General features: G+C 67.9%; 46 protein-coding genes and 4 pseudogenes (1 of these 50 running past the window's edge). 26 read left to right on the top strand and 24 right to left on the bottom strand.

The window, feature by feature from the left end; translation table 11 throughout:
- The 6 genes from A9X05_RS08200 to A9X05_RS08175 form a co-directional block, all read left to right on the top strand.
- A protein-coding gene (locus tag A9X05_RS08200; RefSeq protein ID WP_067780538.1) for an acyl-CoA dehydrogenase family protein crosses the window boundary here: on the top strand, nt 1–506 show its end. Its footprint begins 643 nt before the window's first position; only the last 506 of its 1,149 coding nucleotides appear in the window; its start codon lies beyond the left edge, outside the window; its stop codon occupies nt 504–506.
- A gap of 2 nt (nt 507–508) precedes the next feature.
- Nucleotides 509–2,098 carry an acyl-CoA carboxylase subunit beta gene (locus A9X05_RS08195; protein WP_156675576.1) on the top strand — a complete coding sequence of 530 codons (1,590 nt, stop codon included), beginning with the start codon at nt 509–511 and terminating at the stop codon, nt 2,096–2,098.
- A gap of 5 nt (nt 2,099–2,103) precedes the next feature.
- Nucleotides 2,104–4,086 carry a biotin carboxylase N-terminal domain-containing protein gene (locus A9X05_RS08190; RefSeq protein ID WP_067780533.1) on the top strand — a complete coding sequence of 661 codons (1,983 nt, stop codon included), beginning with the start codon at nt 2,104–2,106 and terminating at the stop codon, nt 4,084–4,086.
- On the top strand, nt 4,083–5,249 hold the full coding sequence (locus tag A9X05_RS08185; RefSeq protein WP_067758127.1) for an acyl-CoA dehydrogenase family protein: 1,167 nt from the start codon (nt 4,083–4,085) through the stop codon (nt 5,247–5,249). Before A9X05_RS08190 ends, A9X05_RS08185 begins: the two co-directional genes overlap by 4 nt.
- Entirely contained in the window at nt 5,249–6,031 is a 783-nt protein-coding gene (locus A9X05_RS08180; RefSeq protein WP_067758129.1) for an enoyl-CoA hydratase family protein, read from the top strand. Before A9X05_RS08185 ends, A9X05_RS08180 begins: the two co-directional genes overlap by 1 nt.
- A gap of 106 nt (nt 6,032–6,137) precedes the next feature.
- Entirely contained in the window at nt 6,138–6,740 is a 603-nt protein-coding gene (locus A9X05_RS08175; RefSeq protein ID WP_067758132.1) for a DUF1707 domain-containing protein, read from the top strand.
- Nucleotides 6,741–6,742: 2 nt separating this feature from the next.
- Here the strand turns inward: A9X05_RS08175 and A9X05_RS08170 are convergent, their stop codons facing one another.
- From A9X05_RS08170 to A9X05_RS08140, 7 genes are read right to left on the bottom strand one after another with little or no spacing between them, the layout of a single operon-like run.
- A complete protein-coding gene (locus tag A9X05_RS08170) occupies nt 6,743–7,591 on the bottom strand; it encodes an aldo/keto reductase (protein WP_067758135.1) in 849 nt (282 codons plus the stop codon).
- 60 nt (nt 7,592–7,651) lie between these two features.
- Complete coding sequence (locus A9X05_RS08165) at nt 7,652–9,640, bottom strand: VWA domain-containing protein (protein ID WP_067758138.1); 1,989 nt, start codon at nt 9,638–9,640, stop codon at nt 7,652–7,654.
- Nucleotides 9,633–11,015 carry an ATP-binding protein gene (locus A9X05_RS08160; RefSeq protein WP_067758140.1) on the bottom strand — a complete coding sequence of 461 codons (1,383 nt, stop codon included), beginning with the start codon at nt 11,013–11,015 and terminating at the stop codon, nt 9,633–9,635. The genes A9X05_RS08165 and A9X05_RS08160 overlap by 8 nt, the downstream gene beginning before the upstream one ends.
- 44 nt (nt 11,016–11,059) lie before the next feature.
- A complete protein-coding gene (gene purH / locus A9X05_RS08155) occupies nt 11,060–12,643 on the bottom strand; it encodes a bifunctional phosphoribosylaminoimidazolecarboxamide formyltransferase/IMP cyclohydrolase (RefSeq protein WP_067758143.1) in 1,584 nt (527 codons plus the stop codon).
- The gene (gene purN, locus A9X05_RS08150) at nt 12,640–13,287 is read right to left on the bottom strand and encodes a phosphoribosylglycinamide formyltransferase (RefSeq protein WP_067758200.1); all 648 of its coding nucleotides are present in this window, start codon (nt 13,285–13,287) and stop codon (nt 12,640–12,642) included. The genes purH and purN overlap by 4 nt, the downstream gene beginning before the upstream one ends.
- 21 nt (nt 13,288–13,308) lie before the next feature.
- A complete protein-coding gene (locus A9X05_RS08145; protein WP_067758146.1) occupies nt 13,309–14,679 on the bottom strand; it encodes a DUF6350 family protein in 1,371 nt (456 codons plus the stop codon).
- A 47-nt stretch (nt 14,680–14,726) separates the two neighbouring features.
- On the bottom strand, nt 14,727–15,614 hold the full coding sequence (locus A9X05_RS08140; RefSeq protein WP_067758149.1) for a DUF5336 domain-containing protein: 888 nt from the start codon (nt 15,612–15,614) through the stop codon (nt 14,727–14,729).
- A 265-nt stretch (nt 15,615–15,879) separates the two neighbouring features.
- Here A9X05_RS08140 and A9X05_RS08135 point away from each other — a divergent pair, with 265 nt between their 5' ends.
- A complete protein-coding gene (locus tag A9X05_RS08135) occupies nt 15,880–16,728 on the top strand; it encodes an LLM class F420-dependent oxidoreductase (protein WP_067758152.1) in 849 nt (282 codons plus the stop codon).
- A 147-nt stretch (nt 16,729–16,875) separates the two neighbouring features.
- On the opposite strand, the gene A9X05_RS08130 is transcribed toward A9X05_RS08135, so the two are convergent.
- The 3 genes from A9X05_RS08130 to sucC all read right to left on the bottom strand — a co-directional run bounded on the left by A9X05_RS08130 (nt 16,876) and on the right by sucC (nt 20,557).
- Entirely contained in the window at nt 16,876–18,399 is a 1,524-nt protein-coding gene (locus A9X05_RS08130; RefSeq protein WP_067758155.1) for an acetyl-CoA acetyltransferase, read from the bottom strand.
- A gap of 79 nt (nt 18,400–18,478) precedes the next feature.
- A complete protein-coding gene (gene sucD, locus A9X05_RS08125) occupies nt 18,479–19,381 on the bottom strand; it encodes a succinate--CoA ligase subunit alpha (protein ID WP_067758157.1) in 903 nt (300 codons plus the stop codon).
- A 12-nt stretch (nt 19,382–19,393) separates the two neighbouring features.
- A complete protein-coding gene (sucC, locus tag A9X05_RS08120) occupies nt 19,394–20,557 on the bottom strand; it encodes an ADP-forming succinate--CoA ligase subunit beta (RefSeq protein ID WP_067758160.1) in 1,164 nt (387 codons plus the stop codon).
- Nucleotides 20,558–20,880: 323 nt separating this feature from the next.
- Here sucC and A9X05_RS08115 point away from each other — a divergent pair, with 323 nt between their 5' ends.
- On the top strand, nt 20,881–21,930 hold the full coding sequence (locus A9X05_RS08115) for a M23 family metallopeptidase (RefSeq protein WP_156670187.1): 1,050 nt from the start codon (nt 20,881–20,883) through the stop codon (nt 21,928–21,930).
- 1 nt (nt 21,931) lies between these two features.
- A complete protein-coding gene (locus A9X05_RS08110) occupies nt 21,932–22,510 on the top strand; it encodes a hypothetical protein (protein WP_067758163.1) in 579 nt (192 codons plus the stop codon).
- 159 nt (nt 22,511–22,669) lie between these two features.
- Here the strand turns inward: A9X05_RS08110 and pcrA are convergent, their stop codons facing one another.
- Nucleotides 22,670–25,006, bottom strand: coding sequence for a DNA helicase PcrA (gene pcrA, locus A9X05_RS08105; protein ID WP_067758166.1), 2,337 nt, complete (start codon nt 25,004–25,006; stop codon nt 22,670–22,672).
- A 546-nt stretch (nt 25,007–25,552) separates the two neighbouring features.
- Between pcrA and A9X05_RS08100 the strand changes: the two genes are divergently transcribed.
- Both A9X05_RS08100 and pgi read left to right on the top strand, forming a co-directional pair.
- Nucleotides 25,553–25,885, top strand: a complete 333-nt coding sequence (locus A9X05_RS08100; protein WP_082950482.1) for a chorismate mutase — start codon at nt 25,553–25,555, stop codon at nt 25,883–25,885.
- A 382-nt stretch (nt 25,886–26,267) separates the two neighbouring features.
- On the top strand, nt 26,268–27,932 hold the full coding sequence (gene pgi, locus A9X05_RS08095; protein WP_067780529.1) for a glucose-6-phosphate isomerase: 1,665 nt from the start codon (nt 26,268–26,270) through the stop codon (nt 27,930–27,932).
- Here pgi and A9X05_RS08090 read toward each other — a convergent pair whose 3' ends face one another.
- On the bottom strand, nt 27,933–28,508 hold the full coding sequence (locus tag A9X05_RS08090; protein WP_067753727.1) for a TetR/AcrR family transcriptional regulator: 576 nt from the start codon (nt 28,506–28,508) through the stop codon (nt 27,933–27,935).
- Between the two features lie 92 nt (nt 28,509–28,600).
- Here A9X05_RS08090 and A9X05_RS08085 point away from each other — a divergent pair, with 92 nt between their 5' ends.
- Nucleotides 28,601–29,920: an oxygenase MpaB family protein gene (locus A9X05_RS08085; protein ID WP_067753638.1), complete on the top strand. Its 1,320-nt coding sequence runs from the start codon at nt 28,601–28,603 to the stop codon at nt 29,918–29,920.
- Nucleotide 29,921: 1 nt separating this feature from the next.
- On the opposite strand, the gene A9X05_RS08080 is transcribed toward A9X05_RS08085, so the two are convergent.
- From A9X05_RS08080 to cobF, 4 genes and pseudogenes are all read right to left on the bottom strand, one after another.
- Nucleotides 29,922–30,671 (bottom strand): SDR family oxidoreductase, encoded by a 750-nt coding sequence (locus tag A9X05_RS08080; RefSeq protein ID WP_067753641.1) that lies wholly within the window; start codon nt 30,669–30,671, stop codon nt 29,922–29,924.
- 41 nt (nt 30,672–30,712) lie between these two features.
- Complete coding sequence (locus tag A9X05_RS32010) at nt 30,713–31,171, bottom strand: zinc finger domain-containing protein (protein WP_231968922.1); 459 nt, start codon at nt 31,169–31,171, stop codon at nt 30,713–30,715.
- Nucleotides 31,172–31,333: 162 nt separating this feature from the next.
- Nucleotides 31,334–31,576 (bottom strand): annotated as a pseudogene (locus A9X05_RS32005) (DNA-formamidopyrimidine glycosylase family protein); the annotation flags it as partial.
- A gap of 5 nt (nt 31,577–31,581) precedes the next feature.
- Nucleotides 31,582–32,325, bottom strand: coding sequence for a precorrin-6A synthase (deacetylating) (gene cobF, locus A9X05_RS08070; RefSeq protein ID WP_067753648.1), 744 nt, complete (start codon nt 32,323–32,325; stop codon nt 31,582–31,584).
- Here cobF and A9X05_RS08065 point away from each other — a divergent pair.
- Nucleotides 32,314–33,240: pseudogene (locus tag A9X05_RS08065) on the top strand (diiron oxygenase); the annotation flags it as partial. The gene cobF and the pseudogene A9X05_RS08065 sit on opposite strands and share 12 nt — an antisense overlap.
- 50 nt (nt 33,241–33,290) lie before the next feature.
- Here A9X05_RS08065 and A9X05_RS32000 read toward each other — a convergent pair.
- Nucleotides 33,291–33,383, bottom strand: a pseudogene (locus A9X05_RS32000) (hypothetical protein); the annotation flags it as partial.
- Between the two features lie 207 nt (nt 33,384–33,590).
- Between A9X05_RS32000 and A9X05_RS08060 the strand changes: the two are divergent.
- The 3 genes from A9X05_RS08060 (at nt 33,591) to A9X05_RS08050 (ending at nt 36,700) form a co-directional block, all read left to right on the top strand.
- Nucleotides 33,591–34,574, top strand: coding sequence for a DUF4873 domain-containing protein (locus tag A9X05_RS08060; protein WP_231968920.1), 984 nt, complete (start codon nt 33,591–33,593; stop codon nt 34,572–34,574).
- A gap of 405 nt (nt 34,575–34,979) precedes the next feature.
- Complete coding sequence (locus A9X05_RS08055) at nt 34,980–35,744, top strand: STAS domain-containing protein (protein ID WP_067753730.1); 765 nt, start codon at nt 34,980–34,982, stop codon at nt 35,742–35,744.
- 89 nt (nt 35,745–35,833) lie between these two features.
- Nucleotides 35,834–36,700, top strand: a complete 867-nt coding sequence (locus A9X05_RS08050) for an LLM class flavin-dependent oxidoreductase (protein ID WP_067753658.1) — start codon at nt 35,834–35,836, stop codon at nt 36,698–36,700.
- 3 nt (nt 36,701–36,703) lie between these two features.
- On the opposite strand, the gene A9X05_RS08045 is transcribed toward A9X05_RS08050, so the two are convergent.
- Nucleotides 36,704–37,501 (bottom strand): enoyl-CoA hydratase/isomerase family protein, encoded by a 798-nt coding sequence (locus A9X05_RS08045; protein ID WP_197498969.1) that lies wholly within the window; start codon nt 37,499–37,501, stop codon nt 36,704–36,706.
- A gap of 86 nt (nt 37,502–37,587) precedes the next feature.
- Between A9X05_RS08045 and A9X05_RS08040 the strand changes: the two genes are divergently transcribed.
- Nucleotides 37,588–38,505, top strand: coding sequence for an SAM-dependent methyltransferase (locus A9X05_RS08040; RefSeq protein WP_067753665.1), 918 nt, complete (start codon nt 37,588–37,590; stop codon nt 38,503–38,505).
- On the opposite strand, the pseudogene A9X05_RS08035 reads toward A9X05_RS08040, so the two are convergent.
- Together A9X05_RS08035 and A9X05_RS08030 are read right to left on the bottom strand one after the other, a co-directional pair.
- Nucleotides 38,502–40,438 (bottom strand): annotated as a pseudogene (locus tag A9X05_RS08035) (fumarylacetoacetate hydrolase family protein). The gene A9X05_RS08040 and the pseudogene A9X05_RS08035 sit on opposite strands and share 4 nt — an antisense overlap.
- Nucleotides 40,435–42,693 (bottom strand): ATP-dependent DNA ligase, encoded by a 2,259-nt coding sequence (locus tag A9X05_RS08030; RefSeq protein ID WP_067753671.1) that lies wholly within the window; start codon nt 42,691–42,693, stop codon nt 40,435–40,437. The pseudogene A9X05_RS08035 and the gene A9X05_RS08030 overlap by 4 nt, the downstream one beginning before the upstream one ends.
- A gap of 126 nt (nt 42,694–42,819) precedes the next feature.
- Between A9X05_RS08030 and A9X05_RS08025 the strand changes: the two genes are divergently transcribed.
- The 5 genes from A9X05_RS08025 to A9X05_RS08005 all read left to right on the top strand — a co-directional run bounded on the left by A9X05_RS08025 (nt 42,820) and on the right by A9X05_RS08005 (nt 48,620).
- The gene (locus A9X05_RS08025) at nt 42,820–44,337 is read left to right on the top strand and encodes a mannitol dehydrogenase family protein (RefSeq protein WP_067753675.1); all 1,518 of its coding nucleotides are present in this window, start codon (nt 42,820–42,822) and stop codon (nt 44,335–44,337) included.
- On the top strand, nt 44,334–45,191 hold the full coding sequence (locus A9X05_RS08020) for an HAD family phosphatase (RefSeq protein WP_067753678.1): 858 nt from the start codon (nt 44,334–44,336) through the stop codon (nt 45,189–45,191). Before A9X05_RS08025 ends, A9X05_RS08020 begins: the two co-directional genes overlap by 4 nt.
- A gap of 110 nt (nt 45,192–45,301) precedes the next feature.
- Nucleotides 45,302–46,714, top strand: a complete 1,413-nt coding sequence (locus tag A9X05_RS08015) for a mannitol dehydrogenase family protein (RefSeq protein WP_067753681.1) — start codon at nt 45,302–45,304, stop codon at nt 46,712–46,714.
- The gene (locus A9X05_RS08010; RefSeq protein WP_067753684.1) at nt 46,711–47,622 is read left to right on the top strand and encodes a carbohydrate kinase; all 912 of its coding nucleotides are present in this window, start codon (nt 46,711–46,713) and stop codon (nt 47,620–47,622) included. Before A9X05_RS08015 ends, A9X05_RS08010 begins: the two co-directional genes overlap by 4 nt.
- Nucleotides 47,623–47,711: 89 nt before the next feature.
- Entirely contained in the window at nt 47,712–48,620 is a 909-nt protein-coding gene (locus A9X05_RS08005) for a Ku protein (protein WP_067753687.1), read from the top strand.
- Between the two features lie 18 nt (nt 48,621–48,638).
- Here A9X05_RS08005 and pstA read toward each other — a convergent pair whose 3' ends face one another.
- The 4 genes from pstA to pstS (A9X05_RS07985) form a co-directional block, all read right to left on the bottom strand.
- Entirely contained in the window at nt 48,639–49,541 is a 903-nt protein-coding gene (pstA, locus tag A9X05_RS08000) for a phosphate ABC transporter permease PstA (protein ID WP_067753691.1), read from the bottom strand.
- Entirely contained in the window at nt 49,538–50,473 is a 936-nt protein-coding gene (gene pstC, locus A9X05_RS07995) for a phosphate ABC transporter permease subunit PstC (protein ID WP_156670078.1), read from the bottom strand. Before pstC ends, pstA begins: the two co-directional genes overlap by 4 nt.
- Nucleotides 50,474–50,542: 69 nt before the next feature.
- Complete coding sequence (gene pstS / locus A9X05_RS07990; protein ID WP_067753697.1) at nt 50,543–51,658, bottom strand: phosphate ABC transporter substrate-binding protein PstS; 1,116 nt, start codon at nt 51,656–51,658, stop codon at nt 50,543–50,545.
- 185 nt (nt 51,659–51,843) lie between these two features.
- Complete coding sequence (pstS, locus tag A9X05_RS07985) at nt 51,844–52,950, bottom strand: phosphate ABC transporter substrate-binding protein PstS (RefSeq protein ID WP_067780525.1); 1,107 nt, start codon at nt 52,948–52,950, stop codon at nt 51,844–51,846.
- 312 nt (nt 52,951–53,262) lie between these two features.
- Between pstS (A9X05_RS07985) and A9X05_RS07980 the strand changes: the two genes are divergently transcribed.
- The 4 genes from A9X05_RS07980 to A9X05_RS07965 form a co-directional block, all read left to right on the top strand.
- A complete protein-coding gene (locus A9X05_RS07980) occupies nt 53,263–54,054 on the top strand; it encodes an SDR family oxidoreductase (protein WP_067753703.1) in 792 nt (263 codons plus the stop codon).
- Nucleotides 54,055–54,159: 105 nt separating this feature from the next.
- On the top strand, nt 54,160–55,236 hold the full coding sequence (locus tag A9X05_RS07975; RefSeq protein WP_067780523.1) for a diacylglycerol kinase: 1,077 nt from the start codon (nt 54,160–54,162) through the stop codon (nt 55,234–55,236).
- 154 nt (nt 55,237–55,390) lie between these two features.
- The gene (locus tag A9X05_RS07970; protein WP_067753709.1) at nt 55,391–56,617 is read left to right on the top strand and encodes an Nramp family divalent metal transporter; all 1,227 of its coding nucleotides are present in this window, start codon (nt 55,391–55,393) and stop codon (nt 56,615–56,617) included.
- Nucleotides 56,618–57,671, top strand: a 1,054-nt coding sequence (locus A9X05_RS07965; RefSeq protein WP_067753712.1) for a poly-gamma-glutamate hydrolase family protein, incomplete at its 3' end; no start/stop codon positions are given.

The raw sequence follows: 57,671 nt of genomic DNA, 5'->3' as shown, positions 1-57,671 counted from the left end.
TCGACGCCCGAGTTCCGGCGGCCAACCTCGTCGGCGCCGAGAACAGTGGATTCCTGCAGATCGCGCAGGCCTTCGTCGCGGAACGGATCGGCCTTGCCGCACAGGCGTATTCGAGCGCCCAACGGTGCCTGGACCTGACGGTGCAGTGGTGCCGCGACCGCGAAACCTTCGGTCGGCCGCTGATCTCCCGGCAGTCGGTGCAGAACACGCTGGCCGAGATGGCCCGGCGCATCGACGTCGCGCGGGTCTACTCCCGCCACGTGGTCGAGCGACAGCTGGCCGGCGAGACGAATCTGATCGCCGAGGTGTGTTTCGCCAAGAACACCGCCGTCGAGGCGGGCGAATGGGTGGCCAACCAGGCCGTCCAGCTGTTCGGCGGGATGGGCTACATGGCCGAATCCGAAGTCGAACGCCAATACCGCGACATGCGGATCCTCGGCATCGGTGGCGGCACCACCGAAATCCTGACCGCACTGGCCGCGAAAACGCTTGGATACCAATCATGACCGTGCTGCAGTCCACGCTGGACCCGCAATCCGCCGCCTACACCGACGCGGCGTCGACGGCGACTTCCCGGCTCGAGGAGATCGACGCCGAGCTCGCCAAAGCGCTTGCGGGTGGCGGGCCCAAGTATGTCGAGCGCCACCACGGCCGAGGCAAGCTGACCGCCCGGGAACGCATCGAGCTGCTCGTCGACCCCGATTCCCCGTTCCTCGAGCTCAGCCCGCTGGCGGCCTACGGCAGCGCGTTCACCGTCGGCGCCAGCACCGTCACCGGCATCGGAGTGGTGTCCGGCGTGGAATGCCTGATCGTCGCCAACGACCCGACCGTCAAGGGCGGCACCAGCAACCCGTGGACGCTGAAGAAGATCTTGCGGGCCAACCAGATCGCGTTCGAAAACCGGCTGCCGGTCATCTCGCTGGTGGAATCGGGCGGGGCGGACCTGCCCACCCAGAAGGAGATCTTCATCCCCGGCGGGCGGATGTTCCGCGACCTCACCCGCCTGTCGGCGGCCGGCATCCCCACCATCGCGCTGGTCTTCGGCAACTCGACCGCCGGCGGCGCCTACATTCCCGGCATGTCCGACCACGTGGTGATGATCAAGGAGCGGTCGAAGGTGTTCCTGGCCGGTCCCCCACTGGTCAAGATGGCCACCGGCGAGGAGTCCGACGACGAGTCGTTGGGCGGCGCCGAAATGCATTCCCGCGTCTCCGGTTTGGGGGATTACTTCGCCGTCGACGAGCTCGACGCCATCCGCATCGGGCGCCGCATCGTCGCCCGGCTGAACTGGCGCAAGGAGGGCCCCGCGCCCGGGCCGGTCGCGGATCCGTTGTTCGACGCCGAGGAGCTGATCGGCATCGTGCCCGCGGACCTGCGTATCCCGTTCGACCCCCGCGAGGTGATCGCCCGCATCGTCGACGGCTCCGAATTCGACGAATTCAAGGCCATGTACGGGTCGTCGCTGGTGACCGGGTGGGCCCGGTTGCACGGCTATCCGCTGGGCATCCTGGCCAACGCGCGCGGCGTGCTCTTCAGCGAGGAATCGCAGAAGGCTACCCAATTCATCCAGCTGGCCAATCGCTCCAACACCCCGCTGTTGTTCCTGCACAACACCACCGGCTACATGGTGGGCAAAGACTACGAGGAGGGCGGGATGATCAAGCACGGCTCGATGATGATCAACGCCGTCTCCAACTCGACCGTCCCGCACATCTCGCTGTTGATCGGCGCCTCCTACGGCGCGGGCCACTACGGCATGTGCGGCCGCGCCTACGACCCCAGGTTCCTGTTCGCCTGGCCCAGCGCGAAATCCGCGGTGATGGGCGGCGCTCAGCTTGCCGGCGTCTTGTCGATCGTGGCGCGGGCCGCCGCCGAAGCGCGGGGCCAGCAGGTCGACGAGGAGGCGGACGCCGCGATGCGGGCCGCCGTCGAGGGGCAGATCGAGGCCGAGTCGCTGCCGTTGGTCCTGTCCGGGATGCTCTACGACGACGGGGTGATCGACCCGCGCGACACCCGCACCGTCTTGGGAATGTGTCTGTCCGCCATTGCCAATGGCCCGATCAAGGGGACGTCGAACTTCGGCGTCTTCCGGATGTGAGCCCCATGGTTACTCGAGTGCTGGTCGCCAACCGCGGCGAGATCGCCCGGCGGGTCTTCGCCACCTGCCGGCGGCTGGGCCTGGGCACCGTCGCCGTCTACACGGACCCCGACGCCGACGCGCCCCATGTCGCCGAGGCCGACGCCCGGGTGCGGCTGGCCAAGACCAACGACTACCTCAACGCCGAAGCGATCATCGCGGCCGCCCGCGCCGCGGGCGCCGACGCTGTGCATCCGGGGTACGGGTTCCTCTCGGAGAACGCCGATTTCGCGGCGACCGTGCGGGGCGCGGGCCTGATGTGGATCGGACCGCCGGTCGATGCGGTGCGGGCCATGGGTTCCAAGATCGAGTCCAAGAAGCTGATGGCCGCCGCCGGCGTTCCGGTGCTCGACGAGCTCGACCCCGAGACGGTGACCCAGGCGCAGCTTCCGGTGCTGGTCAAGGCCTCCGCCGGCGGTGGCGGCCGCGGGATGCGGGTGGTGCGCGAATTGTCCGCTCTCGCAGGCGAAGTGGAAGCGGCCCGCCGTGAGGCGCAGTCCGCGTTCGGCGACCCGACCGTGTTCTGCGAGCGCTACCTGCCCACTGGGCACCACATCGAGGTTCAGGTCATGGCTGACACGCATGGCACGGTCTGGGCCGTCGGAGAACGGGAATGCTCGATTCAGCGCCGGCACCAGAAGATCATCGAGGAGGCCCCCTCTCCCCTGGTCGAGCGCACCCCTGCCATGCGGGCCAGGCTCTTCGACGCGGCCCGGCTCGCCGCCGGGGCGATCGGATACACGGGCGCCGGAACCGTCGAATTCCTCGCCGACGATGACGGCGAGTTCTACTTCCTGGAGATGAACACCCGGCTGCAGGTCGAGCATCCGGTGACCGAGGAGACCACCGGGCTCGACCTCGTCGAACTGCAGATCGCCGTCGCCAACGGCGATCGCCTCGACGCCGAACCACCCGCCGCGCAAGGGCATTCGATCGAGGCCCGCCTCTACGCCGAGGATCCCGCCCAGGGCTGGCAGCCGCAGGCGGGCCGCGTGCACCGCATCGACGTGCCGGCGGTCCAGTCGCAATTCCGCACGCTTGGGCACCGAACGGGCATCCGCCTCGATTCGGGCGTCGTCGCGGGATCCACGGTGTCCATTCACTACGACCCGATGCTGGCCAAGGTCATCTCGTACGCGCCGACGCGCCGGCAAGCGGCGCTGGTGCTCGCCGATGCGCTCGCCCGCACCCGGTTGCACGGCCTGCGCACCAACCGCGAGCTGCTGGTCAACGTGCTGCGCCACCCCGCATTTCTCGACGGCGCCACCGACACCGCGTTTTTCGACACGCACGGACTGCAGGAACTCTCGGCGCCGCTCGCCGGTGGCGACACCGTCCGGTTGTCGGCGATCGCCGCCGCGCGCGCCGACGCCGCGCGCAACCGCGCGGGGGCCCCCGTCCTGGGATCGCTGCCCAGCGGCTGGCGCAACCTGGCCTCCGGCTACCAGGTGAAGAGTTACCGCGACGCCGACGGCGGCGAGCACCAGGTCGAATACCGTTTCGGCAGATCGGGATTGCTGTTGGCGCACGACGAGCAGGTGCGGCTGGTCTCGGCCACGCCGGGCGAGGTCGTGCTGGCTGACGGCTCCGGGGTGGCTTGCGGCTTTACGGTCGCTCGATACGGTGACGGCGTCTACATCGACTCGGCGCGGGGGCCCGTCCGCCTGGTCGCGCTGTCGCGCTTCCCGGAGCCCGGCTCGGCCGTCGAACAGGGTTCGCTGGTCGCGCCCATGCCAGGGAACGTGATCCGGATCGGCGCCGCGGTCGGCGACGCCGTCAATGCCGGGCAGGCTTTGATCTGGCTCGAGGCCATGAAGATGGAACACACCATCACCGCGCCGACCGACGGCGTCCTCGCCGAACTCAACGTCCAGACCGGCCAGCAAGTCGAGGTGGGCACCGTGTTGGCGCGCGTCGAGGCGCCGCAAGCAGAAGGAGATCCAGCATGACCGACACCAGCTTCATTGAAAGCGAAGAGCGGCAGGCCCTGCGTAAGTCGGTGGCCGCCTGGGCCGCCAACTACGGCAGCGAGTACTACCTGAAAAAGGCCCGGGCGCACGAACACACCGACGAATTGTGGTCGGAGGCGGGCAAGCTCGGCTTCCTCGGGGTGAACCTGCCCGAAGAGTACGGCGGCGGCGGCGCCGGCATGTACGAGCTGTCCCTGGTGATGGAGGAGATGGCGGCGGCGGGCAGCGCGCTGCTCCTGATGGTCGTCTCGCCGGCCATCAACGGCACGATCATCAGCAAGTTCGGCACCGAGGAGCAGAAGAAACGCTGGATTCCCGGCATCGCCGACGGCACCCTGACGATGGCCTTCGCGATCACCGAGCCCGACGCGGGCTCCAACTCGCACAAGATCACCACCACCGCCCGGCGCGACGGCGGCGACTGGATCCTCAAGGGTCAGAAGGTCTACATCTCGGGCATCGACCAGGCGCAGGCCGTCCTGGTGGTGGGCCGCACCGAGGAGGCTAAGACCGGAAAGCTGCGGCCGGCCCTGTTCGTGGTGCCCACCGATGCCCCCGGATTCACCTATACGCCAATCGAAATGGAGCTGATCAGCCCCGAACGGCAGTTCCAGGTCTTCCTCGACGATGTCCGGCTGCCGGCGGACGCGCTGGTCGGTTCCGAGGACGCCGCGATCGCGCAGCTGTTCGCGGGCCTGAACCCCGAGCGGATCATGGGCGCCGCCAGCTCGGTCGGGATGGGACGGTTCGCTCTGGAGAAGGCCGCCGACTACGTCAAGACCCGGCAGGTGTGGGGCACGCCGATCGGCGCACACCAAGGACTGTCGCACCCGTTGGCGCAGTGCCACATCGAGGTGCAACTGGCCAAGCTGATGATGCAGAAGGCCGCCGCGCTGTACGACAGCGGCGACGACGCGGGTGCGGCGGAGGCGGCCAACATGGCCAAATACGCTGCCGCCGAGGCGGCTACGCGCTCGGTCGACCAGGCCGTGCAATCGATGGGCGGCAACGGGCTGACCAAGGAGTACGGCGTGGCCGCCATGCTCGCCTCGGCCAGGCTCGGGCGGATCGCCCCCGTCAGCCGCGAGATGGTGCTCAATTTCGTGGCGCAGACGTCGCTGGGCCTGCCCCGGTCGTACTGATGGAAACGCTGGTCGACTACGCCGGTCCGGCCGATACCGGCGGACCGTTCGCGCGGCTGACGCTGGACTCGCCCCACAACCGCAACGCGCTGTCGACCACGCTCGTCGAGCAGCTGCATCAGGGCTTGCGTGACGCCGCGACGGACCCCGCCGCGCGCGCGGTGGTGCTGGGGCATACCGGCAACACGTTCTGCGCGGGCGCGGACCTCAGTGCGGCCGGCTCGGGGGACGACCCCTTCGAGATGGCCGTCGCCCGGGCCCGCGAGATGACCGCGGTGATGCGGGCCATCGTCTCCTCGGCCCTGCCGGTGATCGCCGCGATCAACGGGCACGTCCGCGCGGGCGGGTTCGGACTCGTCGGCGCGTGCGATATCGCCGTCGCCGGACCGCGCAGCACCTTCGCCCTGACCGAGGCCCGGATCGGCGTCGCCCCCGCGGTCATCTCGCTCACGCTGCTGCCGAAGCTGGCGCCGCGCGCGGCGGCGCGCTACTACCTGACCGGCGAGACTTTCGGGGCCGACGAAGCGGCGGCGATCGGGCTGATCACGATGGCCGCCGACGACGTCGACGCGGCGGTGGCTGCGCTGCTCGCCGACGTGGGCCGCGGTTCGCCCCAGGGGCTGGCCGCCTCCAAGGCGTTGACCACGGCTGCGGTGCTGGAAGGGTTCGACCGCGACGCCGAGCGCCTCGCCGAAGAATCGGCCCGGCTCTTCGTGTCCGACGAAGCGCGCGAGGGCATGCTGGCGTTCCTGCAAAAGCGCCCCCCGAGCTGGGCAAGTTAGCCAGGTGTCAAACAAAGGCGGCCGGGCAAGCCTGCCGGCGCGGCGCAAGGTTGCAGTTTGACCAATCGTCTTGCACCAAGACCCGGACGTCGTAGGCTCGTGGGTAATGAGCAACTCTGCGCAACGCGACGCGAAGGACACGCGCGACGAATCGTCGCGCGCGGCCGACACTGATCGCATCCAGCTCGCACAGTTGCTGGCGTATGCGGCCGAGCAGGGCCGGCTGCAGATGAAGGACTACGAAGACCGCCTGACCAGGGCGTACGCGGCGACCACGTACGAGGAGCTGGACCAGCTGCGGGCGGATCTGCCGGGCTCACAGATCAACCTGCGCCGCGGTGCCAAGCCGAACCCGGCGCCGTCCACGCTGCTGCTGGCCCTGTTGAGCGGCTTCGAACGGCGCGGCCGGTGGAACGTGCCCAAGAAGCTCACCACCTTCGCCTTCTGGGGCAACGGCGTGGTGGATCTGCGTTACGCCGACTTCACGTCGACAGAGGTCGACATCCACGCGATGTCGATCATGGGGGCGACGAAGATTTTGCTGCCGCCCGAAGTGAACGTCGAGATCCACGGCCGCGGCGTCATGGGCAACTTCGACCGCAGCGTCCTCGGCCAGGGCACCCCGGGCGCACCCAAGGTGAACATCCGCGGCTTCTCGCTGTGGGGCGCTGTCGGCATCATTCGCAAGGCCCGCCGGCCGCGCGATTAGCGTCAGCCGGGCACGTAGTCGAACTTGTCGGGGTTGGGCCCGTTCCTGCCGGCTTCACCCTTGTCCAGGGCCGAGATCGCGTCCATGTCGGAGTCGTCCAGCTCGAAGTCGAAAAGCTCGAAGTTCTCCTGGACCCGCTCCGGCGTCACCGACTTGGGGAACACGATGTCGCCGCGCTGAATGTGCCAGCGCAACACCACCTGCGCCGCTGATTTGCCGCGCGCCGCGGCGATGCGGTTGATCACCGCGTCGTCGAGCACCTTGCCCTGAGCGATCGGCGCCCACGCCTCGGTGGCGATGCCGTGCTCGCGCCCGTACGACCGAACCTCCGTGTTACCGAAGTACGGATGAAGCTCGATCTGGTTGACCGACGGGACGGTGTCGGTTTCTTCGGCGAGCCGCTGAAGGTGTGCGACTTGAAAATTCGACACGCCGATGCTGCGGGCGCGCCCGTCGCGGGCGAACTCTTCGAGGACCTTCCAGGTCGAGACGAAGTCACCGTCGTAAAGAGTGGGCAGCGGCCAGTGAATGAGAAACAGGTCGACGTAGTCGGAATCCAGAGCCTGCAGTGTCCGGTCGAAGGCGCGGCGCGCGTCGTCGGCTTTGTGAAAGCCGTTGTTGAGCTTGCTGGTGACGAACACGTCGGCGCGGTCGAGACCGGCGTCGCGGATGCCTTGCGCCACTTGCTTTTCGTTGCCGTACATCTCGGCGGTGTCGATGTGCCGGTAGCCGATCTCCAGCGCGGTCTTGACCGCCGCCGCCGTCTCGTCGGGCTTGATCTGAAAAACGCCGAAGCCGAGCTGCGGAATGCGCACACCGTCGTTCAGTTCGATCGTGGGAACCTTGCTCATGCATCTCCTCCTTCTCCGGTCCATGTACCCGGTCGGGCGCGCACCTATCCCCGCGAGGGGCTAGCGGCGGCGAGACCGGAGGTAGTCGCCCACCACGGCCGCGCCCAGGCCGTCGAGATCGGGGACCACGACGCGTCCCTCGACGCGCCGGGCGACCTGGTCGATGAAGCGGGCCAGGCCGGGGTCGCTGCCCAACCGGAAGATGGTGATCTGCGCGCCGAGGCGGGCCATGTCGTCGAACCCGCGCACCGTGTGCGCGATGGTCCGCGGGTGCGGCGGGTAATCGAAGAACACGGTCGTGCCGTCGCCGTCGAAGTCCTCCAGGTGGGCGGTGGGCTCACCGTCGGTCACCACCAGCACGACGGGCTGCGCGTTGGGATGCCGCCGCAGGTGCCGACCGGCCAGCGCCAGAGCGTGATGCAGGTTGGTGCCCTGCTCGTAGACGCCCTCGAGGCCGGTGAGCTCGGCGGCCGTCACCGTCCGGGCGTATCGGCCGAATGCGATGATCTGTAAGGCGTCCGAGCGAAATCGGGTGCACACCAGGTGATTCAGCGCCAGCGCCGTCTGCTTCATCGGCAGCCAGCGATTCTCCATCACCATCGAGAACGAGGTGTCCACCAGCAGCGCCACCGCGGCCTGGGTGCGCGTCTCGGTCTCGGAGACCTCGACGTCGTCGACGGTGATGTTCAGCGACCCGGTGGTGTCCAGGCTGGCCGTTCCCGCCTGCCGCAGCACCGCGTTGGTGAGCGTGCGCGAGATGTTCCACGGCTCGGTGTCGCCGAACTGCCACGGCCGGGTGGCGCCGGTGAGCTCACCTGCCGCGCCCGCGCGCCGGTGGTCCCGCTCGCCGCGTCGCCCGGAAAGCTGTTGCGCCACATCGCGTAGCGCGGTCTCACCGAGCCTGCGCATGGCCTTCGGCGAGAGCCGCCACTGGCCGTCGGAACCCCGGTCCAGAAAGCCCTGATTGACAAGTGCGCGTTCCAATTCGGCCAGCGTGCGCGCGTCCACGGCGGCCTGGTCGCCGAGTTGGCGTGCCAGCGCATCGAGATCGACGTCGTCCATGGTGGCACCGGGATAACTCTGCGAGAGCTGCTCGGCCAGCTGCTCGAGCTCGGCGATGTCCGAAATCGCCTGGGTGCCTTCCCCCATCCCGAACGGGTTGTCGCCGGAGAACTGTTCGGATCCCGTCCAGTCCTCCCCCGGCCGGGCAGCCTGCAGATGCGCGTCCAGCCGGTTCAGAGCCTGCATCAGCGACGGGGAGCCGAATGCCTGCTGCGCCAACGCATCCAGTTCGGCACGCTGGTCCGGGCTCAGGCTGTTGCGGAAGCGCTGCGCGGCCGCGGCGCGCTTGGCCAGCGAGTCCAGCAGCTCGTCGACATTGCGGGGGTTCTCCGGGAAGAACTCGCCGTGTTTGTCCATGAAGTCCTGGAAATCCTGCTGGGTGTCCTCGCCGCGGGCATGCTTGTCCAGCAGGTCGTTGAGATCGTTCAGCATGTCGTTGACCCGCTGACGGTCCTCGTCGGTGGCGCCCTCGAGCGCCTCCTTCATGCCTGCGAAACGCTGATCCAGCATTTCGCGGCCGAGCAAATCCTTGATCTGGTCGTACTTTTCGCGCGCCTCGTTGCTGCGCCAGTTGTAGTCGGAGAGCTCTTGAACGGCCTTGGCCGGCGACGACGGCAGGGCGTCGAGCTGCAGTTCACCGAACCGGGCGTCGTCGTCGAGCGCGCGCGCCAGCTCCTTGCGCTCTGCCAGCACCGCCTCATCGAGCAGCTTCTTGATCTCCTGCAGCGTGCCGTCCAAGTTGTTGCGGCGCAACAACTCCCGCCGGCGCCGGTTCGCCTCGGCGGCCAGCCGGTCGGCGCCGGGTGTGTTCTTGGTGCCGCGGCGCAGCAGCTCGGACAGCGCGCGGCGCGGCGACGTGCCCGCCATCACGTCCTGCCCGATCTGCTCGAGGGCCTCGCGCAGATCCACCGGCGGGGCCAGCGGGTCCGGCCCGCCGGTGTACGCCGAATAGCGCGACGAATGCCCCCTCGAGACGGGTTTAGCCATAGACGGTTTGGCCCTCCCCGGACACCTTGTCGATCCTCTTGGCCAAATACAACGCTTCCAGGGCGAGCTCCAGTGCCGCGGCGCGCTCACCCTCGGACTGGGCGTTGACCTTGGCGGCGATCTTGTCGACCACCGGCAACGTGGGAACCGCGGCCAGCACGTCCTTGGCCGACACTCGCTCGCCGGTCGTGACCGCCGAACCGCCCTCGACCGCGGAAACCAAGGACCCGACGTCGATGCCGCCGAGCACCCGCGACGCGGTGTCGGCCGTCGCCCGGCGCAGCAGGTGCTCGAGCACCGCCTGCTCGCGGCCCTCCTCACCGGACTCGAATTCCAGCTTGCCGCGCAGCACGTCGATCACCGTGCCGAGGTCGACCACGCGGGCCACCGGATCCGTCTCCCCCAGCACCGCGCCGCGGTGCCGGGCGGCGGCGGCCACGGTCTCGGCCGCGGCGATCGCGAACCGCGCCGACACCCCGGAGCGTTGGTCGACCGAGTTGGATTCCCGCAGATACCGGGCGAACCGGGCGATCACCTGCATCAGGTAGTCGGGGACCTGCGCGGACAGATGCGCCTCCTGGACGATGACGCCGACCTCGGCGTCGAGCTCCAGCGGGTAGTGCGTGCGGATCTCCGCGCCGAACCGGTCCTTGAGCGGGGTGATGATGCGGCCGCGGTTGGTGTAGTCCTCGGGGTTGGCGCTGGCGACCACCAACACGTCCAGCGGCAGGCGCAGGGTGTACCCGCGCACCTGAATGTCGCGCTCCTCCATGACGTTGAGCATCGACACCTGGATGCGCTCGGCGAGGTCGGGCAGCTCGTTGACCGCGACGATGCCGCGGTGTGCGCGCGGGATCAGGCCGTAGGCGATGGTCTCGGGGTCTCCCAGGCTGCGGCCCTCGGCGACCTTGATCGGGTCGATGTCACCGACCAGGTCGGCGACGCTGGTGTCGGGGGTGGCCAGCTTCTCGGTGTAGCGCTCGCTGCGGTGCCGCCACTCGATCGGCAGGTCGTCGCCCAGGGTCGCGGCCTTGCGGATGGACTCCGGCGTGATCGGCGAATAGGGATGCTCGCCCAATTCGGCCCCGGCGATCACCGGCGTCCACTCGTCGAGCAGGCCGACCAGGGCGCGCAGGAGCCGCGTCTTGCCCTGACCGCGTTCGCCGAGCAGGACGAAGTCGTGCCCGGCGATGAGCGCCCGCTCCAGCTGCGGCAGGACGGTGTCGTCGAAACCCAGGATGCCCGGCCAGACCTCGTCACCCTCGGCCAACGCGGTCAGCAGGTTTTCCCGAATTTCCTGTTTGACTCCCCGTTCGCGATGGCCGGCGGCGCGCAGCTCACCGACGGTGCGGGGCAGATTGCTGGGTGATGGCACCTCTCCACGCTACGCGTTGCGTGAATGCCCCACGCGCTGAGCGTTCAGTGGGCGAAGTGGCGGGCGCCGGTGAGGTACAGCGTGACGCCGGCGTTGGCTGCCGCGGCGGTCACCTCGTCGTCGCGGACCGAGCCGCCGGGGTGCACGATCGCCCTGACCCCGGCGGCGGTCAGCGTCTCGAGTCCGTCGGGGAAGGGGAAGAACGCGTCCGACGCGGCCACCGCGCCGCGGACGCGGTCGCCGCCCCGCTCGACGGCGAGCCGGGCGGCGTCCACCCGGTTCACCTGTCCCATGCCGACACCGATGGTCGCGCCGCCGCCGGCGATCACGATGGCGTTGGACTTGACCGCGCGGCACGCCCGCCAGGCGAAGACCAGGTCGGTCAGCGTGGCCGGGTCGGCGGGCGATCCCGTCGCCAGCGTCCAGTTCGCGGGATTGTCGCCGTGCGCGTCGAGCTCGTCACGTTGCTGGACCAGCAGCCCACCGCTGATCGGCCGCAGCTCCGTGCCGCCGGTCAGCGGCTCGGAGGCCACGAGCACCCGGATGTTCTTCTTCCGCGTCAGGGCTTCCAGCGCCTCCGGCGCGTAGGCCGGGGCGACGATCACCTCGGTGAAGATGGTGCTCACGTACTCGGCCATCTCGAGGCTGACCTCGGTGTTGGCCGCGATGACCCCGCCGAAGGCGCTCAGCGGATCGCATTCGTGGGCCTTGCGATGCGCGTCGGCCACCGATTCCGCCGAGATCGCGATCCCACAGGGGTTGGCGTGCTTGATGATCGCGACACAGGTCTGTTCGTGGTCGAAGGCGGCCCGCCAGGCCGTGTCCGCGTCGGTGAAGTTGTTGTACGACATCTCTTTTCCGTGCAGCTGCTCGGCCTGCGCCAGCCCCGGCCAGGCGCCGGGGTCGGCGTAGAGCGCCGCCTGCTGATGCGGGTTCTCGCCGTAGCGCAGCATCGTCGATCGGGTCCAGCTGCGCCCCAACCACTTGGGGAACGCGGTCGGCGGGTGTTCGGGCGCCAGCGTCGACTCCATCCAGCCCGCGACGGCGATGTCATACTCCGCGGTGTGCTGAAAAGCGAGCGCCGCCAGCTTTTTCCGCTCCGCAAGGGTGAAGCCGCCGTGCCGCACCGCGGCGAGCACGCCGTCGTAACCGCGCGGGTCGACGACCACCGCCACGCTGGGATGGTTTTTCGCGGCCGCGCGGACCATCGACGGCCCGCCGATGTCGATCTGCTCGACGCACTCGTCGATGCTGGCGCCGGAATCGACCGTCTCGCTGAACGGATACAGGTTGACGACGACGAGTTCGAAGGCGGCGACACCGAGTTCCTCGAGCGCCGCGGCGTGCTCGGGTTTGCGGAGGTCGGCGAGCAGGCCGGCGTGCACCCGGGGGTGCAGCGTCTTGACCCGGCCGTCGAGCACCTCGGGAAAGCCGGTCAGCTCCTCCACCCGGGTGACCGGAATGCCTTTGTCGGCAATGGTCTTCGCCGTCGATCCGGTCGAGACGATCTCGACGCCCGCGTCCGTCAGGCCCCGGGCGAGGTCGACCAGGCCGGTCTTGTCGTAGACGCTGATCAACGCGCGGCGGATCGGCCTTTTCGCCGTCTCCGGCCAGTCGTCGGTGCTCATCGTGTGGTCGCCTTTCGTCCGATCGACGCTGTTCTTCCGACCAGGGTCAGGCCTCCGGTCGCGATCTCGGCCACCACGTCCACCAGGAGCTTCCGTTCGGTGACCTTGATGCGTTCATGCAGGGTCTCTTCGCTGTCGCCGTCGAGCACCGGCACGGATTGCTGGGCCAAGATCGGCCCGGTGTCCGTCCCGGCGTCCACCAGATGCACCGTACAACCCGTGACCTTGACGCCGTAGGCCAACGCGTCGGCCACTCCGTGCGCACCCGGGAACGCCGGCAACAACGCCGGATGGGTGTTGATGATCCGTCCATAGAAGCGCGAAAGGAACTGTGGTCCAAGTATTTTCATGAAGCCCGCCGACACGACCAAGTCGGGTGAGTGCGCGGCGGTGGCTTCGGTGATGGCCGCGTCCCAGGCGGCGCGGCCGGGATGGTCGCCGAGCCGGGCGGTGAAGGTCGGCAGCGCCGCCCGCGCGGCGATCTCGGTGGCCAGGCAGTCGCGATCGGCGCCGACGGCGACCACGCGGGCCGGGTACTCGCCGACGGCGGCATCGAGCAGCGAGCTCAGCAGTGATCCGGTGCCCGATGCCAGCACCACCACCCGTGCCGGCGCACTCGGGGGCACATGGAGCGGTTCGGCCACAAGCACAGAGCCTAGTGGCAGCTACTCGCCGGACTCGCGGTCGGTCGCGCTCGGCTCCGCGTCGTCGGGCGGCGGGGCGCCGACGTCGTCGCCCAGCGATGCGTCGTCGTCGCTGACCGGTGCGCCAGGCCCGTCGACGTCGTCGTGGTCGGGAGGTCCGACCGGCGGCTCGTCGTCGGCGTCGGCGTCCGGCTCTTCAAAGACCTCGGCAAAGTCCGCCGGTTCTTCCGCGGCGGCCGGCGCGGGCCTGGGCCGGCGGGGCCGGGCCCTGACGCCGCCGCTCATCACCAGCGTGATGCCGCCGACGACCGAGAACCAGAAGAACACCCCGATCAACAAGGCGCCCTGGTCGACGCCGACATCGCCGAAGTTGCCCAGCCGCCCGCTGCCGCCGTATGCGAGCAGGCACATCGCCAACGCGCCGACGGCCGACGCGACCAGGAGCTTGCCCATCGCCGGGATCAGCGGCAGCGCGCGACGGGCGCATTGCTGCCCGACCACCACCCCGGACGAGGCGCCGATGATGAGCAGGGCGACCCACACCGGCCCGAGCGGCGGCCTGGGGGCCGCGGCCAGGATCGGCAGCGCCGGGATGTCGCCCCCGAAGACGGTGAACGAACTGAACGTCGCGAAGCCGAGGTGAGCGCTGGACCCGACCGCCATCGCTGACGTGCCGACGATGACGTTCGGCGCGTACAACATCGACAGCACGGTGAGGCTGAACTGGCCGAATATCGATTCGGTGATCCCGTAGAGGTCCTGCATCGTCGCCCAATGCACCACCAGCGAGGCGGCGGTGACCAAGCCGGAGAGCCCGAATAACGCCAGCACGCCGGCGGACGCGGCGCGCAGGGCGTCGCCCAGCCACAGCGGCAGCGGCGACGCCGCCAAGGCCCGTCGTCCCACCCGCGACCACACGCCGAACGCGGCACCGATGGCGTGCACCACCAGAACGCTGGCGAACGCGCGCAGGGCGCTGGGCGTTTGCAGCTCGGTGATCACCGACGACGCGTCGTGGATGACCGCCAAGGCGATCGCGGCGATCAGCAGGGGACCCCCGAGGGCCGACGCGACGACCCAGCGGATCACCAGCCACGAGGAATACGGCGACGTGGCGCGGGCCGTGCTGCGCGCGGTGGCCCAGATCATCAACAGCACCGGCAGCAGCGGCATCACGCCCAGTTCGCGGCCGCCGATCGAAATCGGCACCTGGTGGACGCCGAGCCACATGCTCGCGATCGCGCCCAACGCGCCGGTCATGTCGCTGTTGGCGATCAACAACTGCAACAGCGTGACCGCGGCGATGACGACCAGGGCCACCACCGCAGGGCCGAATGCGACCCGGACAAGGTCACGAGCCTGGCGAGCGCCCGCCGGCCGGTTGTTTTCCACCCGTGTCACTCTCGGCGCACGTCCCGACTAGGCGCGGAACCGCACGGTTAGGACGGCGCTGGACCAGACGGCGACGAAGGCGGCTGCTGCTCCTGGCCGTAGGGCTGCTGGCCGGGCTGGCCGGAGTAATTGGGCGCCGAACCCTCGGAGCCCGCACCGGCCGCGGGCGGCGGGCTGAAGCTGGGGAACCCCGTCGGCGGCGTGGACGGTCCTTGCTGCGCGGCCTGCTGAGGGCCGGACTGCGGCGCGGGCTGGGCGCCGAAACCGCCCGTCTGGACGGCGGTTTGGGTCGGGGCCTGGCTGGGATAACCCCCGTACTGCGAGCCGTATCCCGGATGCTGCGGGGACTGCTGCTGGCCGGGCTGACCGTAATAGGGCTGCTGGCCGTATTGCCCGTACTGCCCGTACTGGCCGTACTGGGCGTAGGGGTCGTACTTGGGCCGCGGCGCAGGCGCCGTGATCACGCCCGCCTCCAACAACACGGCGACGACGGCGGCGATCGCCTGCAGCACGGCGCACGCCACCAGGGGCCACATCGCCCAGCCGATCGAGACGCCGGTGGGCAGGTTGATGGTCTCGGTGATGGCCAGCAACGCCCCGAGGACCGCGATGACCGCGACGATGCCGGCGTAGTTCTTGGCCTTGGGCACCAGGCTCAGGCCGGCCAGCAGTGCGGCCAGGACCGCCACGATGACCGCGGTGCCGGCGTCCCCGGCGCGTCCGCCGACGCCCGGGCCCAGGTCGGCGCCGATGGTGAACGTCGGCCCGAAGTTCAGCAGATACACCGCCAGGCCGAGCACGACCACCGCGATGTTCAGGTAGAGCGGGAGCTTGGTGGCGCCGTCGTCGTCCTTGGTGAACGACGGAGTGCCGCCTGCATAGGAGCCGCCCTGCGGCGAGGGTTGGTATCCGGGGCTACCGGGCGAGTAGGTCATTGGCTCCTCCTGTTGCTTTGCCTGTGAAGTGCCTTGCCGGGCGCGACGGTCGGGTCGCGACGCTGTGCTTGCGGGCGCGCCGTTCCATAAACGCCGTGCCCGGCGGTTGCGTTGCGACGCGATCGATCAACCACGCTAGCGCACTTCGGAACGCCCGTGCCGTGGCCACCGGCTTGGACCGCGATCCGTGCCGCGGGCCTCGCCCGGGACGGCAGGCGCGGCGGCCGCTTGCTCAGCGGAGGTAGAACACGTTCTAATTCTCCCCATGGATTACGGGCTTGTGCTTTTTACCAGTGACCGCGGCATCTCTCCGGCGTCGGCGGCGAAGCTTGCCGACGAACACGGCTTCACGACCTTTTACGTGCCAGAACACACGCACATCCCGATCAAGCGGGAGGCGGCGCACCCGACGACGGGCGACGCGTCGCTGCCCGACGACCGCTACATGCGGACGCTAGACCCATGGGTAAGTCTGGGCGCGGCGTCTGCCGTCACCTCGCGGGTGCGGCTGTCCACGGCGGTCGCGCTGCCCGTCGAACACGACCCGATCACGTTGGCGAAAAGCATTGCCACCCTCGACCACCTGTCCGGCGGACGGGTGAGCCTGGGCGTCGGGTTCGGCTGGAACACCGACGAGCTCGCCGACCACGGCGTGCCGGCCGGACGCCGCCGCACCTGCCTGCGCGAGTACCTCGAAGCGATGCGCGCGCTGTGGACCCAAGAGGAAGCCTCCTACGACGGCGAGTTCGTCAAGTTCGGCCCGAGCTGGGCCTGGCCCAAGCCCGTGCAGCCGCACATTCCGGTGCTGGTGGGTGCCGCGGGCAACGAGAAGAACTTCAAGTGGATCGCCCGCAGTGCCGACGGCTGGATCACCACGCCGCGCGACTTCGACATCGACGAGCCGGTGAAGTTGTTGCAGGACATCTGGGCGGCCGCCGGCCGCGACGGCGCCCCGCAGATCGTGGCGCTGGACTTCAAGCCGATCCCCGAGAAGCTGGCCAAGTGGGCCGAGCTGGGGGTGACCGAGGTGCTGTTCGGCCTGCCGGACAAGTCCGAGGACGAGGTCGCCGCCTACGTCGAACGGCTGGCGGGCAAGCTGGCCGCCCTGGTTTAACGCCCGGGTCCACCCCCGACGTCATTCACCCCCGCGAGACATAAACCACGGCGACCGTCCACGGCGTGTCGCCTCCGTGGTTTATGTGTCGCGCGGCCGGCGGCGGGAGTCCGACCGGGTGAGCCGGTCGGAGCCGGGACCGCCGGTCTACCCCAGCGAAGCCCGATTGCCGTTGTCGGTTGACCACACGAAGATCTCCGCACCGAGTGGGTCGCCGTCGCACATCAAAGCCACGAGATCGTCGTCGTCGGTGGTGGCCATGAATCGCGTGCGGTCCGCGGCGAGCCTGCCGACGATGATGCCGGTGCGGACCGGCCAGTCGTAGCGCACGGAGTACGTCTCGATGGTTGCCGCACCGTCCGGCTTTTTCGTGACGTCGACCTTGGGCAGCGCGGCGACCTCCTTGTTCAGCTCCGCACAGTTGTCCGCGCGCCACTCCACCGGCGTGGTCGAGTAAATACCGACCGAGTACTTGCTCATGATGCCGCCGTTGGCGCCGACGAACCCGAATTCCCCTGGCCTGTCCCGCATCTGGGCGACCGTCTCGGCGATGCCGTGCAGCGAATAGCTGTTGCCGGGGCCGCCGAAATACGGCAACCCTCCGGTGAGGGTCAGGCCGCGCGGGTCGTCGCCGTCGATGCCCAGGGCTTCGCAGATGACGAACACCGGAAACGGAAAGCAGCTGTACAGATCGAAGGTGGCGATGTCGTCGACACCGATTCCGGCTACCCGCAACGCTTCGTGCGCCGCATGGACGGCGGCCGGGCTGGCGCCCAAGTCGGCGCGGTCGAGCATCGCCTGCTCGACCATGTCCGAATGGCCGTGCAGATAAACCCAGTTGTCCTCGGCCACCCCGAGGCTCCTCGCCGCTTCCACCGACATCAGCACCGCCGCGGCGCCCTGGTTGACCTGGTCACGGGCGACGAGCAGACGCGGATACGGGTCACTGATCATCCGGTTGTCGTCGGTGATAGTGATGATCTCGTCGATCGACCGTTCGACCGGCGATGACGAAAACGGGTTCTTGGCAGCCACTTTCGACATCGGGGCGAACAGTTCGGCCATTTCGCGCCGATAGTCGGCCACCCCCCGCTTAAGGCGTGCGCGCCGGGCGTTCTCCAGCAGCCCGTACTGCACGGGTGCGCCGGTCAAGCCGTGCTGGATCGTGTATTCGTCGATATAGCTGGAGATCTGGTGGCCGCGATCCTCCAGCTGACCCTCGACGTGTTCGGTGAAGTCGGGCTTGTCATCACGGTTCGCGAAGTAACGAGCCGTCGACCCCGGCTCGGAGCCCATGATCAGCACGACGTCAGCTGCGCCGGCCGCGATCGTGTTGCCCGCCTCGGTGACCAGCTTCTGCGGGCCCTGCCCCCCGACCGGTTCGAGTACCACGCGGGCCGGGTCGCCGCCCAGCCGCTTGATCACCGAACGCGGGTAGTTGTTGGACTTACCCAGGGTCGCCGGCATAGGTCCGGAGATCTCGAACTGCCGTAGCCCGAAGACCGTGTCGACGGCCTTGGCAACGCCTCTGGCGCCGACGTCCGCGAGAGCCGCCTGCGTGGCCGCGGTCGCGAGGTCGACCGCCGACATGCCCCGATAGTCGGGGTCGTCGATGCGCTCGGTGAACTGTCCGACCCCAACGAGCACCGGAGTACGCGGATCCACCGGCATGACGAACCTCCTGGCAACTGTTAGTTCGACAGGCTAACCGATGGCCGGGGACGGAACGAAACCGCGGTCTCGATTGGAACTACAGGCTCTGCAGGATCTCCCGCGCCAGGGCCGCCGTCTCCGACGGGGTCTTGCCCACCTTGACGCCGGCGGCCTCCAGGGCTTCCTTCTTGGCGGCCGCGGTGCCCGACGAGCCGGACACGATGGCACCGGCGTGGCCCATCGTCTTGCCTTCCGGGGCGGTGAATCCCGCGACGTAGCCGACGACCGGTTTGGAGACGTTGGCCTTGATGTAGTCGGCCGCGCGCTCCTCGGCGTCGCCGCCGATCTCACCGATCATCACGATGACCTTGGTGTCGGGGTCCTTCTCGAACGCCTCGATGGCATCGATGTGCGTGGTCCCGATCACGGGGTCGCCGCCGATGCCGATCGAGGTGGTAAACCCGAAATCGCGCAGCTCGTACATCATTTGGTAGGTCAGCGTGCCCGACTTGGACACCAGGCCGACCGGGCCCGGGCCGGTGATGTTGGCCGGCGTGATACCGGCCAGCGCCTCGCCCGGCGTGATGATCCCGGGACAGTTCGGCCCGATGATGCGGGTCTTCTGCCCTTTGTCGACGTTGTAGGCCCACGCATAAGCGGTGTCCTGCACCGGAATTCCCTCGGTGATGACGACCAGCAGCGGGATCTCGGCGTCGATCGCCTCGATGATCGCGTCCTTGGCGAACTTCGGCGGCACGAAGACGACGGACACGTCGGCGCCGGTCTCCTTCATCGCTTCCGCGACGGTGGCGAACACCGGCAGCTCGACGTCCTTGCCGACCGGGTCGACGTGCGAGACGGTGGTGCCCGCCTTGCGGGCGTTCACCCCGCCCACCACCTGGGTGCCGGCCTTCAGCATCAGCGCGGTGTGCTTGGTGCCCTCGCCGCCCGTGATGCCCTGGACGATGACCTTGGAATCCTTGTTCAGGAAGATCGACATGTGTTGGCTCCCTTACTTGTTCGCCAGCTCGGCGGCTTTGTCGGCTCCGGCGTCCATCGTGTCGGCCTGGATCACCAGCGGGTGGTTGGCCTGGGCCAGGATGCGCCGGCCTTCGTCGACGTTGTTGCCGTCCAGGCGCACCACGAGCGGCTTGTTGGCCTCGTCGCCGAGCATGTTGAGTGCGGTCACGATGCCGTTGGCGACGGCGTCACACGAGGTGATGCCGCCGAACACGTTCACGAACACGCTCTTGACCTGCTTGTCGTTCAGGATGACGTCGAGGCCCGCGGCCATCACCTCGGCCGAGGCGCCACCCCCGATGTCGAGGAAGTTGGCCGGTTTGACCCCGCCGTGCTTCTCGCCGGCGTAGGCGACGACGTCGAGGGTGGACATGACCAGGCCCGCGCCGTTGCCGATGATGCCGACTGCGCCGTCCAGCTTGACGTAGTTGAGGTCGTGCTCCTTGGCCTTGAGCTCTAGCGGGTCGGTGGCGTCGCGGTCCTCGAACTCGGCGTGGCCGGGCTGACGGAAGTCGGCGTTGGCGTCCAGGGTGACCTTGCCGTCCAGCGCCAGGATCTGGTCGTCGGGGGTGCGCACCAGCGGGTTGACCTCGACCAGGGTGGCGTCCTCGGCGACGAAGAGCTCCCACAGCTTGTTGATGGTCACCGCGGCGGCGTCGAGCACCTCGGCGGGCAGGTGGCCCTTCTCGGCGATGGAACGCGCGGTCGCCAGGTCGACGCCCTTGACCGCGTCCACCGGCACCTTGGCGAGCCGCTCGGGCTTGGTGGCGGCGACCTCTTCGATTTCCATGCCGCCCTCGACCGAGCACATGGCGAGGTAGGTGCGGTTGGCCCGGTCGAGCAGGAAGGAGATGTAGTACTCCTCGGCGATGTCGCTGGCCTCGGCGACCAGCAGCTTCTTCACGACATGGCCCTTGATGTCGAGGCCGAGGATGTTCTTCGCGTGTTCGTAGGCGTCGTCGGGGGTGGCCGCGTACTTGACGCCGCCCGCCTTGCCGCGCCCGCCGACCTTCACCTGCGCCTTGACCATCACCGGAGCGCCAACCTCGGTCGCGATTTCCCTTGCGCCCTCAGCGGTGTCGGTCACCCGCCCCGGCGTGGTCGGTACGTTGTGCTTGACGAACAATTCTTTGGCTTGATACTCGAAAAGGTCCATGGACTCTCTGTCTTCGCTCGACTCAACTGCTAGGCCTCTTGATGGGCGGTGCCGCGATCGGCAACTCGCACGGACGAACTGTATCCACTGGCCAACCGCCCCTTTCCGGCGCGTCCGGCGATGTGGCACAGCTCACGGCTCAGCGGCGTACCCCGTTCGTGACCCAAATCACAATTTCGGCGGGATTGCTCGTCGAGGTTGCCAGTTCCGCGAGTTAGCGGATACCGTCTCAGGGTCCAGATAACGTTATGGTCACGATACGAGGACATTTCAGCTTGTCCCAGCACCGTTTTGCTCCTTCTACTGCTGAAACAGCAGGTGTGGTGAGGGTTGGTCGCGCGGCAGGCGGCCGGGGTACCGAGCCCCATCGCAACGAAGTCACCGAAATCCTCCCGCTCGACGGGTTCGATTTCGATGACCTGGATTGGCGCGACGAGGTCTGCGATCTTGGCGACCTCGACTACAGCAACGACTCCACCTTCGACAACGAGGCGCAGGTGTTGCTGGCCCCCGAGCTCGACGACCTGAACGAGGCCGACGACCCGACCCCGCTGTGGCTGGCCGCGCCCGTCACCGAGGTGCTGCCGCGGGTGGTCATCGCGCCCGCCGCCGAGCCCCGTCCCCGTCGCGTGCACACCACCGACGTCGTCGCCGTCGCCCGGCACGGCGGAGCGCACCGCAAGGAGCCGACCAGCGCGGCCCGGGGCCGCCTGCTGATCTCGGCGATGGCCGCGGGCGCGGCCGCCGCGGCTGCGCACACCGCCACCAGCCACGCCGACACGCCGAAGACCGAGGCCGTGCTGACCGCGAACGCGTCGGCGCTCACCGGCGGTTCGGCCAACAACACCATCCGCGGTGCCCAGGTCGTCGCGCTGCAGCCGGCGGCGACCGCCGCGGTGCACAACCAGGAGCTCGCCAAGGGCGTCGCGTTCGCCAACGACCGCGCTCAGCGTGAGGCACGGCTGCAGCAGCCGCTCTACGTGATGCCGACGAAGGGCATCTTCACCTCCAACTTCGGTTACCGCTGGGGAGTGCTGCACGCCGGCATCGACCTGGCCAACTCGATCGGGACGCCGATCTACGCGGTGTCCGACGGCGTGGTCATCGACTCGGGTCCCGCCGCCGGCTACGGCATGCTGGTCAAACTGCGCCACGCCGACGGCACGGTCACGCTCTACGGCCACGTCAACACCACGCTGGTCAGCGTCGGCCAGCGCGTAATGGCCGGCGACCAGATCGCCACCATGGGCAACCGGGGTAACTCCACCGGCCCTCACCTGCATTTCGAGGTGCTCCAGGGGGGCACCGAACGAATCGATCCCGTCCCATGGCTGGCTAAGCGGGGTCTTATGGTCGGTAACTACGCTGGTTGAGGTGACCGCGCCCGATCAGCCACCTCCCGGTCCGCCATCGCCCGAATCCGCGTCGCCGTCGGACCCGAAGACCCGCATCATCCGCCGGGCACCCACCGGACCCGTCCCCATAGCGCCGGAAACCCCGACCACGCACATCGCCGCACAACCACCGCCCTACCAGGGCCCGTCTCGCGCGGGGCTGCCAGGCACGCCGGGTGCGCCGGCCGATGGGCCGAGCGACCGGACGGCCGTCGCCGCCTGCGCCGTCAGCATCGTCAGCGGGTGGGCCACGTCGGTGGTGGCGACCGACCTGGTCGCCGGCTGGTGGCGGTCCGACCGGCTCTTCTGCGTCGCGGTCGCGTTCCTGGCCCTGGTGTTCGCCGTGACCACGGTCTCGGGCGTGATCATGCTGCTGCAGCACCGGCCGTTTGGGCGCTTCCTCATCGTCGTCGGCGCCGTGGTCGCCGTGCTGACGTACCTGGGCGTGTTCATCGCCGGTGCCCGCGTGGCGTGGATCGTGCACCTGCTGCCGTTGCTACCGATCGCCAGCGTGGTGCTGGCGATGCACCCGCGCACCAAACGCTGGTTGGAGGCCTGACCCGCCGGCCTGATGGCCGGGTCGTCGCGACCGCAGGGTGATCACCCGGTTCACCGCGGCCCGACCAATAAGCGACTTCGGAATCCGATATCACCCGCGATATCAAATTCCCCGATCACCTCACGGTCGGCACGCCTTCCGACGGCCGGGAGGTTGCGACTAGAGCTTGCTGATCGGCGCGTGGTTGTGCATGAGCTTGACCCGGCCCGCGCTGCCGAAGTCGATGAGCGACATGGCCGATTCGCCGACGCCGGACACCTCCTCGACGCGCCCGAGCCCGTACTTGTCATGGGTCACCCGGTCACCGGGCTCGAGCACCAGCAACGGCCGCTTGCCCGCACCCGAGCGGGTCGGCGCCGCGCGCGGGGTGCCGAACCGGCCGGCACCGCTCACCGGCGCGCTGAACGACGACGCCGGCGCGGTGCGCCGCCACTCGATGAGTTCCTGCGGAACCTCGCGCAGGAAGCGCGATTCCGGGTTCAGCATCGGCTGCCCCCAGGAGGATCGGACGATGGCCCTGCTCAGGTACAGCCGCTGACGGGCGCGGGTGATGCCGACATAGGCCAGCCGCCGCTCCTCGGACAGCTCGGTCGGGTCGTCCAGCGCCCGCATGTGCGGGAACATGCCGTCCTCCCAGCCGGTGACGAACACCACGGGGAATTCCAGCCCCTTGGCGGTGTGCAGTGTCATCAGGGTGACCATGCCGGCGCCGTCGTCGGGAATCTCGTCGCTGTCGGAAACCAGGGAGACCCGTTCCAGGAACTCCGCGAGCACACCGGTGTCCGGCACGTCCTCGTCGTCCGGGGCCTCCAACGACTCGTCCAGCGCGGCGGCGTTGGCCCGGTCGGTGCTGAATTCGTGTGCCACGCTGACGAGTTCGTTGAGGTTGTCCAACCTGGCCAGGTCCTGCGGATCGGTGGAGGACTCCAGCTCGCGGCGGTAGCCGGTACGTTCGAGGACCGACTCGACCAGATCACCGAGATCCTCGTCCAGTCGGCCCCTGAGCTCGTCGAGCAGCTCGACGAAGCCCGCGATTGCCTTCTCCGCACGCGAATTGAGCATCGGCACTCTGCCTTCGGCGGCCGCCACCAACGCGTCGTTGAAACTCGCGCCGGTGTTCTCGGCGTAGACGGCCACGCAGGCCTCGGCGCGATCACCGATGCCCCGACGCGGGGTGTTGAGGATCCGCCGCATGCTGACCGCATCACCCGGGTTGTCCAGCACCCGCAGATAGGCGACGATGTCACGGATTTCCTTGCGCTCGTAAAAGCGCACTCCCCCAACGACTTTGTAGGGAATCCCAGCGCGAATGAACACCTCTTCGAACGACCGCGAGGAGTTGTTGGTGCGATAGAACACGGCCACGTCGTTGTAGGTGATTTCGCCGCGGTCGGCGAGCGCATCGATTTCCTCGGCGACGAACCTCGCCTCGTCGTGCTCGTTGTCCGCCACGTAGCCGACGATCAGCTCGCCGGCACCGGCGTCGGTCCAGAGCCGTTTCTCGCGGCGGCCGGAGTTGCGGGCGATCACCGAGTTCGCCGCCGACAGGATGTTCTGCGTCGAGCGGTAATTCTGTTCCAGCAGAATGGTTGTCGCGTCCGGGTAGTCGCGCTCGAAGTCCTCGATGTTGCGAATTGTGGCGCCGCGGAACGCGTAGATCGACTGGTCGGCGTCACCCACCACGCACAATTCCGCAGGCGGAACGTCGTCGGGCGATTCTTCTGTGGCGTCGTGGCCGACCAGTTCCCGAACCAGCACGTACTGGGCGTGATTGGTGTCCTGGTACTCGTCGACCAGGACATGACGGAACCGCCGCCGGTAATGCTGGGCGATCTGCGGGAAGGCCCGCAGCACCGCGACGGTCTCGCCGATCAGGTCGTCGAAGTCCAGGGCGTTGGCCGCGCGCAGCCGCCGCTGGTATTCGCCGTATACGGAGGCCACGGTGCGAACGAGGTCATCGGAATCGTCCGTCAGCTTGGCCACCGCCTCGGCGGGGTCGATCAGCTCGTTCTTCAGATTGGAGATGGCGTTGGCCAACAGCCGCGGCGAGTAGCGCTTGATGTCGAGCCCCATGTCGCGCCCGATCATCTGCAGCAGGCGGCGGGAGTCGTCGGCGTCGTAGATCGAGAAGTTGGAATTGAGGCCGTCGATCAGGGACGCCTGGTTGCGCAGGATTCGCACGCACGTCGAGTGGAAGGTGGACACCCACATGGCGCGGGCCCGGTTGCCCACCAGCCGCACCACGCGTTCGCGCATCTCGGCCGCCGCCTTGTTGGTGAACGTGATGGCCAGGATCTGGCCCACCCCGACACCGCGCGCCGCGATCAGGTAGGCGATGCGGCGCGTCAACACCGCAGTCTTGCCCGAACCGGCCCCCGCGACGATCAGCAGCGGCGAGCCCTCGTGCACCACCGCCTGGCGCTGTTGCGGGTTGAGGCCTTCGAGTAGCTGATCTGCCTCGGAGGCCAGATTGGCATCGGTTACATACACACTCATGTTGGTCCAAACTTACCGCCGCCCACCGACGCAACACGTCCAGGCGTCAGATCAGGCTAGTCCCTCCGACGCCCCGCACCGGCCAAATCCACGCCGACACAATGGGAGTTTCGCAATCCGATAAGCGACCGCATTTGCGATGGAAAATAATTGCACCCACGTCTAAAAGTGGCCGATAATCGGACCGGGATTTGCGCCGGGCCAATGCCGCCAAATACGCCGTCGGCGCTCAATTTCCCCCGGCGTTAATGCAATCCACACCGGTAAGCAACCATGTCCCGGTGCGCCGGCTCAACCGAGTCCGGCTCGGCCACCCGGCGCGTAATGGCCAGTTCACGCCGACGTTTTTGCGCGGGAGCCGATTTTAGTGGCACACTCGTTTGGTGCTCAACGCGCAGTGCCGTCGGCAGTCCTTCACCCCGAACTGCCGCCGATTTTTCTACGGGTACCGGTTCGCGGTCCCCGTGGTCTAGCTGCTTTCGTCAGAGCCCCGTGGTCCGCTTCCTCAAGACCGGGGCTCTTCTCTTTTGTGAGGCCCGAAACAGGATGAGACCACAACCCCCACATCCCGAGAACGCGGAGTTAGCAGAGATGAAGGTTGAGACGGTGGAACCCCCACAGACGACCGACGCCGAAGAGTTGAGCATCGACGACTTGCGCCACGAGATCGACCGGTTGGACGCCGAGATCCTGGCCGCGGTGAAGCGGCGCACCGAGGTGTCCCAGGCGATCGGCAAGGTCCGGATGGCATCCGGCGGCACGCGGCTGGTGCACAGCCGCGAGATGAAGGTCATCGAGCGCTACAGCGAGCTCGGTCCCGACGGCAAGGACCTCGCGATCCTGCTGCTGCGGTTGGGCAGGGGCCGGCTGGGTCACTGAGGTCACCAGTCACGCCTGGCTGGGTCGCCGCGCATCCGCGTTGCGCCACGGTGACGGCCCGCCGCGCCCGGCTACACCGCGCTTGCGACCGTCACCAAACCCACGGTGACGGCCCGCCGCGCCCGGCTACACCGCGCTTGCGACCGTCACCAAACCCACGGTGACGGCCCGCCGCGCCCGGCTACACCGCGCTTGCGACCGTCACCAAACCCACGGTGACGGCCCGCCGCGCCCGGCTACACCGCGCTTGCGACCGTCACCAAACCCACGGTGACGGCCCGCCGCGCCCGGCTACACCGCGCTTGCGACCGTCACCAAACCCACGGTGACGGCCCGCCGCGCCCGGCTACACCGCGCTTGCGACCGTCACTAGGGTCGGAGTATGACCTCCGCGCAAAGCCTCCCCGACATCACCGCCACCCCAGCGTGGGACGCCCTGCGCAGGCATCACGAACAGATCGGCGCGACGCATCTGCGCCAGTTCTTCGACGAGGATCCCGACCGAGGCTGCGAACTCACCGTCTCGGTCGGTGACCTCTACATCGACTACAGCAAACACCGCATCACCCGAGAAACGCTGCGGCTGCTCATCGATTTGGCGCGCGCCGCTAACCTCGAGGAGCGTCGTGACCAGATGTTCGCGGGCGTGCACATCAACGTCTCGGAGGACCGGGCGGTCTTGCACACCGCGCTGCGGCTGCCCCGCGACGCCGAGCTGATCGTCGACGGCCACAACGTCGTCGAGGACGTGCACGCCGTGCTGGACCGGATGGGTGACTTCACCGACCGGTTACGCAGCGGTGAATGGACCGGGGCCACCGGACAAAGAATCAGCACCGTGGTCAACATCGGCATCGGTGGGTCGGACCTGGGCCCGGTGATGGTGTATCAGGCGCTGCGTCATTACGCCGACGCAGGGATTTCGGCCCGCTTCGTCTCCAACGTCGACCCCGCCGACCTCATCGCCACCCTGGCCGACTTAGACCCTGCCACAACGCTTTTCATCGTCGCATCGAAAACGTTCTCGACGTTGGAGACCCTCACCAACGCGACCGCCGCGCGCCGCTGGCTGACCGACGCGCTCGGCGACGCCGCGGTGTCCAAGCATTTCGTGGCGGTCTCCACCAACAAACGCCTGGTCGACGACTTCGGCATCAACACCGACAACATGTTCGGCTTCTGGGATTGGGTCGGCGGACGGTACTCGGTCGACTCGGCGATCGGCCTGTCGGTGATGGCGGCGATCGGCAAGGAGGCGTTCGCCGATTTCCTGTCCGGATTCCACATCGTGGACCGGCATTTCAAGACCGCCCCGCTGGAGTCCAACGCGCCGGCGCTGCTGGGACTGATCGGGCTGTGGTACTCCAACTTCATGGGAGCTCAGTCGCGCGCGGTGCTGCCGTATTCCAACGATCTGTCCCGCTTCGCCGCCTATCTGCAACAGCTGACCATGGAATCCAACGGCAAGTCGACGCGCGCGGACGGCACCCCGGTCACCACCGATACCGGCGAAATCTTCTGGGGCGAACCGGGAACCAACGGCCAGCACGCCTTCTATCAGTTGCTGCACCAGGGCACCCGGCTGGTGCCGGCCGACTTCATCGGCTTCAGCCAGCCCCTCGACGACCTGCCCACGGTCGAGGGCACCGGAAGCATGCACGACTTGCTGATGAGCAACTTCTTCGCCCAGACCCAGGTGCTCGCGTTCGGAAAGACGGCCGAGGAGATCGCCGCCGAAGGCACGCCGGCCGACATCGTGCCGCACAAGGTGATGCCCGGCAACCGGCCGTCGACCTCGATCCTGGCCGACCGGCTCACGCCGTCGGTGCTGGGCCAGCTGATCGCCCTCTACGAGCATCAGGTCTTCACCGAGGGCGTCGTCTGGGGCATCGACTCGTTCGACCAGTGGGGGGTGGAGCTGGGCAAGACCCAGGCCAAGGCGCTGCTGCCGGTGATCACGTCGGACGGCTCGCCGGACCCCCAGTCCGACAGCTCGACCGACGCGCTGGTGCGCCGCTACCGGACCGAACGCGGGCGCACCAGCTAGTCAGCCCGTGCGGCTCATGACGTCGGAGCCCAATCGCCGTACAAAGGTACGCAAACGTTCCACCGTCGCGGTCTGCGGCTCGCTCAGGTGCAACTGCAGCAGTTCGCGTCCGGCCGCGTGCAGGATCCGCGCGGTGTACTCCGGGTCGTGCACGTGAGGATTGATGCGCAGCAATTCGGTGACGAAGAACTCCAGCACGACGGCCTGCGATTGCGCCAGCCGCGTATACAACTCCGGCGGAGCGCCCTGCGGCGGAAACAGGAACAGCCGCCACGTCGCCGGATGGGCGTCGACCGCGGCCAGCACCCCGTCGAACGCGACGACCAGCGACTGGTCCCCGGCGACGGCATCCAATCCCGAGACCGCCTCGGCGAATTGGGCGCCGGCCCGCGCCGCCTCACGGTCGATCAGTGCGACGAAGAGTCCCGCCGGGTCGCCGAACAGCTGATAGATCAACGACCGATTGATGCCGGCGGCCCCGGCGATGCGGTTGGGCGTGGCCGCGTGGAAACCCTCGGCGTCGACGATCGCGTGAGTGACGTCGAGGATCTGCTCGCGCCGGCCCTCGCCGGTCATGCGCCGCTTCGGGCTGCCCGCACTCATGCTTGACAGCATAACTAACAACTTGTGAGTATTGCTCACGAACTGTTAGTTAATCGGAGGCAGCGATGGTCACGTACTACCCCGAGCTCGCCGCGCGAGTGCGCAGCCAGCGCGATTTGCAGCCCGACCTGTATGGAGACTTCGACTTCGACCGGCGGCCGGACCGTCTGGCCACGGAACCGAACGTCGACTCGGCCCTGCCCGCCTGGATCGCCGACCGCGCACCGATTCTGCAAGACGACCGCGTGGTCGAGTTGATGAGCACGGCGACCCTGCTCGGCGACGTCGTCGCCGATCCCTATGCGGCACTGATGACTTCGCGCAGCGTCGCCCAGCTGATCGACATGCTCAAGACGGCCTGCCGAGAGGGAATCGAGTCGGTGCCCGACGCGCCCCCCGAACTGGTTTCGTTCATCGCCGCCATGGAGGCGACCCCGGAGTGGATCGACTTCGATCTGGTCCGGGAGGGCGCCCGCCACGAGCGGATTCCCGCAGCGCTGCTGGCACCCTTCATCACGCGCGGGGCCTTCATCGCGACCTTCACCAACACCTACGCCGCGCTGCCGATGGCCCTCACCGGCGCACTCTCGGGTAAGCGGGCCGCGCGCCGGGTGAACGAGACCGCCAGTTTCTTCGCCGTCACCACCCTCCCCGGTGCGCTGGATCGATTCGGCCCCGGTTTCGAGGCGGCCGCCATGGTCCGGCTGATGCACTCCATGGTCCGCTACAACGCCCTGAAGAAATCCGACAAGTGGGATGCCGCCGTATACGGCATGCCCGTGCCGCAGGTCGACCAGATGCCGGCCGGCATGATCGGCCAGTACCTGCTGGCCCGTAAGGCGCGCCAACAGGGCCGGACGGAGTTCACCCCCGAGGAGCGCGCGGTCGTCGAATTCGCCAGGTACCGCTGCTTTTTGCTCGGCCTACCGGAAGAACTGCTGCCCTCTGAACCGGCCGACATCGTCCACGTGATGCACGCGCGCTCGGCACTGCTGCGCGACGGGTTCGACAGCATCTGCCAAGAACTCGTCCGCGGCACGATGGCGGCCTACTTGCGCCCCGACACCACGCTGTTCGACCGTTGCGCGGAGGCGGTCGAAAAGAGTTTCAGCAAGCTCACTTTCGTTCGCACCTTCTGCAACGGGAATCGTGAGGTCGCCGAGGCGATGGGTGTCTCGATGGGGCCGACGGACCTCGTGCGCGTCGCCCTCACCGCGCCCTTCATCATCGGACGTTTTACCGCAGTGAGCCACGCCAGCCGCGTCCCCGTGCTCAGGGACATCACCGACGCGTACGTGATCGGGCTCCTCAAGCTACGGCTGGCAACCTACGGCAAGCCCGAATTCACGAGCGACGCAGAGCATTACACGCCGGTGCCGCACTGATTCAGGCGAACCACTTGGTGAGCGGGGGCGGCAGCACCCGCATCACCTGCACCAGCGGCGCCCACGGCCACCACGGCACCGCCGCCCGGCCGGGCTCGCGCTCCATGGCGGTGACGAGAGCGTTCACGCCAGTCTCGTTGTCCACCATCAACATCGTGCTGTTCGACTTGGCCGTCATCTCCGACTCGATGTAGCCGGGCTCGATGACCGAAACCTTGATGGGGCCCTTGGCGTATTCGGCGCGCAGGGATTCCCCCAGCGAGCTCAAGCCGGCCTTGCTCGCCGCGTAGGCGGCCTTGACGCCCGGCACGCCCTTGTTGCCGAGCACCGACGAGATGAGAACCAGATGTCCCGAACCGGCCTTGTTGAACATCTCCAGCGCGGTCTCGATCTGCACCAGCGCGGCAACCAGGTTGGTCTCGAGGGTCGCCTTGTTGGCCCACAGCTTGCCCGAGCCGAGTTTCGCGCCCTTGCCGATGCCCGCGTTGACGATGACACGATCGACGCCGCCGAGCTCGTCGCTGAGTTCACCGAAGACCTTCGGCACCTGCTCGTGGTCATTGACGTCCAGCGCCGCCACGGCGATCTTGATGCCCGGATACTGTTGGGAAAGTTCGGCTTTCAGCTCGTCGAGCCGGTCGGTGCGCCGGGCGCACAGCGCCAGGTCGCGGCCCTTCGCGGCGAACGCCCGCGCCATGCCGGCGCCCAGGCCGGAGCTGGCACCCGTGATGAGGATCTTCTGACGAGTCATCCGGGCAGCATATCGACAGGTGTCAAGTCGCGGGTCGCCGCCTACTTGAGCAGCCGCGACATCCGCCGGTCGGCCAGCACCTTGCCGCCGGTCTGGCACGTCGGGCAGTATTGAAAAGACTTGTCCGCGAAGGAGACTTCGCGCACGGTGTCCCCGCACACCGGGCAGGGCAGGCCGGTGCGGGCGTGCACCCGCAGTCCGGAGCGCTTCTCCCCCTTGAGCGTGGCCGCGCCCTGGCCTACGGAGCGGCTCACCGCATCGCGCAGGACCGACACCATCGCGTCGTGCAGGGCGGTGAGCTGCTCATCGGTCAGCTTGCCGGCGGTGGCGAACGGGGAAATCTTGGCAACGTGCAGGATTTCGTCGCTGTAGGCGTTGCCGATGCCGGCGATCACCTTCTGGTCGGTGATGACCGTCTTGATCCGGCCGGTGTTGCCGGCCAACAGGCCGGCGAGATCGTCGACGGTCAGCTCCAGCGCGTCGGGTCCGAGGGCGGCGATGCCGGGGACGGACTGCGGATCACCGACGAGCCACACGGCCAGACGCTTCTGGGTGCCGGCCTCGGTGAGGTCGAAGCCGGGCGCATCGCCGGGCGTGCCGAGGTGCACGCGCAAGGCGATCGGGCCCTTGCCCGGCCGCAGCGGCGCCGCGGCCAGCTTGTCCGACCACCGCAACCACCCCGCCCGCGACAGGTGGGTGATCAAGGACAGCTCTCCCGCCTGCAGCCCCAGGTACTTGCCCCAGCGGTGGGCCCCGGTCACGGCTTGGCCGTGCAGCGCGCCCAGCGGCGGATCGAACGTTTTCAGCACGGAGAGCGCGCCGACATCGACGCGGCCGATCGTCAGGCCGACGGCATGGCGGCGCAGATGGTCGGCCAGGGCTTCGACCTCGGGCAGTTCCGGCACGCCCTTCAGTCTGCCGGTCTGAGTAAATAGGTGTCCATGATCCAGCCGTGCCGCGCGCGGGCGTCGGCGCGCAGCGACACGATCCGCGCCGCGACCTCGCCGACGGTGCCGGCCGCCAGCAGCTCGTCGGCGGTGCCCAGATAGGCGCCCCACCAGATGCGGGTGTCGGGCGGGCACGCCTGGAAGGAGCATTCGGCGTCGAGCATGACGACCGCCGATCCGGTCAACCCGTGCGCGCGCAGCTGCCGACCGGTGGTGATGAGCACCGGTTCCCCGACCTCGTTGAGTGGGATGCGATGCCGGGCGGTCAGCGCCTGCACCGCGGTGATGCCCGGAATCACATCGAAGGTGAACTCGAGCTCGGTGGCCACCGCCTCCAGGATGCGCAGGGTGCTGTCGTAGAGCGACGGGTCCCCCCAGGCCAGGAAGGCGCCGACACCGTCGGGTCCCAGCTCGGCGGCGATCGCGTCGGCCCAGACCCGCGCCCGCGCGGCGTGCCAGTCCGAGACGGCCTCGCGATAGTCGGAGCCGGCCGCGCGTTTGGGGTCGGGCAGCTCGACGAAGCGGTAGCCGGGCCCGCGGATGAACCGGGAGCAGATCTCCCGTCGCAGCGCCACCAGGTCGCTTTTCGCCTCGCCCTTGTCCATCGCGAAGAACACCTGGGTGTCGTTGAGCGCCTCGATCGCCTGGACGGTCACGTAGTCGGGGTCGCCGGCGCCGATGCCGATGACGTGGATATGCCGGCCCAAGAAACCCTCCTCGTCTCTTGCATCAGACTGCCGAATCGAAACCTGAAGGGCCTAGTCGGGGCCAAAAGTACCCAGTACCATGGGTACCGTCTGAAGCACCCAATGAAGGGACGCCAGCGCATGACAACTGCGGTGAAGCCAGGCGGGCCGAGTCGTGAAGAGTTTTCGGAGCGCCTGCTGAGGGGCTCGGTCAAAAAGTCCTACGAGCCGGTCGTTGACATCGACTGGGACGCCCCGCTGGATCCGGACAAGTTCTACCTGCCGCCGCGCCTGGTGTCGCTGTACGGCACGCCGATGTGGGACGAGATGACCCGCGAGCAACAAATCGAGCTCTCGCGCCAGGAGTTGGTCAACACGCTGTCGGCCGGGATCTGGTTCGAGAACATGCTCAATCAGTCGCTGCTGCGAACGATCCTGCACGAGGACCCCACCAGCAAGTCGACCCACTACAAGCTGACCGAGTTGGGCGACGAGACCCGCCACATGGTCATGTTCGGCAAGGCCATCGAGCGTATCGGCGCAAAGCCGGTGCGGCCGCGGCTGTTTCACCGGATGATCATCAACGCGCTTCCGCTGGCGTTTCAGCGCGGCTCGATGCTGTGGGTGGCCGCGCTGATCGGTGAAGAAATCTTCGATTCGCTGCAGCGGCAGATGATGGACGACCCGGAGCTGCAGCCAATCATCCAGCGCCTCATGCGGATTCACGTCACCGAGGAGGCGCGCCACATCCAGTTCGCCCGCGACGGCGCCCGTAAACGCGTGGCCGAAATGCCCCGGATCAACCGCTGGTTCATGGCCAACATCAACGGGCTGGGCGGCTACTTCTTCAACTACCTGTTCAGCAATCCGATCCCGTACGCGCGCACGGGTCTGGACCCGAGGCGGGCGCGACACATCGCGCGCACCAGCCCGCACCGCCGCGAGATGCAGGTGGCCGGATTCGCCCCGCTGGCGGGGTTCCTGAGCGAGGTGGGCCTGCTCGGCCCGATCGCGCGCCGCGGCTGGAAGCGCAGCAGGTTTCTGTGACGCGGCCGGGCGGCCTCGCTGACTCCCGCCACCCCGTAGCCGTCCTCGGCCCGCGCGCCGACGCTCCCACTGCGTTGGCGGCCGCGGGCGTCACAGACTTCGTCGTCCTCGACGAGCACGTCGCGCGGGTCCAGTCGGTGTTCGACGACGCGACAGACACCTGGCTGTTGACGACGGCCGACGGCGAGGCCGCGCGGGCGCGGGCCGTCATCACCGCCGAGCCGCCGTTCGTCCCCTGGCTGCCGGACATCGCGGGCCGCGACGCCTTCCCGGGACAGTCATTTCACGCGGCGACGTGGGCACCCGAGTTCGATCCGTACGGCAAGCGCATCGCCATCGTCGGCACGGACGCGAGCGCCGGCCACCAGATCGGCCGGCTGACCCGGGCGGCCGCGTCGGTCACCGTCTTCGCCCACTCGCCGCGCAGGGTCGTCACCGAGGTACCGCTGTGGTCCACCCGCGCCAAACGCCGGCTGCGGCACCCACTCCGGCCGGCCGACGCCCATCGCCCTTCGGTCGCAAGGTCGCCGATAGCGGCGGTCACCGAGTCGGGCATCCGCACCCGCGACGGCGCCGACCATCACGTCGACGCCATCATCTACGGCACCGGATTCTCCATTCCCGAGGAGTCGGCCGATCAAGCGTTCGTCGGCGCCGGCGGTCTGACCATCCGGCAGGCCTGGCACGACGGGATGGAGCCGTTCTACGGTGTGGCGGTTCGCGGCTTTCCCAACTACTTCTTCATCACCGGGCCCGACACCGGCGCGCAGGCGCGCTACATCGCCGAGTGCCTGCGCCTGATGGAGCGCACGTCCAGCAGCCGCATAGAAGTGCGCGCCAGCAGCCTGCGGGTGTTCAACGAGCGCGCACAGCTGTCGCCCGACCAGGCCCCGCCGGTCGCCTCCGCCTTCGACCTGTCGGCCGGCGCACCGGAGCGCGACGACACCTATGACGGCGCCGCGACGCTGGAGATCGCCGGCGTCCGCCATCCGGTCCGGGTCCGGCTCACCGGACACCTCGACCCGATCGACGGCCGCTACCACTGGCAGGGGACGGTGTCCGCATCGCCGTCGCAGCCGCTGCCCGACGAGGCGCTCGGGCAAGCACGGACCGCGACGTTGACCGTGGGCCGGCGCAGCGCCGCCGCCCGCATCGTGGAACGGACGCCGTGGGGCACGCACTCGGTCGCCGGGGTTGGCGCCCCGCCGTACGCGTCGCGCTGACCCACCCACCTTTCCCGCCCGACCCACGGTTTCTCCGGCCTCGTCATTGCGTTTGGCGGAACGCAGAAGGTGGTAGTCCCGGGGGATGCGCGTGCTGCGCAGCGAAAACGAACAATGTGTTCGGCGCGGTAGAGGCAGGGGCCTCGCACGGGTGGGGACGGGCACGCGCCTCACTCACACCGCGCTCCCCGCCGCGCGCGTTTTCAATGTCACGCCCGTGGGCTGCGCTTTCCGGTGGCGTCCGGCGCGCTTGCCCCCAATTAGACTTTTGCCGCTGAGGGCGGATACTCAAGCAGTTGGCCCGGGTGTGATTCGAGGAGCAGGGATGGAACCGGACGACGCGACGCAGCCGGGCGTCCGGGCGCCTCGACACCAGAGGCCCCCGCAGGGAAAGGGGTTGCTGTGGTGAGCTCGGTAGCTGAGTCCCCCAGCTCGCTGGCCGTCGCGACGCGGACCGATCAGTCGGCGACCGTCCTGACCGTGGACGGTGTCCTCGACGCCACCAACTCCGCGACGCTCCGCGAACACATCCTGCAGGCCACGCTGGATGAGCCGGCTGCCGTCATCGTCAACATCTCCGCGCTCAAGGTGCTCGCCGAATTGGCGTGGTCCACCTTCATCGGCGCGCACTGGCAGGTCCGCAGCAATCCGGATGTTCCGATCGTGTTGGTCTGCGCGCACCGCGGAACGCGCGAGGCCATCTCCCGCAGCGGCGTCGCCTACTTCATGCCGGTGTACTCGACCGAAAAGGCGGCGCTGAAGGCGCTCGGCCAGCAGAGCCGGCGCGCCGTGCGTCGCGCCGACGCTCAGCTGCCCGCCGACCTGACCAGCCTGCGCGAGTCGCGCCGCCTGGTCCGCGAATGGCTCACCACCTGGTCCCAATCCACGCTCATTCCGGTCGCCCTGGTGGTGGTCAACGTGTTCGTCGAGAACGTCCTCGAACACACCCCGAGCGTTCCCGTGATGCGGCTCGAGAGCCACGGGCCGACGGCGACCATCGCAGTGTCCGACAGCAGCCATGCCCCGGCCGTTCGGCTGCCGTCGCCGACGACCGGGATCGACGTCTCCGGCCTGGCGATCGTCGAAGCGCTGTCACGCGCGTGGGGCAGCACGCCCACCGCAAGCGGCAAGACGGTCTGGGCGGTCATCGGCCCCGAAAACCAGCTCTGACGCCTTATTGTGCTGGGAACCCGGCCGCGGGTAGAACTAGAACACGTTCTAATCTCGTGTGACGACCGGTTTCCAGGAAGGCAGATGACGTGCGGTTCACCTACGCGGAGGCGATGACCGACCACAGGTACTACATCCCGCTGGCCCAGGCGGCCGAGGCGGCCGGGTACCACGCGATGACGATCGCTGACAGCATTGCCTACCCCTTCGAGTCGGATTCGAAGTACCCGTACACCCCCGACGGCGATCGCGAGTTCCTGGACGGCAAGGAGTTCATCGAAACCTTCGTGCTGACAGCGGCGTTGGGTGCGGTGACGACGAAGCTGCACTTCAACTTCTTCGTGCTCAAGCTGCCCATCCGGCCGCCTGCGCTGGTGGCCAAGCAGATCGGTTCGCTGGCCGCGCTGACCAACAACCGGGTGGGCTTCGGTGTCGGCACCAGCCCATGGCCGGAGGACTACGAACTGCTGGGCGTCCCATTCGCCAAACGCGGCAAGCGCATGGACGAATGCATCGAGATCATCCAGGGCCTGACCACCGGCGACTACTTCGAGTTCCACGGCGAGTTCTATGACATCCCGAAGACGAAGATGACGCCGGCTCCCACCCAGCCGATCCCGATCCTGATCGGCGGGCACGCCGACGCGGCCCTGCGCCGCGCGGCCCGCCTGGACGGCTGGATGCACGGGGGCGGTGACCCGGAGGAACTCGACGGGCTCATCGCCAAGCTCAAGCGGTATCGCGAAGAGGCGGGTAAGACGGGGCCGTTCCAGATTCACGTCATCTCGGCCGACGCCTACACCGTCGACGGGATCAAACGCCTCGAGGACAAAGGCGTCACCGACGCCATCGTCGGCTTTCGCATCCCCTACATCAAGGGCAAGGACACCGAGCCGCTGGAGAACAAGATCCGCAACCTCGAGATGTTCGCCGAAAACGTCATCGCGAAGGTCTAGCCCTCACAGCGGATCCCACTTCGGCGCCCGCTTCTCCATGTGGGCGGTGGCCGCCTCGACGGGGTTGTTGGTGAAGCCGCTGAGGATCTGGGTGCGGTTCTCGATCTCGATGGCGTGCCGCAGGCTGGGCGCGTCCAGCGCCGCGTTGAGGCCGATCTTGGTTTGCCACACGCCGTAGGCGTTGTTCTCCGTGATCGAGCGGGCCACCCGCAGCGCGGCCGGCATCAGGTCGTCGGGGGCCACCACCTCGTGCACCAGATGGATGCGGTAGGCCTCGGCCGCGTCGATGATGCGGCCGGAGAGCATCAGTTCGCGCGCCACGCCTGCGCCGACGATTTTCGGCAGCAGGTAACTGGTGCCCATGTCCATCGACGAGAAGCCCGCCTTGATGAACGCGGACCCGAACCGGGCGTGCTCGGACGCGACCCGGACGTCGGACACCAGCGTGAACGCCAACCCTCCCCCGACCGCCACGCCGTTGACGGCGGCAATCACCGGAATGGGCAGCTCGTAGATCCGGGTGAACAGGTCGGCCAGGCGAACCTGGGAGTCGTAGTTGACCTTGAAGGGCGGGGTCGTCGGTTTGGGCTTGGTCCACGGTTCACCGGTGCCGCTCAGATCCGCCCCGGCGCAGAATCCGCGTCCGGCGCCGGTCAGGATCGCGGCCCTGAACTCGCCGCCACCGAGCTGGTCAAGGGCGTGGTGCACGCCGTCGATCAGCGATCCGTCGATGGCGTTGAGGCGCTCGGGGCGGTTCAGCGTGATACGGGCGATGTCGTCTTCGAGGGTTTCGAATTCCACTGCGGGCATAGGGGGAACCGTAGGCGACGCCAGTGTTCACCGGCGGGGCATACCGTGGTTTGGCCGCCACAACTGAAGGAGAAGCCATGGCACGAACCGAGGGTGACAGCTGGGACCTGGCCAACAGCGTGGGAGCGACGGCCACCATGGTCGCCGCCGCCCGGGCCGCCGCAAGCAAGCGTCCGCAGCCGGTCATCACGGACGACTTCGCCGAGCCGCTGGTGCGTGCCGTGGGATTGGAGGTGTTCACCCGGCTCGCCAGCGGCGAGCTCGATCCCGATGAGCTCGAGCAGAGCGTCGGCTTTCACCGGATGGTCGACACGTTCGCCGCCCGCGCCCGGTATTTCGACGACTATTTCGCCGCGGCGGGGCAGGCCGGGCTGCTCCAGGTGGTGATCCTGGCGTCAGGGCTCGACGCGCGCGCCTACCGGCTGCGCTGGCCGATCGGGACGACGGTGTACGAAATCGATCAGCCCGAGGTGATCGCGTTCAAGGCGGCGACGATGTCGGAGATCGGGGCGGCGCCGACCGCCAAGCTTCGCGACGTCGGGATCGACCTGCGCGACGATTGGCCGGCCGCGCTGCAGGAGCAGGGCTTCGATCCGGCCCATCCCACGGCATGGCTCGCCGAGGGCGTGCTGATCGGGTGGCTCCCGCCGGACGCCGAGATCCGGCTGCTGGACTCCATCATCCCGCTGTCCGCCGAGGGCAGCCGGTTCGCCGCGGATTACGGCACCGTGACCGGCACGTCCCCGGCGGCCGAGGAACAAGCGCGGCGGATGACCGAGGGCTGGCGACGGCACGGACTCGAAATGGACCTGAGCACCTTGACGTATCCGGGCGAGCACACCGATGTCGCCGCGCATCTGCATGAGAACGGTTGGGAGACCACCGAATCGCGGCTCACCGATCTGTTCTCCGCGGCCGGGCTGCCGGACCTGGGGCAGGCCGCAGACCAGGTGCCGGCGACCACGATCAAATTCGTGCGGGCCGTGCGGCTTTAGCCCCGCTTGGCCAGCCATTCGGCCTGCATCACCAGCAGGGCCATGACCTCCAGCTGCGGGGTCTGCGGGTCGAGTTCGCGGTACCGCTGATAGACGTTGACGACGACGCGCTCGGCATCCAGCCAGGAGGCGTACTCACCGAGATCGATGGTATCGGCGGCCTCGGACCACGACTGCCCGCGGCGGTATGCGGCCTCAGCTTGTTCGGAGACATAGGCGAGATATCCACGCACCGCACGGATTCCGTCGGGATCGCTGACGGGGCCGTGTCCGGGCACGACCGTCGCCGCGTCGAGCGCGATCATCGTGTCGCACGCGGCGATCCAGTTCGAGATCGGGCCGGCCCACACGATCGGGGTGCAGCCGATGAACAGCAGATCGCCGCCGAAGAGCACGCCCGCGTCGGGCACGTGCACCACCGAATCGGCGGCGGTGTGCGCGGGGCCGAGGTTCAACAGGTCGATGCGCCGCCCACCGACCTCGATCGTCATTTCGCGGTCGAACGTCTGGTCGGCGTTGCGCACAGTGATGCCGCTGAAGTCGAAGTGTCCGAAGCGGTCTCGCGTGTAGGGGGTCGCGACGGGACCGAGGTTCGCGGTCTGCGCCATCGCCAGCATCTCGGGCGCCATGCCGTGCGCGATCTCCTCGGCGGTCCCCCGCGCGGCGATGATCCGCACCGAGGCGCCGAGCAGCTGGTTGCCGTGGGTGTGGTCCCCGTTGGAGTGGGTGTCAGCGCGTCGGTGATGGGCGCCGCCGAGGTGATATCCCGCATCGCCGCAAGCATTTCCCGGGTCAGCGCCAGATCGAAGAGCGTGTCCACGAGCAGCGACGCGCCGTCGCCGGCGACCAGTCCGGCGTTGCTCCACCCGTAGCCTCCGTCGGGCAGCGTCCACGCCCATACCCGATCGGCGACCTGGTGCAGGCCGCGGGTATAGGGCACCTTCGCGGGTGCCCGGTTCACCCGCGGCGCCGCGGGCGCGGCGTCCGGATTGGGTCGGGCCGCCAACGGGTGGGGCGCGGCGCTGGCGCGCACCGTCTGCCGGGTCTCCCCGAGTCCCTGCACCCGGAGCGTGACCACGTCGCCGTCGTGCAGCCAGCCGGGGAATGAGCCCGGCGCCGCTGGGTTCAGGTGCTCGACGAGCGTGCACGTCGGGACGGTGCCTGAGCCGATGACGTCGCCGGGGGCGAGGGTCACGCCGCGCGAGGCGTAGGAGATGACTTCGCCGAAGCTCCAATCCATTTGAGCGGTCGACCCCGAACCGATCACGGCGTCGTTGACCAGGGCGGTCACCCGCAGGTCCAGTCGGCCGGCGCGGCCGTACGGCGCGAGCTCGTCGGGTGTCACCAGGTAGGGGCCCAGCGTGACGCCGCTGTCCTTGCCCTTGCCCTGCCCGATCCCGAGTTGGCTTTCCAGCTGTTGCAGGTCGCGTGCCGACCAGTCGTTGAAGATGGTGTAGCCGATGATGGCCCGCTCGGCTTGGTCGACGGTCAGGTCGCGTCCACCGGTTCCGATGATCGCGGCGATCTCCAATTCGAAGTCCTGCCAAGCGCTTCCGGGGGCGGCGGAAGCGTCGTCGTATGGACCCAAGACCGTTGCCGGACAGGCGAAGTAGAACGCGGGTATGCGATACCAGGTGTCGGCGAGGGTGCGCCCGGCACCGAGCGCGGCCTGGCAGTTGCGCATGTGATCCAGAAAGCACAGCGAGTCGCGGATGGACGGCGGGCGCGGGATCGGCGCCAAGAGCCGCACCGCGTCCAGCCGCACGGTCGCCGCGGGGGCACGCAACGCCTCTTCGCCGGCGGCGCGCAAGCCTTCCGCGCCACGGCCGATCAGGTCGAGAAGGGTCACGCCGGCGGGCATCGCGTAGATATCTTCGTCGGCGAGCACCCCGGTGCGTTCGCCACCGGCGTCGAGGTAGGTCACCCATTTCATTCCCGCACCACCTCACTCGGTTCCTTGTCCGGCCGTAGGCCTCGCCAACTCGATTGGCGTAGGCGGTCATCCGGCGTCCACTCGCTGTAGCGCACTTCTCCCACCAGCACCGGCTCGACGAACGTCACACCCCTGGACTCGCTGCGTGGAAGCGGTGGGTTGAACGGGGATTGCTCGGTGTGCAGGGGAGCCAGCGTCTTCTTCAGGCTCGCCAGGTCACGTTCGGTGAACCCGGTACCGACCCGCCCGGCGAAGTGCAGGCCGCCGTCGGTGGGGATGCCCATCAACAGGGAGCCGATGCCGCTGCTGCGGCCGCCCTCGCCGGCCTTCCAGCCGCCGATGACCACTTCCTGGGTGTTCCAATGTTTGTCCTTGATCCAGGACGCCGAGCGTCGGCCCGGTTGGTAGGTGGAGTCCCGCCTCTTGGCGACCACGCCCTCCCAGCCATGCTTGCCGGAGTGCTCCAGCGCCTGTTTCCCGTCGCCGGGCAGCAACTCGGGCACGATGAGCTCGCTGCCGCCGGCGAGTGTTTCCAACAGCTTTCGACGATCTTGGTAGCGCGCCCGCAGCAGCGAGCGACCGTCGAGGTAGAGCAGGTCGAACGCCCAGAATTGCACGCGGCTGCCGCGCCCCCGGTTCTGCATCGCGTGGAAGCTGGGCACCCCGGCGGCGTCCAGGACGACGGCCTCCCCGTCGAGCACTACGTGATGATCGGCCAGATCGGTTGCCAACGAACGCAATTGGGGGTATTCGTTGGTGACCTCGCGACCGCGGCGGGACCGCACCCGCAGGCCGCCGTGGTCGATTTCGACGAGCAGTCGGTAGCCGTCCCATTTGCCTTCGAACGCCCACTGGCTCGCCTTGCACGCCGCGATCGAACCGTGGGTGGCGAGCATCGGCGCGATCCCGTCGAAGTCGAAGGTCTTCTGGTCCTTCATGCGGTGCGCCAGCCACTGGTCGCCGTTGGTTTGGATCAGCGCGTAGCGCCCGGTGACCTTGTTGCCGTGCAGATTCACGATCACCTCGTCGTCGTGAAATTTCTCCGCCTCATACGTTCCGGCGTCCCAGATGAGCACCTTCCCGGCGCCGTACTCCCCCCTGGGGATGTTGCCCTCGAACGTGGCGTATTCCAGCGGATGGTCCTCGGTGTGTACCGCCAGATGGTTCACCGATGTGGTTTCGGGGAGGTTCTTCGGCACCGCCCACGACACCAGCACGCCGTCTTTCTCCAGCCGGAAGTCGTAATGCAGCCGGCGGGCGTGGTGCTCCTGGATGACGAATGAATTGCCGTGGCCGGTAAGAGGTTTCGTCCGCGGAACCGGCTCCGGGGTCTTCGACGCGTCCCGCATGCTGCGGTACCTGGTCAACCGGTCCGCGACGGCGACGTCGTTGTCCAGCGCCGCCAGCAGATCGCCCTCGCGGGCGACCCGGTCCAGCACCTCGTCGTAGCGCAACTGCCGCAGCGTCGCAGGGTCGTCGATCTCCTCCCACGTGCGCGGGGCCGCGACCGTCGGGTGTTCGCGTCCGCGCAGCGAATACGGCGCGATCGTGGTTTTGGCGCCGTTGTTCTGGCTCCAGTCGAGGAACACCTTGCCCGCGCGCAGGCTTCGCGTCATGGTCGAGGTGACCAGCTTGGGCATCGACTTTTCCAATTGCTGGGCAACACGTTTCGCCAACACGGTCGCGCCCTTGCTGCTCACCGGTTCCGCCAGCGGGGCGTAGAGGTGCAGGCCTTTGCTGCCGCTGGTGAGCGGGAACAGGGTCAGCCCGATGCCGTCGATGAGGTCGCGAACGGCGTGGGCCACGTCTGCCAGCTGGGCCATGGTCACGCCTTCACCGGGATCGAGATCGAACACCAGTCGGGTCGCCGGGCCGGGCTTGAGCTCTTCGGCCTTGCTTCGCGTCCACTCGGCGACGAACCGCCATTGCGGCACGTGCACTTCCAGCGCGGCCTGTTGCGCGATCCAGGCCAGCCCGTCGGGGCTGTCGATGATCGGGTACGTCGTAGTTCCCGAACGGTGCTTGACGCTGGCGCGGGGCAACCATTCCGGCGCAGAGGAAGCCAGCTGCTTTTCGAAAAACGATGACTCCTCAACGCCATTCGGCCAGCGCTTGCGGGTGGCCGGGCGCCCCGCGATATGCGGGATCATCACCTCGGCGATCCGGGTGTAATAGTCGAAGACGTCCCGCTTGGTCGTCCCGGTGGCGGGGTAGAGCACCTTGTCGGCGTTGGTGAGTTTCACCCGCGGTGCCATGTTGTCAACTTACGCGTCTGACCAGTGATCATCGTTACCCACCACGGATTATGTCTCAAACGTAAATTTCTGTGACATCGGTTACGAAGACGTTAGACCCGCGGGCACCACGGGCACGGGATAGCGATGCGCACAACGCCCAGACGTCCAGCAAGCGGCGTCCCCCTCAGCAATGCCACCCTGCGACTGCACTCCCAGCGAATCGCGGTACCCACATACGAGAGGTCGGCCCTGCAGCGCGGTGTCGTTCACATCGGCGCGGGCAACTTTCATCGCGCCCATCAAGCCGTGTACTTCGACGACCTTGCCCGCTCGGGGATTTCGCACCGTTGGGGCGTTACCGGTGTGAGCCTCCACTCGCCGGGGGCCAAAGACCTGCTGTCGGCACAGGACGGGCTTTACACAGTGGTTCAGCGCGGCCACGACGGCCAGACCGCCCGCGTGGTGGGTTCGATCGGGTCGGTTCATTTCGCGCCGCACGACGGCGCGGCCGTGCGCGCGGCGCTGGCAGATCCGCAAACCCGAATAGTCAGCCTGACGATCACCGACAACGGATACTTCCTGGATCCGGTCACCGACCAATTCGACGCCGATCATCCCGACGTGCGCGCCGACCTGGTCGCGTCCGGTGGTTACGCCACCGCGTGGGGGTACCTGGCCGAGGCTCTCGACCGGCGCCGCCGCGCAGGGTTCGCACCGTTCACCGTGCTCTGCTGCGACAACATTCCCGGCGACACCCGGCCGGCGAGAACCGCGTTGATCTCGTTCGCGGCGTGCAAGGACCCGGGGCTTGCCCGCTGGATCGAAAGGCACGTCGCGTTCCCGTCGACGATGGTCGATCGCATCACCCCGCAAACGTCGACTTCGGAGCGCGAGTTCGTCGAGCAGACGTTCGGCGTGGCCGACAAGTGTCCGGTCGTGACCGAACCGTATCGCCAATGGGTGATCGAGGATTCGTTCAGCAACGGTCGGCCGCCGCTCGAGGAGGTCGGGGCCGAATTCGTTGCCGACGTCAGCGACCACAAGCTGATCAAGACGCGCCTGCTCAACGGAACCCATATCGCGCTAGCGTGTTTGGCGACCCTGGCCGGTTACCAGCGCACCGACGAAGCGATGCGGAACCGCGTCATATGCGACTACGTCGAGACACTGCTGCGCGAGGAGATTCAGCCGTTGCTGCCGGCCGTGCCGGGGATGAACACCCCGCAGTACCGCGCCACCTTGCTCGATCGGCTCAGCAATCCCAGCATGAGCGACCAATTGTCGCGGCTGGCCCGGCGGGGGACGACCAAAATCACTTCCTTCGTGCTGCCGTCCCTGCAGGAGGCGATCGCGCAGGGCAGACCGCACACGCTGCTGACGTTGGCTGTTGCCGGGTGGGCCCGGTACATGCGGGGCCACGACCTGCAGGGCCGCCGGCTCCGCCTCGAGGACTCGCAGGCGATACCGGTGGCTAAATTGGCGAACATGGCCGGCAACAACCCTGACCCCCTGCTGCGGCATGCGATGTTCGCCGAGCTACGCGCCGTTCCCGGTTTCGCGCGGCGCCTGGGCGACATGATCGCCGATATCGACACGCGCGGCGTGGTGCCCACGTTGCGTGACGCGATGCGCAACGACGAGCGAGAGTTGGTGTCACGATGAACGCTCACCTGACCTTTGTGCGCGCGTTCGACCCGGCGCCGATCACCACCTTGCTGTGTGACGCCGACGACAACCTGTTCGCTTCGGAAAGGCCGGCGTTCGAAGCGTCGACCGATGTGATGAATCGTTTCCTGGCCAGGTTCGGCGTGACCGCCCCGCTCGACTCGGAGGAGTTGCGTAAGCGGGCCGTCGGGAAGAACTTCCGCGCGATGGCCCTCGACCTGGCGACCCAGTGCCGGCTGCCGCTCGATCAGACGTTGGCGCACGGCCTTCCCGCGGCGGTGGTTGCCTCAGCCCAGGACGTGGCGAAGGGCAACGCGTTGTCCGCCGACGAACTCGAGCAGTGGGTGCGCGAAGAGCGCGAACGGGTCACCGCGCATCTCGCCGTCACGCTGACCCCCGACCCGCGGGTGCTCGAACCGCTGCGCGACCTCGCGCCCCGCTACGCGCTCGCTGCCGTGAGCTCCAGCGCCACCAAGCGCCTGCGCGCCTGCTTCGCCGCCACCGGCATCGACTCGCTGATACCCGAGGCGCTGACCTTCAGCGCGGAGGATTCGCTTGCGGTGCCGACAAGCAAACCCGATCCGGCGGTCTATCTGCATTCCGGTCAGGTGATGGGCGTCGCGGCAGAACAAGGCCTCGCCATCGAAGACTCCGTCGCCGGCGTGAGCTCCGCGGTCGCGGCCGGCTACGCCACGGTGGGCAACCTGATGTTTGTGCCACCTGACGAACGGGATTGCCGCCGAGAGGATTTGATCGATGCCGGGGCAGTCGCGATAACCCATTCGTGGCGTGCGCTCGCCGATGTCCTGCTGTCGTCGGCCGTGCCGGCGGGGGGTCCCCCGCTCACCTAGGGGCATCGGATGGTCCAAGCCGCTGGGCTTCGGCCCGGGGCCGTCATACCGTCGAGAGGTGCCGCGAACCCGGTAACGATCGGGGCCGTGGCCCGGTGAGGAGTTGGCCAATGGTGGCTGGCGCGATCAACCTGAACAATGCGTCGCTGTCCGAACTGCCGATCGAGGCGCCGAACTATGACCGCGGGGACGTGACCGTCGGCATCGCGCATATCGGCGCCGGTCATTTCCACCGCGCGCATCAGGCTGCGTACATCAACCTGCTGCTGCAGCAGGGGCTGGCACGCGAATGGGGTATCTGCGGCGTGGGCGTGATGCCCGCCGACTGGACGATGCGCGACGTCCTCAACGGTCAGGACGGGCTGTACACGCTGATCTTGGAGAACCCCGACGGCAGCCGGGACGCGCAAGTGATCGGGTCGATCGTCGACTACCGCTACGCCCCGGACGATCCCGAATCAGCGTTGGAGGTGCTCGCCGCGGCCTCCACCCGGATCATTTCGCTGACCATCACCGAAGGTGGGTACCGCGATCCCGACGGGCCGGCGTTCGCGTTGATCGCCGAGGCGCTCGCCAGGCGGCGCGATCGCGGAGTCCCCGCACCGACGGTCGTTTCCTGCGACAACATCGAGAACAACGGCGAGGTCGCCAAGCGCACCGTGCTCGCCAGCGCCGAACGCAGGGATCCCGCGTTGGCCGAGTGGGTGGCGGAGAACGCCCGCTTCCCCAGTTCGATGGTCGATCGCATCACTCCGGCAACGACTTTGGAGATGGCCGCGGAGGTGCGGCGCGACTTCGGCGTTGACGACCGGTGGCCGGTGGTGGCCGAACCGTTCACCGCGTGGGTGATCGAAGACGACTTCGCCGACGGCAGGCCTCCACTGGAGCGGGCCGGGGTGCTGATGGTCGACGACGTGCGCCCGTACGAGCTGATGAAGCTGCGGCTACTCAACGCGGGACATCAGTGCCTGGCCTACTTCGCCCATCTGTGCGGCTTCCAGTTCGTCCACGAGGCGGCGCGCGATCCACTCTTCGCCACATTCTTGCTCTCTTACTTTGACGCCGAGGCCATCCCCACCCTGCCGCCGGTGCCCGGAATCAACCTGCACGAATTCGGCCGCACGCTGGTCGAGCGGTTCGCCAACCCGGCCGTGCGCGACACCGTCGCGCGCATCTGCGCCTACTCGTCGGACCGCATCCCGAAATGGCTGTTCCCCGTCATCTGCGACAACCTGGCCAACGGCGGCCCGGTTCAACTGGCGGCCGCGGCGGTGGCGAGTTGGGCGCGCTACGCGGAGGGCACCGACGAATGGGGAAAGCCGTATGAGGTGGTGGACCAGCTCGCGGATTCGCTCATCCCGATCGCCCGATCGCAGAACCGGAACCCCACCGCGTTCATCGAAGTGACCGCCGTGTTCTGCGATCTGGCCCACCAACCACGGTTTGTCGAGGCGTATTGCTGGGCCCTGGATTCGTTGCACCACAAGGGAGCTCGGGCGACGCTGGAGGCTCTGGTGCGATGACCCGCGGCCTGGTGATCGGCGAATCGCTGATCGACATCGTCAACGGCGACGAGCATGTCGGCGGCAGTCCGCTCAACGTCGCCGTCGGGCTCGGCCTGCTGGGCCGCGATATCGATTTCCTGACCCACATCGCCGACGACCGACAGGGGCGGCGCATCGCCGACTACGTGAAAACTGCTGGCGCACAGCTTGTCCCGGGCAGCGTTTCGGCCACCCGGACGCCGACCGCGGTAGCGACTCTGTCCGCTGATGGCTCGGCCACCTACACGTTTGACCTACAGTGGCGACTTTCCGGCACGCCCGAGGTTCCCCCGCCGGTGTTGGTGCACACCGGGTCCATCGCCGCCGTACGCGAGCCGGGCTGCCTGGCGGTCGCGGCGTTGGTCGACGCCTACCGCCTGTCGGCCACGATCACCTTGGATCCCAACGTGCGTCCGTCGCTGATCACCGACCGCGATTCGGCCCGCGCGCGCATCGAGCACCTGGCCGAGCGCAGCGACGTCGTGAAGGTCAGCGACGAGGACCTGCGCTGGATCGATCCCCAGCACGAGCCCGAGCAGACGGCCCGGGCGTGGCTGGCGTCGGGGCCGGCGATCGTCGTGGTGACGATGGGGGCCCGCGGCGCGGTTGCGCTGTGTTCGGCCGGCGAGGCGCGCGTGGCCGCCAGGCCGGTCCAGGTGGTGGACACCGTGGGCGCCGGCGACGCCTTCACGGTCGGCCTGCTGGACGCGCTCTGGGGGATGGACTTGTTGGGCGCCGACCGGCGCGCCGCCCTGCGCCGCATCTCGATCGACGCCCTGACCGGAGCGCTCGAGGCGGCCGCGCTGTCGTCTGCGGCGACCGTGGGCCGCGCCGGGGCGCAGCTGCCCGACCGCGCCGAGCTGCGGGCGCAGGCAAACCGGCGCTAGCTTCCCGGCCGGCTTCGATGCGGTCACGAGCTGGGCGCAACGGCCCCGCGTCCTGTTAGCCGGCGAACAGTATGGGCATACTGACTTACATGCGCTCCATCTGGAAGGGCTCGATCGCGTTCGGGCTGGTCAACGTCCCGGTCAAGGTGTACAGCGCCACCCAGGACCACGACATCAAGTTCCATCAGGTGCACGCCAAGGACAACGGCCGCATCCGATACCAACGCGTGTGCGAGGTGGACGGGGAGGTCGTCGAATACCGAGACATCGCCCGGGCCTTCGAATCCGACGACGGCCAGATGGTCATCATCACCGACGACGACATCGCCACCTTGCCCGAAGAACGCAGCCGGGAGATCGAGGTGCTGGAATTCGTTCCAGCCGAAGAGGTCGACCCGATGCTGTTCGACCGCAGCTACTTCCTGGAGCCGGATTCCAAATCGTCGAAATCGTATGTGCTGCTCGCGAAGACGCTCGCCGAGACCGATCGGATGGCGATCGTCCACTTCACCCTGCGCAACAAGACGCGGCTGGCGGCGTTGCGCGTCAAGGACTTCGGCAAACGCGACGTGATGATGGTGCACACCCTGCTGTGGCCCGACGAGATCCGTGACCCCGACTTCCCGGTGCTCGACAAGGAGGTCGAGATCAAGCCGGCGGAACTGAAAATGGCCGGTCAGGTCGTGGAGTCGATGGCCGAAGAGTTCAACCCGGACCGCTATCACGACACCTACCAGGAGCAGCTCCAGGAGCTGATCGACGCGAAACTCGAAGGCGGCGAGGCCTTTACCACCGAGGAACAGCCGAAGGAACTCGACGAGACCGAGGACGTGTCCGACCTACTGGCCAAGCTGGAGGCCAGCGTGAAGGCGCGTTCGGGTGACGGCAAGGCTCCCGCCAAGAAGGCACCGGCCAAGAAAACGGCCGCCAAGAAGACCACCGCGAAGAAGACGGCGGCGAAGAAGACAACCGCCAAGAAGGCCGCGGCGAAGTCCTGAACCCGACCGGGCGCGTGCTCAGCGCCTGCGGGCCGCCAGGAACCGGGTCGCCGCCGCGATCAGGTTGATCACGGCGACCATGATGATCAGGCTCAGCGCCGCACCCCAGATGCGCAGGAAGCCGGCGTGCTCGGGATTGGTGAGTTCGGTGTAGATCAGCAGCGGCAGCGAGGCCATGTTCCCGTGGAAGATGTCGACGTTGATCGAGCGGCTGTAGCCCACCAGCACCAGCACGGGAGCGGTTTCGCCGATGACCCGCGCGACGGACAACAAGACGCCGGAGACGATGCCGGGCATGGCGATCGGGAACACGATCCGCAAGATGGTCTTCCACTTGGGTACGCCGAGCGCGTAGCTGGCCTCCCGCAGGTCGTCGGGCACCAACCTGAGCATCTCCTCGGCGGACCGCACCACCACCGGCAGCATCAGCAAGACCAGCGCCAGCGAGACGGCGAACGAGCTCTGCTGGAATCCCAGCGTGGCGATCCAGAGGCTGAAGATGAACAGCGCGGCGACGATCGAGGGCACCCCGGCGAGCACGTCGACCATGAACGTCGTCAGCCGTACCAGCCGGCCCGACCCGTATTCCACCAGGAAGACCGCGGTCATCAGCCCCAGCGGCACGGACAGCAGCGCTGCCACCCCGGCCTGCACCACGGTCCCGTACAGCGCGTGGTAGATCCCGCCGGCGAACTGCTCCGGCAGGATGCCGTGCAGCGAGTGAGTCCACCAACCCGTCCGGGTGACCGCGTACCAGCCCCGGGCTATCACGACCGACAGCACCCAGACCAGCGGCACCAGCGCGATGAGGAAGGAGGCGACGAAGAAGACCGTCGCCGCGTCATTCGTGAGCCGCCGCCGGACGCTGACGGGCCGGAACGCCTGTGCTTTGACCGGCCGGTCGAACACGTTGACCGTCATCCGTTGACCTTCCCGCCGGCGACGGCGCGGGCCAGCGCGTTGACGACGAACGTCAAGACGAACAGCGCGAATCCCGCGGCGATGTAGGCGCCGGTGGGCAGCGGTTCGCTGAATTCGGCTGCCGCCGAGGCGATTTTCGAGGCGAACGTGTAGCCGCCGTCGAACAGCGACCAGTTTCCGGGGCGGGCGGCGGAACGCAAGATGATCAGCACCGCCACGGTTTCGCCGAGCGCCCGGCCCAATCCCAACATGGACGCCGCGATCACGCCGCTGCGGCCGAACGGCAGCACGGTCATCCGCACCACCTCCCACTTGGTGGCCCCCAGCGCCTGCGCCGCTTCCATCTGGATGGGCGGGGTCTGCCGGAACACCTCACGCGATACCGACGTGATGATCGGCAGGATCATCGCCGAAAGCACGATGCCCGCGGTGAAGATGGTGCCGCCACCGGCCAGCGACACGTTGCCCTGCTTGAACAGGAAGAACCAGCCCAGGTGGCGATTGAGGAACGCCGCGACGGGCTCGATCTTGGGCGCCAGCACGAAGATGCCCCACAACCCGAAGATGATCGAGGGCACCGCGGCCAGCAGGTCGACGATCGCCCCGAACGGGCGAGCCAGCCGCTTCGGTGCGTATTGGGTGAGAAACACCGCGATTCCCACCGCGATCGGCACCGCCAGCGCCAGCGCGGTGAGCGAGCTGAGCACCGTGACCATCAACAGGTCGCGGATGCCGAACGCGAGCTTGCCCGGCTCGGTGGTGCTGAATTGGGCACTGGTGAAGAAGTTCGCGTGGTTGGCCCGCAACGACGGAACGGCTCGAATCAGCAGGAACACCGCGATCAGCACGATCGCGGCCACGATCGTCGAACCGGCAGCGGCGGCCGCTGACTTGAACAGCCGGTCACCCCGTCGACCTGACGGTGTCCCCAGCGCCTTGAGCGCGGGCTTTTCCGTGGTCGACGGGCTGGCTACCGCTCCTCGGGTCACGACCACCTCAAATCACGTGATGGCGTTGATCGAAGCCGACAGTCTCGACTTGAACGAATCCGGGATGGGAATGTACCCATTGTCGGCCAGGCCACTCTGCCCCGCACCGATCGTACTTTGCAGGAACGCCTTCACCGCCGTGCCGACCTGGGAGTCGGGATACTTCGAGCAGACGATCTCGTACGTCGCCAGCACGATCGGGTAGGACCCGGGCTGCGTCGGCTTGTAGAAGGAGAGCGTGTCCAGCACCAGGTCGTTGCCCTGCCCGCTGATCTTGGCGCCGGAGATGGTCTTGCCGACCGAGTCGGCGCTGATCGCCACGGCGTCCGGGCCGGCCGACGTGACGACCTTGGCCATGTCCAGTTTCTGCGCCTCGGCGAACGACCACTCGTTGTAGGTGATCGACCCTTCGGTGGCCTTGATGGCCGCCGACGTGCCGTCGTTGCCCTTGGCGCCCTCGCCGACACCGCCCTTGAACGTCTTGCCGGCGCCCTTGCCCCACGCGCCGTTCGAGGCGGCGTCAAGGTACTTCTGGAAGTTGTCCGTGGTCCCGGATTCGTCGTTGCGGAACACCACATGGATCGGCTCGGCGGGCAACGTGACACCGGAGTTCAGCGCCGCGATCGCCGGGTCGTTCCACGTCGTGATGGCGCCGTTGAAGATCTTCGCCGCGGTGGGACCGTCCAGGCTCAGCGAACTCAGGCCCTTGACGTTGTAGGTGATGGCGATCGGGCCGAACACCACCGGCAGGTTCCACGCCGGGGAGCCGCACCGCTGCTGCGCCGCGGCGTATTCCTTGGCCGCGAGCGGCGAGTCCGAGCCACCGAAATCCGTTTGGTTGCCGTTGAATTCACTGATTCCGGCACCCGACCCATTGGCGGTGTAGTTCAGCGTCTGGCCTGGGCAGGCCTGTTCGAAGGCGTTGACGAAGCGGGTCATCGCGTTGGCCTGGGCGGTCGACCCGCTGGCCTTCAGGGTCTTCTTTCCGCCGCAGCTGACCTTGCCCGACGCCGAGCCGCTCGTCCCGCCGCTCCCGCCGTTGGCATTGTTGTCGCTTCCGCACCCCGACAACGCCAGCGCAGCAGCGGTCAGGACGCTCAGCCCGGCACCGAATCGGTTGAGTTTCAAGTCACTTCCTAACGGTAGGGATGAAACGTGATTGGCGACGTTCTCTTAGCCGCTGTCCGGCGACGAGCCGTCTCTCGCAGCAAGGAAGCTAACAGCAAGAAGGTTAACGTTGGGCAAATTGCCGTCGGCCGATTGTCGCTGGCCAAGGCGGCTTGCGGGCGAGCCGCACGCCGGGGCGGGAGGGGTCACGAAATTGCGTCGATTGCCGCCGACAACCTGGACTTGAACGACTCGGGAACGGGAATGTAGCCGTTGTCCGCCAGGCCGTTCTGCCCCGCGCCGACGGTGCTTTGCAGGAACGCCTTCACGGCCGCTGCGACCTGGGGATCCGGATACTTCGAACAGACGATCTCGTACGTCGCGAGCACGATCGGGTAGGAACCGGGCTGGGTCGGCCGGTAAAAGGAGAAGGTGTCGACGACCAGGTCGTTGCCCTCCTCGGTGAAGTCCGCGCCTGCGATCGTCTTGCCCACCGAATCGGCGCTGATCGCCACCGCGTCCGGGCCCGCCGAGGTGACGATCCTGGCCATGTTGAGCTTTTGCGCCAGGGCGAACGACCACTCGTTGTAGGTGATCGACCCCTCGGTGGCCTTGACCGCCGCCGACGTGCCGTCGTTGCCCTTGGCCCCCTCACCGACACCGCCGTTGAACGTCTTGCCGACGCCCTTGTCCCAGACGCCGTTGGCCGCGGAATCCAGGTATTTCTGGAAATTGTCCGTGGTGCCCGACTGGTCGTTGCGGAAGATCACCCGGATTGGCTCGGCGGGAAAAGCGACGCCCGGGTTCAGCGCCGCAATGGCCGGATCGTTCCAGGCGGTGACGTCCCCCTTGAATATCCTGGCGGCCGTCGGACCGTCCAGATTCAGCGACGTCACTCCGTTGACGTGGTAGCTGATCGCGATCGGACCGAACACGACCGGCAAATTCCACGCCGGCGAACCGCAGCGCTGGCGCGCCGCGAAGTATTCGATGGGGGCCAGCGGCGAGTCGGACCCCGCGAAATCGGTTTGGTTACCGGTGAATTCACCGATTCCCGCGCCCGAGCCGTTGGGCGTGTAGTTCAGCGTCTGGCCCGGGCAGGCCTGCTCGAACGCCTTGACGAAGCGGGTCATCGCGTTGGCCTGGGCGGTCGACCCGCTCGCCTTCAGCGACTTGGCCCCGCCACAGGCCACCTTGGCGGCCGACGTGCCCGGCGCGGGACGTTCGCCCGTCGCATTGTCATTACTCCCACAGCCGGACAGCACCAGGACGGTCGCGGCGCTCAGCGCGGCGCCAAATCGATTCAGCCCCAATATGTTCCCCGACGGAAAAACTCGGACATTATCGTCACCATTCGATAGCCGTGCGCGCCGGCCAAACGGTCGGCACTAAGAGGCTAACGCCGGGTGAATGTTCTCGCAGTGGACGCGAGATGCGCCGAGTCCGTCCCCGCACGGTGTCCACACACAATTTCGACCGATTGGTTCCGGCGGGCCGGGAATGGGCGTGGGGCATTGCGCCTCCTCGCCCATATGCAAAAGTAGAACCTGTTCCAGAAATGCCGCATCCGACACGGCGCGGCTTGCTACCGTGTCGGCTGACAACTTGGGCGAAGAGAGGCCGCAATGATCCTTGACAGATTTCGTCTCGACGACAAAGTCGCCGTCATCACCGGTGCCGGCCGCGGCCTCGGGGCGGCCATCGCGCTGGCTTTCGCCGAGGCGGGCGCCGACGTCCTCATCGCCTCGCGCACGGAATCGCAACTAGAAGGCGTCGCCGAACAGGTTCGCGCGGCGGGCCGGCGGGCGCACATCGTCGCCGCCGATCTCGCCCACCCGGAGGCCACCGCGGAACTGGCCGGCCAGGCGGTGGAGGCCTTCGGGAGACTAGACATCGTCGTCAACAACGTCGGCGGAACCATGCCGAACACGTTGCTGACCACCTCGACCAAGGACCTCAAGGACGCGTTCACCTTCAACGTCGCCACCGCCCACGCGTTGACCGTCGCGTCGGTGCCCCTCATGCTCGAGCACTCCGGTGAGGGCAGCATCATCAACATCACCTCCACCATGGGCCGGCTGGCCGGCCGCGGCTTCGCCGCCTACGGCACCGCCAAGGCCGCGCTGTCCCACTACACCCGGCTGACCGCCCTGGACCTGTGCCCGCGCATCCGGGTGAACGCGATCGCGCCGGGATCGATCCTCACCTCCGCGCTGGACGTGGTCGCATCCAACGACGAGCTGCGCGCGCCGATGGAGAAGGCCACCCCCATGCGCCGGCTCGGCGATCCCGTCGACATCGCGGCGGCCGCAGTGTATTTGGCGTCCCCGGCCGGCAGCTTCCTGACCGGTAAGACGCTGGAGGTCGACGGCGGCCTCACCTATCCCAACCTCGACATCCCCGTCCCGGATCTGTGACCGCTTGACGCGCGAGCAGACGCAAAGTCGCATGCGCGCCCCGCAGTTCATGCGACTTTGCGTCTGCTCGCGGTCGTGAACCAACCACCCACTAAGGAGCCCGTCATGGGAATCCCCGTCGTCCAATTAGGCACCGGCAACGTCGGCGTCCACGCGCTGCGAGCGCTCATCACCAACCCGGCGTTCGACCTCAAGGGCGTCTGGGTGTCATCGGACGCCAAGGCCGGAAAGGACGCGGCGGAGCTTGCCGGACTTCCCGATTCGACCGGCGTGCTGGCCAGCACCGACCTCGACGCCGTGCTTGCCACCGGACCGCAATGCGCCGTCTACAACGCGCTCGCCGACAACCGGTTGCCCGAGGCGCTGGAGGACTACCGGCGGGTCCTGGCGGCCGGCATCAACATCGTCGGCAGCGGCCCGGTCTTCTTGCAATACCCCTGGGAGGTCATCCCCGAGGAGCTCATCAAGCCCATCGAAGACGCTGCGCGCGAAGGCAATTCGAGCGTCTATGTCAACGGGATCGATCCCGGCTTCGCCAACGACCTGCTGCCGCTGGCGCTGGCCGGCACCTGTCAGAACATCCAGCAGATTCGCTGCATGGAGATCGTCGACTACGCCACCTATGACAGCGCCGCCGTCATGTTCGACGTGATGGGTTTCGGCAAGCCGCTCGACGAGATCCCGATGCTGCTGCAGCCCGGCGTGCTGAGCCTGGCATGGGGCTCGGTGGTGCGCCAGCTGGCGGCGGGCCTGGGCATCTCGCTCGACTCGGTCGCGCAGGAGTACGTGCGGGTGCCGGCGCCCGAGGACTTCGACATCACGTCGGGGCATATCCCGAAGGACAGCGCCGCCGCGCTGCGCTTCGAGGTGTTCGGCATGGTCAACGGCGACCCCGTCGTCGTCCTGGAACACGTCACCCGGCTGCGCGAGGACCTGTGCCCCGAGTGGCCACAGCCCGCCCAGCACGGCGGGTCCTACCGCATCGAGATCACCGGCGAACCGTCCTACGCCATGGACATCTGCCTGAGCAGCCGCAAGGGCGACCACAACCACGCCGGGCTGGTCGCCACCGCGATGCGGGTGGTCAATGCGATTCCGGCCGTGGTGGCCGCCGAGCCGGGAATCGTGACGACGCTCGACCTGCCACTGATCACCGGCAAGGGGCTCTACCTGCCCGAGTAGGCGGCCGCACCCGCGGGTATAGCAGGGTGCACGTGGGACGAGGGCGTCACCGGCGCCCGGCGAGACGTGGACCACCAGTGGGTGTCCTTCGGCGTACCCACAGTGTTCGGCTAACCTCACTTTCTTATTCGGCCGTGTGAATCGAGGGTGCACGTTGACGCAGAGCAGCCAGGCCACGCTCAAGAGCAGCTGGTATCTGCTCGGGCCTGCCTTCGTCGCCGCGATCGCCTACGTCGATCCGGGCAACGTCGCCGCCAACGTCAGCTCCGGCGCCCAGTTCGGGTACCTGCTGCTGTGGGTCATCGTGGTGGCCAACGCGCTGGCCGGCCTGGTGCAGTACCTGTCGGCCAAGCTCGGCCTGGTGACCGGACGCTCGCTGCCCGCGGCCATCGGCAAGCGGATGAGCCGCCCGGTCCGGCTGGTCTACTGGGCTCAGGCCGAACTGGTGGCGATCGCGACGGATATGGCCGAAATCGTCGGCGGCGCAATAGCATTGCGGATCCTGTTCGACTTGCCGCTGCTGCTCGGCGGGGTCATCACCGGGGTAGTGTCCCTGCTGCTGCTGGCCATCCAGGACCGGCGCGGGCAGATCATCTTCGAGCGTGTCATCACCGGACTGCTGCTGGTCATCGCCATCGGGTTCGCGGCCAGCTTCTTCGTGAAGACCCCGCCGCCCGACGCCGTGCTCGGCGGGCTGGTGCCGCGATTCCGGGGCACCGAGAGCGTCCTGCTTGCCGCCGCCATCCTGGGCGCCACCGTGATGCCGCACGCGGTGTACATGCATTCGGGCCTGGTGCTTGACCGGCACGGGCATCCCGCCGAGGGCGCGCATCGACGCCTGCTGCTGCGGGTGACCCGGTTGGACGTCGTGCTGGCGATGGCCGTCGCGGGAACGGTGAACGCCGCGATGCTGCTGGTCGCCGCGATCAACCTGCAGCACCGCGACATCAGCGCGTCCATCGAGGGCGCCTACTCCGCGATCCACCACACGCTGGGCCCGACCATCGCGGTGCTGTTCGCCGTGGGGTTGCTGGCGTCCGGGCTGGCCTCGTCGTCGGTGGGCGCCTACGCCGGCGCCATGATCATGCAAGGCCTGCTGCACCGCCGGATCCCGATGCTGCTGCGCCGCTTGATCACCGTGTGCCCCGCCCTGGCGATCCTCGCGTTCGGCTTCGACCCCACGCGCGCCCTGGTGCTCTCTCAGGTCGTGCTGTCGTTCGGCATACCGTTCGCGGTCCTTCCCCTGGTGAAGCTGACCAGTGACCGCGAGCTGATGGGTGACGACACCAATCATCGCGTCACGACGATTATTGGTTGGGCCGTCGGCGTAATGATTAGTCTGCTTAACGTGGTGCTCATCTGGCTGACGGTGACCGGCTAAATGCCGGCCCGCCGGCATGCCTACTTCGCATATGGCTCGAACCTGTGCGTCAGGCAGATGGCGCTGCGGTGTCCCGACGCCGCCGATCCGCGGCCGGCCGTCCTGTCCGATCACGACTGGTTGATCAACCAGCGCGGTGTGGCCACGGTCGAACCGTGCGCCGGCAATCAGGTGCATGGCGTGATCTGGCAGATCTCCGACGGTGACCTGGCGACCCTCGACAGCGCCGAAGGCGTGCCGGTGCGCTACCGGCGGGACCGGCTGACCGTGCACAGCGACGTCGGGCCGTCGCCGGCGTGGGTCTACATCGACCATCGCGTGACACCGGGTCCGCCCCGGCCTGGCTACCTGCCCAAGATCATCGACGGTGCCGTTGAGCACGGTTTGCCGCCACGCTGGATCGACTTCTTGCGCCGCTGGGATCCCGCACGCTGGCCGCGGCGTGCGTTGGCGTCCGGGCCTGCGCCGCAATCCCTTTCAGCGTTGCTGAGTGAACCCGGGGTGAGCGAGGCCAGCCAATTGCGTTCGCGCTTCGGCTTCCTCGCCATCCACGGCGGCGGGCTGGAGGAGATGACCGACGTGATCGCCGAACGCGCGGCCGACGCCGCCGACGCGTCGGTGTACGTCCTGCGTCACCCCGACCACTACCCGCACCACCTGCCGTCGGCGCGATTCGACCCGGCCGAGTCACCACGGCTCGCCGAATTCCTCGACCACGTCGACGTTGCGGTGTCGCTGCACGGCTACGGCCGCATCGGGCGCAGCACCCAGCTGCTGGCCGGCGGGCGCAACCGTGCGTTGGCCGCGCACCTGGCCCGGCACATCCAGTTGACCGGCTATCAGGTGATCACCGACCTCGAGGACATCCCGCCGGAGTTGCGCGGGCTGCATCCGGGCAACCCGGTGAACCGGGTGCGCGACGGCGGTACCCAGCTGGAGCTGTCCCCGCGCGTGCGCGGCATCAGCCCGCGCAGCCCGTTGCCCGGCGGTGACGGGCTGTCACCGGTGACCAGCGCCCTGGTGCAGGGCCTGGCGGAAGCGGCTCGTAGCTGGT

Source organism: Mycobacterium sp. E3298, assembly GCF_001666895.1.
In the GTDB taxonomy this organism is placed as follows: Bacteria; Actinomycetota; Actinomycetes; order Mycobacteriales; family Mycobacteriaceae; genus Mycobacterium.
The sequence above is the reverse complement of the archived record's forward strand: the minus strand, read 5'-3'. Positions and strand labels throughout refer to the sequence as shown.

What these genes read in the sequence shown, in the direction of transcription:
- A9X05_RS08190 (WP_067780533.1), top strand. Translation starts at nt 2,104, where the DNA reads ATGGTTACTCGAGTGCTGGTCGCCAACCGCGGCGAGATCGCCCGGCGG.
- A9X05_RS08185 (WP_067758127.1), top strand. Translation starts at nt 4,083, where the DNA reads ATGACCGACACCAGCTTCATTGAAAGCGAAGAGCGGCAGGCCCTGCGT.
- A9X05_RS08180 (WP_067758129.1), top strand. Translation starts at nt 5,249, where the DNA reads ATGGAAACGCTGGTCGACTACGCCGGTCCGGCCGATACCGGCGGACCG.
- A9X05_RS08175 (WP_067758132.1), top strand. Translation starts at nt 6,138, where the DNA reads ATGAGCAACTCTGCGCAACGCGACGCGAAGGACACGCGCGACGAATCG.
- A9X05_RS08170 (WP_067758135.1), bottom strand. Translation starts at nt 7,591, where the DNA reads ATGAGCAAGGTTCCCACGATCGAACTGAACGACGGTGTGCGCATTCCG.
- A9X05_RS08165 (WP_067758138.1), bottom strand. Translation starts at nt 9,640, where the DNA reads ATGGCTAAACCCGTCTCGAGGGGGCATTCGTCGCGCTATTCGGCGTAC.
- purH (WP_067758143.1), bottom strand. Translation starts at nt 12,643, where the DNA reads ATGAGCACCGACGACTGGCCGGAGACGGCGAAAAGGCCGATCCGCCGC.
- A9X05_RS08140 (WP_067758149.1), bottom strand. Translation starts at nt 15,614, where the DNA reads ATGACCTACTCGCCCGGTAGCCCCGGATACCAACCCTCGCCGCAGGGC.
- A9X05_RS08135 (WP_067758152.1), top strand. Translation starts at nt 15,880, where the DNA reads ATGGATTACGGGCTTGTGCTTTTTACCAGTGACCGCGGCATCTCTCCG.
- A9X05_RS08130 (WP_067758155.1), bottom strand. Translation starts at nt 18,399, where the DNA reads ATGCCGGTGGATCCGCGTACTCCGGTGCTCGTTGGGGTCGGACAGTTC.
- sucD (WP_067758157.1), bottom strand. Translation starts at nt 19,381, where the DNA reads ATGTCGATCTTCCTGAACAAGGATTCCAAGGTCATCGTCCAGGGCATC.
- sucC (WP_067758160.1), bottom strand. Translation starts at nt 20,557, where the DNA reads ATGGACCTTTTCGAGTATCAAGCCAAAGAATTGTTCGTCAAGCACAAC.
- pcrA (WP_067758166.1), bottom strand. Translation starts at nt 25,006, where the DNA reads ATGAGTGTGTATGTAACCGATGCCAATCTGGCCTCCGAGGCAGATCAG.
- A9X05_RS08100 (WP_082950482.1), top strand. Translation starts at nt 25,553, where the DNA reads ATGAGACCACAACCCCCACATCCCGAGAACGCGGAGTTAGCAGAGATG.
- pgi (WP_067780529.1), top strand. Translation starts at nt 26,268, where the DNA reads ATGACCTCCGCGCAAAGCCTCCCCGACATCACCGCCACCCCAGCGTGG.
- A9X05_RS08090 (WP_067753727.1), bottom strand. Translation starts at nt 28,508, where the DNA reads ATGACCGGCGAGGGCCGGCGCGAGCAGATCCTCGACGTCACTCACGCG.
- A9X05_RS08085 (WP_067753638.1), top strand. Translation starts at nt 28,601, where the DNA reads ATGGTCACGTACTACCCCGAGCTCGCCGCGCGAGTGCGCAGCCAGCGC.
- A9X05_RS08080 (WP_067753641.1), bottom strand. Translation starts at nt 30,671, where the DNA reads ATGACTCGTCAGAAGATCCTCATCACGGGTGCCAGCTCCGGCCTGGGC.
- A9X05_RS08040 (WP_067753665.1), top strand. Translation starts at nt 37,588, where the DNA reads ATGGCACGAACCGAGGGTGACAGCTGGGACCTGGCCAACAGCGTGGGA.
- A9X05_RS08030 (WP_067753671.1), bottom strand. Translation starts at nt 42,693, where the DNA reads ATGGCACCGCGGGTGAAACTCACCAACGCCGACAAGGTGCTCTACCCC.
- A9X05_RS08025 (WP_067753675.1), top strand. Translation starts at nt 42,820, where the DNA reads ATGCGCACAACGCCCAGACGTCCAGCAAGCGGCGTCCCCCTCAGCAAT.
- A9X05_RS08020 (WP_067753678.1), top strand. Translation starts at nt 44,334, where the DNA reads ATGAACGCTCACCTGACCTTTGTGCGCGCGTTCGACCCGGCGCCGATC.
- A9X05_RS08015 (WP_067753681.1), top strand. Translation starts at nt 45,302, where the DNA reads ATGGTGGCTGGCGCGATCAACCTGAACAATGCGTCGCTGTCCGAACTG.
- A9X05_RS08010 (WP_067753684.1), top strand. Translation starts at nt 46,711, where the DNA reads ATGACCCGCGGCCTGGTGATCGGCGAATCGCTGATCGACATCGTCAAC.
- A9X05_RS08005 (WP_067753687.1), top strand. Translation starts at nt 47,712, where the DNA reads ATGCGCTCCATCTGGAAGGGCTCGATCGCGTTCGGGCTGGTCAACGTC.
- pstA (WP_067753691.1), bottom strand. Translation starts at nt 49,541, where the DNA reads ATGACGGTCAACGTGTTCGACCGGCCGGTCAAAGCACAGGCGTTCCGG.
- A9X05_RS07980 (WP_067753703.1), top strand. Translation starts at nt 53,263, where the DNA reads ATGATCCTTGACAGATTTCGTCTCGACGACAAAGTCGCCGTCATCACC.
- A9X05_RS07975 (WP_067780523.1), top strand. Translation starts at nt 54,160, where the DNA reads ATGGGAATCCCCGTCGTCCAATTAGGCACCGGCAACGTCGGCGTCCAC.